This is a genomic window from Allobosea sp. 05L423, assembly GCF_056397745.1.
Genome location: NZ_JBFTOA010000012.1, coordinates 56,787 through 114,457, shown reverse-complemented (window position 1 = coordinate 114,457; position 57,671 = coordinate 56,787). Strand labels below are relative to the sequence as shown.

At 68.1% G+C, this 57,671-nt stretch carries 43 protein-coding genes (2 of these 43 cut by a window edge); 22 read left to right on the top strand and 21 right to left on the bottom strand.

Annotation, left to right across the window (positions count from 1 at the left end; genetic code table 11):
• Window positions 1-291 carry the 5' portion of a phosphonate C-P lyase system protein PhnG gene (gene phnG, locus AC1DNE_RS22030; protein WP_441472317.1) on the bottom strand. 141 nt of this gene lie to the left of the window's left edge, so only the first 291 of its 432 coding nucleotides appear in the window; its start codon is at window positions 289-291; its stop codon lies beyond the left edge, outside the window.
• 88 nt (window positions 292-379) lie between these two features.
• On the opposite strand from phnG, the gene phnF reads away from it, so the two are divergent.
• On the top strand, window positions 380-1,123 hold the full coding sequence (gene phnF, locus AC1DNE_RS22025) for a phosphonate metabolism transcriptional regulator PhnF (protein WP_441472318.1): 744 nt from the start codon (window positions 380-382) through the stop codon (window positions 1,121-1,123).
• Window positions 1,124-1,237: 114 nt separating this feature from the next.
• On the opposite strand, the gene phnE (AC1DNE_RS22020) is transcribed toward phnF, so the two are convergent.
• From phnE (AC1DNE_RS22020) to AC1DNE_RS22000, 5 genes are all read right to left on the bottom strand, one after another.
• Window positions 1,238-2,092: a phosphonate ABC transporter, permease protein PhnE gene (phnE, locus tag AC1DNE_RS22020; RefSeq protein WP_476766962.1), complete on the bottom strand. Its 855-nt coding sequence runs from the start codon at window positions 2,090-2,092 to the stop codon at window positions 1,238-1,240.
• The gene (phnE, locus tag AC1DNE_RS22015) at window positions 2,089-2,970 is read right to left on the bottom strand and encodes a phosphonate ABC transporter, permease protein PhnE (RefSeq protein ID WP_441472320.1); all 882 of its coding nucleotides are present in this window, start codon (window positions 2,968-2,970) and stop codon (window positions 2,089-2,091) included. Before phnE (AC1DNE_RS22015) ends, phnE (AC1DNE_RS22020) begins: the two co-directional genes overlap by 4 nt.
• A gap of 150 nt (window positions 2,971-3,120) precedes the next feature.
• A complete protein-coding gene (gene phnD / locus AC1DNE_RS22010) occupies window positions 3,121-4,035 on the bottom strand; it encodes a phosphonate ABC transporter substrate-binding protein (protein ID WP_441472321.1) in 915 nt (304 codons plus the stop codon).
• A gap of 77 nt (window positions 4,036-4,112) precedes the next feature.
• Window positions 4,113-4,931, bottom strand: coding sequence for a phosphonate ABC transporter ATP-binding protein (gene phnC, locus AC1DNE_RS22005; RefSeq protein WP_441472322.1), 819 nt, complete (start codon window positions 4,929-4,931; stop codon window positions 4,113-4,115).
• Between the two features lie 156 nt (window positions 4,932-5,087).
• A complete protein-coding gene (locus AC1DNE_RS22000; protein WP_476766961.1) occupies window positions 5,088-5,780 on the bottom strand; it encodes a TetR/AcrR family transcriptional regulator in 693 nt (230 codons plus the stop codon).
• 152 nt (window positions 5,781-5,932) lie between these two features.
• On the opposite strand from AC1DNE_RS22000, the gene AC1DNE_RS21995 reads away from it, so the two are divergent.
• Together AC1DNE_RS21995 and AC1DNE_RS21990 are read left to right on the top strand one after the other, a co-directional pair.
• On the top strand, window positions 5,933-7,012 hold the full coding sequence (locus tag AC1DNE_RS21995; protein ID WP_476766960.1) for an efflux RND transporter periplasmic adaptor subunit: 1,080 nt from the start codon (window positions 5,933-5,935) through the stop codon (window positions 7,010-7,012).
• The gene (locus AC1DNE_RS21990; RefSeq protein WP_441472325.1) at window positions 7,012-10,098 is read left to right on the top strand and encodes an efflux RND transporter permease subunit; all 3,087 of its coding nucleotides are present in this window, start codon (window positions 7,012-7,014) and stop codon (window positions 10,096-10,098) included. Before AC1DNE_RS21995 ends, AC1DNE_RS21990 begins: the two co-directional genes overlap by 1 nt.
• A 510-nt stretch (window positions 10,099-10,608) precedes the next feature.
• Here the strand turns inward: AC1DNE_RS21990 and pbpC are convergent.
• Together pbpC and AC1DNE_RS21980 are read right to left on the bottom strand one after the other, a co-directional pair.
• Window positions 10,609-12,903, bottom strand: a complete 2,295-nt coding sequence (gene pbpC / locus AC1DNE_RS21985; protein ID WP_441472326.1) for a penicillin-binding protein 1C — start codon at window positions 12,901-12,903, stop codon at window positions 10,609-10,611.
• 74 nt (window positions 12,904-12,977) lie between these two features.
• A complete protein-coding gene (locus tag AC1DNE_RS21980) occupies window positions 12,978-18,251 on the bottom strand; it encodes an alpha-2-macroglobulin family protein (RefSeq protein ID WP_476766957.1) in 5,274 nt (1,757 codons plus the stop codon).
• Between the two features lie 241 nt (window positions 18,252-18,492).
• Here AC1DNE_RS21980 and AC1DNE_RS21975 point away from each other — a divergent pair, with 241 nt between their 5' ends.
• From AC1DNE_RS21975 to AC1DNE_RS21960, 4 genes are all read left to right on the top strand, one after another.
• Window positions 18,493-19,944 (top strand): peptidoglycan-binding protein, encoded by a 1,452-nt coding sequence (locus AC1DNE_RS21975; RefSeq protein WP_476841189.1) that lies wholly within the window; start codon window positions 18,493-18,495, stop codon window positions 19,942-19,944.
• A 259-nt stretch (window positions 19,945-20,203) separates the two neighbouring features.
• Entirely contained in the window at window positions 20,204-21,199 is a 996-nt protein-coding gene (locus AC1DNE_RS21970; protein ID WP_476766955.1) for a tripartite tricarboxylate transporter substrate binding protein, read from the top strand.
• Between the two features lie 157 nt (window positions 21,200-21,356).
• The gene (locus AC1DNE_RS21965) at window positions 21,357-21,848 is read left to right on the top strand and encodes a tripartite tricarboxylate transporter TctB family protein (RefSeq protein WP_441472329.1); all 492 of its coding nucleotides are present in this window, start codon (window positions 21,357-21,359) and stop codon (window positions 21,846-21,848) included.
• Between the two features lie 13 nt (window positions 21,849-21,861).
• Entirely contained in the window at window positions 21,862-23,367 is a 1,506-nt protein-coding gene (locus AC1DNE_RS21960; protein WP_441472330.1) for a tripartite tricarboxylate transporter permease, read from the top strand.
• 129 nt (window positions 23,368-23,496) lie between these two features.
• On the opposite strand, the gene AC1DNE_RS21955 is transcribed toward AC1DNE_RS21960, so the two are convergent.
• The gene (locus AC1DNE_RS21955) at window positions 23,497-24,243 is read right to left on the bottom strand and encodes an enoyl-CoA hydratase-related protein (protein WP_476766954.1); all 747 of its coding nucleotides are present in this window, start codon (window positions 24,241-24,243) and stop codon (window positions 23,497-23,499) included.
• A gap of 187 nt (window positions 24,244-24,430) precedes the next feature.
• Here AC1DNE_RS21955 and AC1DNE_RS21950 point away from each other — a divergent pair, with 187 nt between their 5' ends.
• Both AC1DNE_RS21950 and AC1DNE_RS21945 read left to right on the top strand, forming a co-directional pair.
• A complete protein-coding gene (locus AC1DNE_RS21950) occupies window positions 24,431-26,503 on the top strand; it encodes a 3-hydroxyacyl-CoA dehydrogenase NAD-binding domain-containing protein (protein ID WP_441472332.1) in 2,073 nt (690 codons plus the stop codon).
• Window positions 26,504-26,676: 173 nt separating this feature from the next.
• Window positions 26,677-27,747, top strand: coding sequence for a DUF808 domain-containing protein (locus AC1DNE_RS21945; protein WP_441472333.1), 1,071 nt, complete (start codon window positions 26,677-26,679; stop codon window positions 27,745-27,747).
• A gap of 110 nt (window positions 27,748-27,857) precedes the next feature.
• On the opposite strand, the gene AC1DNE_RS21940 is transcribed toward AC1DNE_RS21945, so the two are convergent.
• The 3 genes from AC1DNE_RS21940 to AC1DNE_RS21930 form a co-directional block, all read right to left on the bottom strand.
• A complete protein-coding gene (locus AC1DNE_RS21940) occupies window positions 27,858-28,550 on the bottom strand; it encodes a nitroreductase (protein WP_441472334.1) in 693 nt (230 codons plus the stop codon).
• A 77-nt stretch (window positions 28,551-28,627) separates the two neighbouring features.
• Window positions 28,628-30,013: an FAD-binding oxidoreductase gene (locus AC1DNE_RS21935; protein WP_441472335.1), complete on the bottom strand. Its 1,386-nt coding sequence runs from the start codon at window positions 30,011-30,013 to the stop codon at window positions 28,628-28,630.
• A gap of 19 nt (window positions 30,014-30,032) precedes the next feature.
• Window positions 30,033-31,742, bottom strand: coding sequence for a lysine--tRNA ligase (locus AC1DNE_RS21930; RefSeq protein WP_441472336.1), 1,710 nt, complete (start codon window positions 31,740-31,742; stop codon window positions 30,033-30,035).
• Between the two features lie 217 nt (window positions 31,743-31,959).
• On the opposite strand from AC1DNE_RS21930, the gene AC1DNE_RS21925 reads away from it, so the two are divergent.
• Window positions 31,960-33,114 carry an amidohydrolase gene (locus tag AC1DNE_RS21925; protein WP_441472337.1) on the top strand — a complete coding sequence of 385 codons (1,155 nt, stop codon included), beginning with the start codon at window positions 31,960-31,962 and terminating at the stop codon, window positions 33,112-33,114.
• 181 nt (window positions 33,115-33,295) lie between these two features.
• Here the strand turns inward: AC1DNE_RS21925 and AC1DNE_RS21920 are convergent, their stop codons facing one another.
• The 3 genes from AC1DNE_RS21920 to uxaC all read right to left on the bottom strand — a co-directional run bounded on the left by AC1DNE_RS21920 (window position 33,296) and on the right by uxaC (window position 37,224).
• Complete coding sequence (locus AC1DNE_RS21920) at window positions 33,296-34,126, bottom strand: transporter substrate-binding domain-containing protein (RefSeq protein WP_441472338.1); 831 nt, start codon at window positions 34,124-34,126, stop codon at window positions 33,296-33,298.
• Between the two features lie 228 nt (window positions 34,127-34,354).
• Window positions 34,355-35,824 (bottom strand): mannitol dehydrogenase family protein, encoded by a 1,470-nt coding sequence (locus AC1DNE_RS21915; RefSeq protein WP_441472339.1) that lies wholly within the window; start codon window positions 35,822-35,824, stop codon window positions 34,355-34,357.
• Complete coding sequence (uxaC, locus tag AC1DNE_RS21910; RefSeq protein ID WP_441472340.1) at window positions 35,821-37,224, bottom strand: glucuronate isomerase; 1,404 nt, start codon at window positions 37,222-37,224, stop codon at window positions 35,821-35,823. Before uxaC ends, AC1DNE_RS21915 begins: the two co-directional genes overlap by 4 nt.
• Before the next feature lie 352 nt (window positions 37,225-37,576).
• Between uxaC and AC1DNE_RS21905 the strand changes: the two genes are divergently transcribed.
• From AC1DNE_RS21905 to AC1DNE_RS21885, 5 genes are all read left to right on the top strand, one after another.
• Entirely contained in the window at window positions 37,577-39,067 is a 1,491-nt protein-coding gene (locus tag AC1DNE_RS21905; RefSeq protein WP_441472341.1) for an ABC transporter substrate-binding protein, read from the top strand.
• A 154-nt stretch (window positions 39,068-39,221) separates the two neighbouring features.
• Window positions 39,222-40,166, top strand: a complete 945-nt coding sequence (locus tag AC1DNE_RS21900) for an ABC transporter permease (RefSeq protein ID WP_476841188.1) — start codon at window positions 39,222-39,224, stop codon at window positions 40,164-40,166.
• Window positions 40,163-41,023 (top strand): ABC transporter permease, encoded by an 861-nt coding sequence (locus tag AC1DNE_RS21895; protein ID WP_441472343.1) that lies wholly within the window; start codon window positions 40,163-40,165, stop codon window positions 41,021-41,023. The genes AC1DNE_RS21900 and AC1DNE_RS21895 overlap by 4 nt, the downstream gene beginning before the upstream one ends.
• A gap of 27 nt (window positions 41,024-41,050) precedes the next feature.
• Complete coding sequence (locus AC1DNE_RS21890; RefSeq protein WP_441472344.1) at window positions 41,051-42,439, top strand: amidase; 1,389 nt, start codon at window positions 41,051-41,053, stop codon at window positions 42,437-42,439.
• Window positions 42,440-42,465: 26 nt separating this feature from the next.
• Window positions 42,466-43,266 (top strand): SDR family NAD(P)-dependent oxidoreductase, encoded by an 801-nt coding sequence (locus AC1DNE_RS21885; protein WP_441472345.1) that lies wholly within the window; start codon window positions 42,466-42,468, stop codon window positions 43,264-43,266.
• A gap of 12 nt (window positions 43,267-43,278) precedes the next feature.
• On the opposite strand, the gene AC1DNE_RS21880 is transcribed toward AC1DNE_RS21885, so the two are convergent.
• Together AC1DNE_RS21880 and AC1DNE_RS21875 are read right to left on the bottom strand one after the other, a co-directional pair.
• On the bottom strand, window positions 43,279-43,839 hold the full coding sequence (locus AC1DNE_RS21880) for a DUF4337 family protein (RefSeq protein WP_476766946.1): 561 nt from the start codon (window positions 43,837-43,839) through the stop codon (window positions 43,279-43,281).
• Between the two features lie 73 nt (window positions 43,840-43,912).
• The gene (locus AC1DNE_RS21875) at window positions 43,913-44,839 is read right to left on the bottom strand and encodes a tyrosine recombinase XerC (RefSeq protein ID WP_441472347.1); all 927 of its coding nucleotides are present in this window, start codon (window positions 44,837-44,839) and stop codon (window positions 43,913-43,915) included.
• Window positions 44,840-44,880: 41 nt separating this feature from the next.
• On the opposite strand from AC1DNE_RS21875, the gene AC1DNE_RS21870 reads away from it, so the two are divergent.
• From AC1DNE_RS21870 to AC1DNE_RS21845, 6 genes are all read left to right on the top strand, one after another.
• Window positions 44,881-47,082, top strand: coding sequence for a primosomal protein N' (locus AC1DNE_RS21870; protein ID WP_476766945.1), 2,202 nt, complete (start codon window positions 44,881-44,883; stop codon window positions 47,080-47,082).
• Between the two features lie 207 nt (window positions 47,083-47,289).
• Window positions 47,290-47,859 carry a F0F1 ATP synthase subunit delta gene (locus AC1DNE_RS21865; protein ID WP_441472349.1) on the top strand — a complete coding sequence of 190 codons (570 nt, stop codon included), beginning with the start codon at window positions 47,290-47,292 and terminating at the stop codon, window positions 47,857-47,859.
• The gene (atpA, locus tag AC1DNE_RS21860) at window positions 47,859-49,391 is read left to right on the top strand and encodes a F0F1 ATP synthase subunit alpha (protein WP_441472350.1); all 1,533 of its coding nucleotides are present in this window, start codon (window positions 47,859-47,861) and stop codon (window positions 49,389-49,391) included. Before AC1DNE_RS21865 ends, atpA begins: the two co-directional genes overlap by 1 nt.
• Window positions 49,392-49,491: 100 nt before the next feature.
• Entirely contained in the window at window positions 49,492-50,361 is an 870-nt protein-coding gene (locus AC1DNE_RS21855) for a F0F1 ATP synthase subunit gamma (RefSeq protein ID WP_441472351.1), read from the top strand.
• A gap of 75 nt (window positions 50,362-50,436) precedes the next feature.
• Window positions 50,437-51,924, top strand: coding sequence for a F0F1 ATP synthase subunit beta (gene atpD / locus AC1DNE_RS21850; RefSeq protein ID WP_441472352.1), 1,488 nt, complete (start codon window positions 50,437-50,439; stop codon window positions 51,922-51,924).
• A 141-nt stretch (window positions 51,925-52,065) separates the two neighbouring features.
• Entirely contained in the window at window positions 52,066-52,479 is a 414-nt protein-coding gene (locus AC1DNE_RS21845) for a F0F1 ATP synthase subunit epsilon (protein WP_441472353.1), read from the top strand.
• A gap of 49 nt (window positions 52,480-52,528) precedes the next feature.
• Here the strand turns inward: AC1DNE_RS21845 and AC1DNE_RS21840 are convergent, their stop codons facing one another.
• The 3 genes from AC1DNE_RS21840 to AC1DNE_RS21830 all read right to left on the bottom strand — a co-directional run bounded on the left by AC1DNE_RS21840 (window position 52,529) and on the right by AC1DNE_RS21830 (window position 53,826).
• On the bottom strand, window positions 52,529-52,909 hold the full coding sequence (locus AC1DNE_RS21840) for a VOC family protein (protein WP_441472354.1): 381 nt from the start codon (window positions 52,907-52,909) through the stop codon (window positions 52,529-52,531).
• Complete coding sequence (locus AC1DNE_RS21835) at window positions 52,906-53,424, bottom strand: RNA pyrophosphohydrolase (protein WP_441472355.1); 519 nt, start codon at window positions 53,422-53,424, stop codon at window positions 52,906-52,908. Before AC1DNE_RS21835 ends, AC1DNE_RS21840 begins: the two co-directional genes overlap by 4 nt.
• 96 nt (window positions 53,425-53,520) lie before the next feature.
• Entirely contained in the window at window positions 53,521-53,826 is a 306-nt protein-coding gene (locus tag AC1DNE_RS21830; RefSeq protein WP_441472356.1) for an ArsR/SmtB family transcription factor, read from the bottom strand.
• Window positions 53,827-53,931: 105 nt separating this feature from the next.
• Between AC1DNE_RS21830 and AC1DNE_RS21825 the strand changes: the two genes are divergently transcribed.
• Window positions 53,932-55,032 carry an NADH:flavin oxidoreductase/NADH oxidase gene (locus AC1DNE_RS21825; protein WP_441472357.1) on the top strand — a complete coding sequence of 367 codons (1,101 nt, stop codon included), beginning with the start codon at window positions 53,932-53,934 and terminating at the stop codon, window positions 55,030-55,032.
• A gap of 130 nt (window positions 55,033-55,162) precedes the next feature.
• Here the strand turns inward: AC1DNE_RS21825 and putA are convergent, their stop codons facing one another.
• On the bottom strand, window positions 55,163-57,671 hold the 3' portion of the coding sequence (putA, locus tag AC1DNE_RS21820; protein ID WP_476841187.1) for a bifunctional proline dehydrogenase/L-glutamate gamma-semialdehyde dehydrogenase PutA. Its footprint extends 593 nt past the window's final position; only the last 2,509 of its 3,102 coding nucleotides appear in the window; the start codon falls outside the window, past its right edge; the stop codon is at window positions 55,163-55,165.

Sequence of the window (57,671 nt, the reverse complement as noted above, 5' to 3'; positions counted from 1 at the left end):
GCGGGCGTCGAGCAGGGCGGCGAGCCTTGCCTTCCGGCCGTCGCGACCGAGTGCATAGGAGAAGCCCATCCGTCCATTGTACAGGCGCACGACGCAGCGCGTCACGGTCGCCTCGCCCAGGTTGAAACGGCGCCCGGCGCCGCCGGCGCGGCCCTCGACCATCACGGTGCCGGTTTCCGGCGCCTTCAGCACGTCATGGTTGGGTGGATCGCCGAGCAGGCTTTCGATCTCGGCGCGGGAGGCGCGCGCCAGCGTCGCCATCCAGCTTTGTCTCGGGGTCTTCTGGCTCATCGGCGCGGGCTCGCTGGTCAGTTCCGAATGTCTAGACTATGCTAGGGGAGTTGATGACAAAGGTCTATACTTTTCGGATGAAATTTTGATGACGGACGCAGCACTCGCGGAAAAGGATGGCGGTACGGCCTGGCGACGCATCGCCGACGAACTGGCGGAGGCGATCACGCGTGGCGAGTACAAGCTCGGCGATACGCTGCCGGCCTCGGTCGCGCTGGCCGAGCGCTATGGCGTGCATCGCCACACGGTGCGGCAGGCGTTCCGCCATCTCGCCGAGCAGGGGCTGGTGACGGTTTCGCGCGGCCGCGGCACGCAGGTGACGGCGCCGCGCCTGCCCTATCCGATCGGCCGGCGCGTCAGCATGCGCACCAATATGGGCAGGCTCGGCATCACCGGCACCAGCCGCATGCTCTCGGCCGAGGTGGTCGTCGGCGAGACAGCGGCTTGCACTGCGCTCAAGCTGAAGACCGGGACGCCGCTCTGGTGCGTGCGCGGCGTGAGCCTTGCCGACGGCGTGCCGATGGGCACGGGCACGCATTGGCTCTCGGTCGAGCGCTTTCCCGATTTCGACAAGGCTTATCGCGCGGCGGCCGGTTCGATCACGGCTGCCTTCAAGATCTATGGCATCACGGATTATGTCCGCCTGTCGACGCGCCTGACGGCGCGGCTCGCCGATGAGCGCGAGGCGGAATTGCTCGAGATCGCGCCCGAGGCTGCCGTGATGATCTCGACGGCGGTCGATGCGCTGCCGGACCTGACGCCGGTGCATCTCGTCGCGAGCGTCTTCGCCGCCGAGCGCGTGGAAATGGTGATCGAGCCGTTCGGGGATTGAAGGGCTCCGTCATGCTCGGGCTTGACCCGAGCATCTCAGGACGATTGGGCGCCTCTTCCGGCGAGAGATTCTCGGGTCTTCGCTTCGCTGCGCCCGAGAATGACGGTAGGGGCTTCACCTCGCCCGCTTGCCGATGATGGCGAAGCGCAGCTTGCTTGACAGGAAGTCGATGGCCGAGACTGCGGCCAGGACCAGCAGGATCAGGAAGGAAACCTGCTGCCATTCCAGCGTCCGGATCGTCTCGGCGAGATAGAGGCCGATGCCGCCGGCGCCGACGATGCCGATGATCGTCGAGGATCGGGTGTTCGACTCGATGAAATAGAGCACCTGGCTCGCGATCACCGGCAGCACCTGCGGCAGCAGGCCGAAGCGGATCTCATGCGCCTTCCCGCCGCCGACGGAGGCGACGCCCTCGACCGCCTTGCGGTCGGCCGCCTCGATCGCCTCCGAATAGAGCTTGCCGAACGCGCCGAGATCGCTGGTCATGATCGCGAGCATGCCCGCGAAGGGGCCGAGGCCCACGACGTTCACCCAGATCAGCGCCCAGATCAGGGCATCGACGCCGCGCACCGTGTCGAGCGAGCGCCGCGCAAGGAAGTGCACCACGCGGTTGGCGACGACGTTGCGGGCCGCGAGGAAGCCGAAGGGCAAAGCGAGCGTCGCCGCCAGAACGGTGCCGAGAAAGGCGATGGCGATCGTCTCGAACAGCGCCTGCACGAAGATCAGCGCGCGGGTCCAGGAACCGGGATTGGGCGGCAGCATCAGGGCGACGAAGGAGCCGAGATTGCCGAGCCCGGCGAGTATCTTCCAGAGCGAGGTCTCGAGCGTCGTCAGCCCGTAGAGGAAGAGGCCGAGCAGGGCGACGATGGTGCCGATCGTGGCGAGCTTCGTCTTGAGCGAGCCGCGGATCGCAGCCTGGTGGCGGGTGAGGATATCGGCGCGCTCGGCCGGGGTGAAGGCGAGGCTCATCGGCCATGCTCCAGGCTGAGGAGGGCGTGGCGCAGCCGCTCGGTGCCGTAGTCGATCAGCATCACCGTGACGATGATGAGCAGCAGGATGGCGCTGACGTCGGTGAAGTAGAATTTGCGGATGGCCTCGATCAGGTCCTGGCCGATGCCGCCGGCGCCGACGAAGCCCATGATCGAGGCGCCGCGGACATTGATCTCGAAGCGCAGCAGCGCATAGCTGGCGAAGTTCGAGAGCACCTGCGGCACGACGGCGAAGCGCACGATCTGCCACCAGCTGCCGCCGCCGGCGGTGACGCCGTCGACCGGCTTCAGGTCGATGTTCTCGACCACCTCGGAGAAGAGCTTGCCGAGCGCGCCCATGGTGTGGATGGCGATGGCGAGCACGCCGGGCAGCGGGCCGAGCCCGAAGGCGATGACGAAGATCAGCGCGAAGACGATCTCGGGAACGGTGCGGCAGAATTCGAGATAGCGGCGGACCGCGAAGCGCAGCCAGGCGGACCGGCCGAGATTGGCAGCCGCGGCGAAGCAGAACAGGAAGGCGCCGACGGCGCCAAGCACGGTGCCGACATAGGCGATCAGGATGGTCTGCCAGAGCAGCTTCAGCCAGCCCTTCAGACCCCAGTACCACTCGGCGAGGTCGGCGCCGAGGCTGGAGAGGCGCAGCGTCGGCAGCGTCTCGAAGATGTATTTCGGGAAGCGGTGGATGTTCTCGGCGAACTTGGCGAGATCGACTTCCGAGCCCCGCGCTGCGAGCAGGACGCAGACGATGAACACGGCGGCGCCGATCAAGGCCTGCCGGCGCTTGGCCACGGCCGCCTGCCGATAGGTCTCGGCATGGGCCCGGATGGCCGGGTCGTTGCGGTCGATCGCGAGGGTCATGAGCGTCCGTTACCGGAGAGGGCGCCAAGTCGCGCCGCAACCGTCATGCTCGCCCTTGTGGCGAGCATCCACGTCTTGAAAGCTGCAAAAGGCAGGGAAGACGTGGATGGTCGGGACAAGCCCGACCATGACGGCGCGCGTGCGTGCTGTTTACGACGACTTCTTCTTCCGCAGGTCGTCGACGAACTTGTTGAGCTCGATGATCGGGTCGTAGGCCTTGTTGTCGACGGCGACGAGCGGGCCCTGCTTGCCTTCATAGATCTTGTCGAAGGCGGCCTTGTCCTTGGTGGCGAGGTTCAGCACCGCGTCGCGGATCTTCGCCTTGAGGTCATCAGGCAGGTCCGTGAGGTAGGCCATCGGCGAGTTCACGATCTGCTCGGACTTGTAGATGATCCGGAAGTCGTCGGCCTTGACCATGTTCTTGCGGGCCATGCGCTGCAGGTTGGATTCCTGCTCGTCGTTCCACCAGTTGGCGGCGATGTCGACGGTGCCCTGCTGCAGCGCGATGACCGCGTTCTCGTGGCTGCCGGTGTAGACGACCTTGGAGAAGAAGGTTTCCGGCTCGATCTTCATCTGGTTGAGGACGAAGCGCGGCACGTTGTTGCCAGAGGTGGAGTTCGGATCGACGAGGCCGAGATTCTTGCCCTTGAGGTCCTCGACCTTCTGGTAGGGCGAGTCCTTCTTCACGTAGAAGACCGAATGATAGCCCTTGGTGCCGTCGAGATTGGTCTCGATCGCGAAGGCGTCGACCTTGGCGCCGGTCATGCGGGCGCGGGCGAAGGAAGCCGGGCCGTACATGCCGATATGGATGTTGCCGGCGCGCTGGCCCTCGATGATCGCGGCGTAGTCATTGGCGATGCGCAGCGTCACCTTGGTGCCGAGTTCCTTCGCGAGGTAGTTCACGAAGGGGGTGTAGCGCTCGACGACGCCCGAAGCATTCTCTGCCGGGATGATCGCGAAGACGAGCTCCGGATACTTCGCCTTCCAGTCCTGGGCGAAGGCCGGGGCAGCGGCGGCCGCGAGGCCGGCGGCAGCGAGCTTGAGGGTATGGCGACGGGTCAGCATTGGGTCTGCTCCTGGTTGCTGTCGGGCTGGTCTTCTCGCAGCGGCGGCCTCCGGCAGCGCCGGCGATCCTTCGCTTGTCAGGCGATCTTCTGGCGCGCGCGCTTCGCTTCGGAGGCGGCGATGGCGTCGAGCGCATCCAGCGCCTCGGCGCCGGCATCCTTGGCCTCGATGCCGTAGAGTTCGGCCGCGACCTCGCGGGTCAGCGCCTGCGGCACGTCGTCGAACACCACCTTGCCGGCCGACATGCCGATCAGCCGGTCGCAATACTTCGCAGCGATGTCGAGGTCGTGCAGGTTGCACATCACGGTGATGCCGTCCTCGCGATTGATGCGGAACAGCGCGTCCATGACGACCTGGGTGTTGCGCGGGTCGAGCGAGGCAATCGGCTCGTCAGCGAGGATGATGCGCGGCTCCTGGACGAGCGCGCGGGCGATGGCGACGCGCTGCTGCTGGCCGCCGGACAGGGTCTCGGCGCGCTGTGCCAACAGATGCCCCATATCGAGACGCTCGAGCGCCGCAATGGCGCGGATCTTGTCGTCTTCCGAGAAGCTCTTGACCAGGGTCAGGGCGGCGGAGCGGTGGTTCAGGCGCCCGAGCAGCACATTGGTCAGCACGTCCAAGCGGCCGACGAGGTTGAACTGCTGGAAGATCATCGCCGTGTCACGGCGCCAGCGCCGCAGCGAGGCCCCCTTCAGCGCCGTGACCTCCTGCTCCTCGCAGGCGATCCGGCCGGAGGTTGGCTCGGCCAGCCGATTCAGCATGCGCAGCAGGGTTGATTTGCCGGCTCCGGACCTGCCGATCACGCCAACCATCTCTCCCTTCGGGATCGACAGCGAGACATTGTCGACAGCGTTCTTGTCGCCAAAGCGCTTGGTCAGACCTTCGATACGCAGCATGTGGTGGGTTCTCGCGCACGATGCGGGCATGAGCGCAGCCCCGTCCGGCCCAAGCCGGGGGGGCAACGCGTCTCCATGGCGACGAGAGCTAGCGGCCGCTGATGACAGCGGCGTGACAGTGGCCGAAAGCGCGGTTGGGCGGCCCCGAAGGCCTTATCAGAGCGAGTTCAGCAGCGCATCGACGCAGGCGCGCACATAGGCTTTCCGTTGGGCGGCCGGCATCGGCTTGACCCCGAGAAGGCCGCGCAATTGATGCAGGCCGCGCAGCATGCCGACGAACTGCTCGGCGAGGAGATCAGCTTCGGCGAGGCCGAGCGGGCGGGCGACGCCGTCGCCGACGCGTGACCGTTCGATGAGCAGCGTCACGATCGCGGCGCTCATTCTCTTGGCGCCAGCCTCATAGGCGACGCGGCCGAGCTCGGGAAAGCGCGGCGAGGCGCTGACCACCAGCCGGTGCAGATCGAGGGAGGCCGGGCGCAGCATGAGCTTGAGCATGTCCTCGCCCAGGCGCACCAGGGCGCTGCGCAGATCGGCGGCGGGCGACGCCTGCTCGAGCGGCAGAGTCAACGTTTCCGTGAGGCCGGCACAAATCGCCTTGAACAGCGCTTCCTTATCGGCGAAATGGCTGTAGATCGTCTGTTTCGAAACACCGGCCCGATGGGCGATCTGGTCGAGGCTCGCGCGTTCGAACCCCTCCGCGAGGAAGGTTTCGGCGGCAGCGCGGGTGATGGCGTCGTGCTTGTCGGGGCGCGCGCGTTCGGCGGAAGGGGATTTGGCCGGGTTCGTTTCGGTCTGGTTGGAGTCGAGCAGGCGGGTCTTGGTGCCGTTTCGCCGGAGGGGTTTCGGCACGGGTCTTGCCTCGGCGTCTGCCGGTTCGTTGAGAGAGGTCGCCCGGTGACGGCGGAGAGGGGTATCAGCCATGCTCCCCCGCGCAGGTGGCCTCTTATCAAACTAGACTGTCCAGTCTAAGATAGTCGCGCGGTATCGGAGCGTCCAGTCTTATGAAGCGGTTTGTTCTCCTCGTCGTGGTCGCGGCGCTCGCCGGCGGCGGCTATTACGCCTACCGCAACCAGCGTGCCGGCACGCAGCAGGCCCAGGCCAGCGCCGTTTCCGGGCCGCGCGCCGTGCCGGTGGAGGTGGCTTCCGTCGAGACGATGACCGTCAACGAGGAGGTCGAGGCTCTCGGCACGCTCGCCGCGGATGAATCCGTGATCATCGCTTCCGAAATCGCCGGCCGCGTCGTCGCTCTCGGCTTCAAGGAGGGCGAGCGGGTCAAGGCCGGTCAGGATCTGGTTAAGCTCGATACCGCCATCCTCGATGCCGAGCTGAAGCAGGCGCTGGCCGATCTCGGGCTGGCGCGCGACACCAACGAGCGGCTGAGGGCGCTGGTGCAGCGCGGCTCGGGCACGCAGGTCGCGCTCGACGAGTCGACGGCGCGGCTCGCCTCCAGCGAGGCGCGCGTCCAGCTTGCCAAGGCCAAGCTCGCGCAATCGACCATCGTCGCGCCGTTCAGCGGCGTCGTCGGCCTGCGCTCGGTCGGCATCGGCGATTATGTCTCCGTCGGCAAGCCGCTGATCGTGCTGACCAGCATCGACCCGATCAAGGTCGATTTCCGGGTGCCGGAGATTTATCTGAGCCGCGTCAAGGTCGGCCAGCCCGTCCAGGTGCGCGTCGATGCCGTTCCGGACCGGACTTTCACGGGCCAGATCTTCGCGATCGACCCGGTCGTCGACGTCAACGGCCGCGCGATCCGCCTGCGCGCCAACGTTCCGAACGGCGACCTCGCCCTGAAGCCCGGCCTTTTCGCCCGGCTGTCGATCACGGTCGACCAGCGCGAGAACGCCATGATCATCCCCGAGATGGCGGTGGTCCCGGACGGTGTCGGCAAGATGATCTACGTGGCGGAGAACGGCAAGGCGCGCCGCGTCGCGGTCGAGCTCGGCAAGCGGCTGCCCGGCAAGGTCGAGGTGGTCAGCGGGCTGAAGCCCGGCATGCAGATCATCACCGCCGGTCAGATGCGGCTGCGTGACGGCAGCACCATCTCCATCAAGGAAAAGCCTGTCCAGACGAGCCAGCTCTGATGAGCCTCTTCGAACTCTTCGTCCGCAGGCCCGTCCTCTCGACGGTGCTGAGCCTGCTGGTGATGCTGATCGGCATCGTCTGCTATGGCCGCCTGACCGTCCGCGAGTATCCGAATATCGACGAGCCGATCGTCTCGGTGCAGACGATCTATCGCGGTGCCTCGGCCGAGATCATCGAGACCCAGGTCACGCAGATCCTGGAGAACTCGATCGCCGGCATCGAGGGCATCGAGATCATCTCCTCGGCCAGCCGCCAGGAACGCAGCCAGATCTCGGTGCGCTTCCGGCCGGACATCGACCCCGATGTCGCCGCGTCGGACGTGCGCGACCGCGTCAGCCGTGTGCGCGGGCGCATGCCGGAAGAGATCGACGAACCGATCATCGCCAAGGTCGAGGCGGATTCGCAGCCGGTCCTCTATCTGTCTCTGACCAGCACGCGGCATAGCCCGCTCGAGCTGACCGACTTTGCCGATCGCTTCATCGCCGAGCGCGTCCAGAACATCACGGGCGTCGCCGAGGTCCGCATCCTCGGCCAGCGGCAATATGCGATGCGCATCTGGCTCGATCGCTCGCGCCTCTCGGCCTATGACGTGACCGTCCAGCAGATCGAGGCGGCGGTTCGCGCCCAGAACATCGAGATTCCGTCGGGCCGGATCGAGAGCAGCGACCGCGAGTTCACCGTGCTGTCGCAGACCGGCTTGGTCACGCCGGAGCAGTTCCGCGAGATCGTGGTGAAGGATGCCGCCGGCTTCCCGATCAAGCTGAAGGATCTCGCGCGCGTCGAGCTCGGCGCGCTCGAGGAGCGCAACGCGGCCTGGTTCAAGGGCTCGCCCTCGGTGACGGTCGGCATCGTCAAGCAGGCGACCGCGAACCCGCTCGACGTCTCGTCCGGCGTGCGCGCCGCCCTGCCGGGGATCATCGAGGATCTGCCCGACGGCATGTCGATCGCGGTCTCCTACGACAGCTCGATCTTCATCGACCGCTCGATCAAGGCGGTGTTCCAGACGATCATCGAGGCGATCGTCCTCGTCGTCCTCATCATCTTCGTCTTCCTGCGCTCGCTCAGGGCGACGCTGATTCCGCTGGTGACGATCCCCGTCTCGCTGATCGGCTCCTTCGCGCTGATGTATGCGTTCGGCTTCACCGTCAACACGCTGACGCTGCTCTCGATGGTGCTCGCCATCGGCCTCGTCGTCGACGACGCCATCGTGGTGCTGGAGAACGTCCACCGCCATATCGAGGACGGCCTGGAGCCGACCAAGGCGGCGATCCGCGGCATCAACGAGATCGCCTTCGCGGTGGTGGCGATGACGCTGACGCTGGTGGCGGTCTATGCGCCGATGGCGTTCTCGACCGGCCGCACCGGCAAGCTCTTCATCGAGTTCGCGCTCACGCTCGCCGGCGCGGTCTTGGTCTCGGGCTTCGTCGCGCTGACGCTGACGCCGATGATGTGCGCCAAGCTCCTGCGCCACCACGACAAGCATAGCTGGCTGTACAACGTGCTGGAGCGTGGCTTCCAGGGGCTGTCGCGGGGCTACAAGGCTTCGCTGCGCGCCGCCCTGACGGTGCGCCCGCTCATCGTCCTGCTCGCGGTCGGCGTCGCCGGCGGCGGCTATTACTTCTTCACGCATCTGCGCGCGGAGCTGGCGCCGGTCGAGGATCGCGGCACGATCAACGTGATCGGCGTCGCGCCGGAAGGGGCGACCATGTCCTTCACGGCGAGCTACGCCCGGCGGGTCGAGGAGTATTTCAGCAAGCTCCAGGAGGTGGATACCTATCTCGTCATCGTCGGCTTCCCCGACGTGACCCGTGCCATCGCCATTGCCCGGCTCAAGCCCTGGGAGGAGCGCGAGCGCAAGCAGCAGGATCTCGTCGCCGACATTACCCGCGAGCTCGGACAGATCCCCGGCATCCGCCTCTTCGCCAACAACCCGCCCTCGCTCGGCCAGGGCAACGCCAACAGCAAGCCGGTGGAGTTCGTGCTGCGCTCTTCGGAGAGCTATGCGCAGCTCAAGAGCTATGTCGATCAGCTGATGCGGGAGGTCGCCGACTCTCCGGCGCTCTCGAACGTCGAGACGAACCTGATTCTCGACAAGCCGCAGATCCGGGTCACGATCGACCGGCAGCGCGCTGCCGACCTCGGCGTCGGCGTCGATGTCATCGGCCGCACCATGGAGACGCTGCTCGGAGGGCGCCAGGTCACGCGCTTCAACATGAACAGCAAGCAGTACGACGTGATGCTGCAGGTCGCCGGTTCGGAGCGCAACACGCCGCAGGCGCTGCAATCGATCTATCTGATGGGCCGCAGCGGCGCCGTGGTGCAGCTGTCGAGCCTGGTCAGGATCGAGGAGACCGTCGCGCCCAAGGAGCTGGTCCGCTTCAACCAGCTGCGCTCGGCCACGATCACGGCGCTGCCGGCGCCCGGCTACTCGCTCGGCGACGCGCTCAAGGTGCTGGAGGATGCGACGGCCCGCGTGTTGCCGTCCTCGGTCCAGGTCGATTATTCCGGCCAGAGCCGCGAGTTCAAGCAGTCGGGCGCGAGCATCTTCCTCGTCTTCCTGCTGGCGCTCGGCTTCATCTATCTGGTGCTGGCGGCGCAGTTCGAGAGCTTCGTCGATCCGATCGTGATCATGGTCTCGGTGCCGCTCTCGCTCACGGGCGCGCTCGCCGCGCTCTACTACACGGGCGGGACGATGAACGTGTACAGCCAGATCGGCCTGATCACGCTGGTCGGCCTGATCACCAAGCACGGCATCCTGATCCTGGAGTTCACCAACCAGCTGCGCGAGGAGGGCAAGGAGATGATCGACGCCCTCGTGGAGGCGGCGGAGCTGCGCCTGCGGCCGATCCTGATGACCACGGGCGCGATGGTGCTCGGCGCGGTGCCGCTCGCCATCGCCCATGGCGCGGGCGCGGAAAGCCGCTCGCAGATCGGCTGGGTCATCGTCGGCGGCATGACCTTCGGCACGCTGCTGACGCTCTATGTGGTGCCGGTCGCCTACAGCTACCTGGCCCGCAAGGTCCACGGCTCGCGCCACGGCGCGCATGACGAGGCGCACGGGGCGCACCCGCATCCGGCGGAGTAGGGGCACCTACGTCATTCTCGGGCGAAGCGTAGCGGAGGCCCGGGAATCGCCGGACGTGACGGCGCAGGAGCCTCTTTCGGCATGAGATGCTCGGGTCAAGCCCGGGCATGACGCTCCCGATTGCAGGCAAACTTATCCCCGCTGCTCCGCCCCATGCCTATTCTCCCCGCGTCCCTTCCGACCGGGGGCTTCGCGAGGCATCGCAGGCCGGAGGGGATTGCGGGTTTCGCGCGCGCCGGACCGTTGCGGGTCCGTCAGGCGCGGAGGTGCCGACTTCGCACAGGCCGAACAGGCAGGCCTCCGCCCTCGCCGGGCGTCCAAGCGAAGCGGACCCCCAGATACCCGTGCGCGGAGCCGGGCAGCGCGAGGTCGTCGCTGTTCGACACCATCGACATCGACTCGACATCGGCACGCAGCCGTCGACTGCGAACGCCGCCAGGCTCCGCGCATCCCCGGATGCTCACAAGCCAGAAACCCCGCAGGCGCGCCTGGACGGGGCTTTCGGCGCGCTTACTGCAGCCTGATGGACACGCTCTCGCTCGCGCCGGTGCCGTCGATCACGGAAATCCGCATGAAGCCCTTGCCGGGTGGCTGCCACTGCGTTTCGCGCCGGCGCTGGGGTTCCGTCACCGGCGTGCCGTCGACCAGCCAGGTATAGGGCGGCGAGCCGCCGGCGGCCTTGAGGTTGAGCTGGCCCTTGCCGTCGAGGGCGGCGGCGGACAGGTCGATGCGCGCGCCGTCCGGCGGGAAGGCGAGCTTGAGCGTCGGCGTCGTCATCGCCGTCACGGTTTTGGGCACGTCCTGCCTGAGATGCCGGAGCGGCGGCGGCAGATGGCCGGTGCTGGCGATGATCGCATCCGCCGGCTGCGGGAAGGGACGCGGGTCGATGCCGAGCCGCGCGAAGGCGTCGAACAGGATCGGTGCCGCGACGGTGCGTCCGACGAGGCCGGGCACGGCGCCGTTGTCGGCCCTGCCGACCCAGACGCCCATCGTGTGCTTGCGGTCGAAGCCGACAGCCCAGGCGTCGCGATAGCCATAGGAGGTGCCGGTCTTGTAGGCGATGCGTCCGGGCACCGCGTTGAGCGGGGGCGGCGCGCCGAGCAGGGTGTCGGCGACGTACCAGGCCGCGACGGGGTCGACGAGGCGAGCTCCGCCATGCGAGCCCTGATCCTGAGGAGCAAGGCGTGAGCCTTGCGTCTCGAAGGATGCTCCGGAGGGCGCTGGAACATCCTTCGAGACGCCGCGGAGTTCATCCTTGGGCCGGCCAAAGGCCGGACCCGAGGGCGGCTCCTCAGGATGAGGGCCGAGGGAAGTGGCGGATGCGGCCCGGAAGCGCAGCGGCACCAGCTCGCCGCCGCGGGCCAGCCCGACATAGGCGCGGGTCAGGTCCTGCAGGGTGATGCCGAGCCCGCCGAGGCCGACGGCGAGGCCGGGGGCGCCGCTGTCCTTGGGCATGGCGATGGCGATGCCGGCATCGCGCAGCCGCGAGAGGAAGCGTTGCGGGCCGAGCGCCGAAAGCAGCTCGACGGCTGGCACGTTGAGCGAGAGCTGCAAGGCTTTGCGCGCGCTGACCATGCCCTGGAAGGTCATGTCGAAGTTCTCGGGGATATAGATGCCGTAACGTGCCGGCCTGTCCTCCAGCATCGTCTCGGGATGGGCGATGCCGTTGTCGAAGGCGAGCGCGTAGATGAACGGCTTGAGCGCCGAGCCGGGCGAGCGCAGCGCCCGCGTCAGATCGAGGGAGCCGGCCCGCTCCGCCGCGAAATAGTCGACGCCGCCGACCGAGGCGCGGATTTCGCCGGTGTCGTTGTCGACGGCAAGGATCGCGATCGAGACCTGCGGCGCCAGCCCCAGGCTGCGCTCGCGGGCGAGACCTTCGAGCGACGCCTGCAGCCGCGCGTCGAGCGAGAGCTTCTGGACGCGCTCGGTCGGGGCCTCCGCCACGGCCTGCTCGGCGATATGGGGGCTGAGATTCGGGAACGGGCGGCGCGCGGTCGGGATCGGTTCGGCGCGGGCGGTGGCAACCTCGTCGCGGGTGGCTAAGCCCGCCTGCTCGACCCGTTCCAGCACGCGTTCACGCGCTTTGCGGGCGGCCTCGGTGAAGCGGTCCGGCCGGCGCGTCTCCGGCGATTGCGGCAGGGCGACGAGGAGGGCGGCCTCGGCCGTCGAGAGCCGCTTCGGCTCCTTGCCGAAATAGGCGAAGCTCGCGGCGCGCACGCCTTCGAGATTGCCGCCGAAGGGCGCGAGCGTGAGGTAGAGGTCGAGAATGCCAGCCTTGTCGAAGCGCCGCTCCAGCTCGATGGCGCGCACGGCCTGCCGAAGCTTGGCCGCGAGCGTGCGGTCCTCGCGCGGCTCCAGCAGGCGTGCGACCTGCATGGTCAGCGTCGAGCCGCCCGAGACGATGCGGCCATTCGCCAGCATCTGGCCGGCGGCGCGCAGCAGCCCGAGCGGGTCGATGCCGCGATGATCGTCGAAGCGCTTGTCCTCGAAGGCCTTGAGCATGGCGAGGTAGCGCGGGTCCACGTCCTCGGAGGTGACAGGCAGCTTCCAGCGCCCGTCATTGGTGAGGAAGGGGCGGAGCAGCTTGCCTTCGCGGTCGAGCACCACGGTCGAACGATCGGCTGCGGCCGAGAGGTCGAGCGGGGGCAGCGAGCGGGCGTAGAGGATGAGGGCAGCGGCGCCCGTCATTGCGAGGAGCGCCACCGACGAAGCAATCCAGCGCGCCGCCCTGCCGCCCCCGGATCGCTTCGCTGCGCTCGCGATGACGGGAATGTCAGCCGTCATGCTCGGGCTTGACCCGAGCATCTCCTGATCGAGATTTTCGGGTCTGCGCTTCGCTTCGCCCGAGAATAACGGGCGGTCTGGTCCGGGGCCGGTCATCACCGCGCCGAACTGATCTCCACCGTGCCGAAGCCCGTGCGGCCGAAGCGGTCCGGCCGGTACATGTCTTCGATCACGGCGGCGGGCGAGACGTAGCGGCCGGGCGAGACCGCTCGCGCGATATAGGCGACGGTGTAGGAGAGCTTGTCGCCCTTCGAGCCCGAGCGCTCGAAGGCCGCGACATAGCGGTCGTCGCGCGCTTCGGTATGCACCGGCGAGACCTCCTGCTTCAGCCAGTCGAGCCCGGCGACCGAGGCGCCCTCCGTCAGGTTGGCGTTCTCGATCTCCAGCCCGGCCGGGACGGGATCGACCAGCAGCAGCCGGCCATAGCGCGGCGCGCCTTCCGTCACGGTCAGCGCCACGACATAGCGCTCGTTCTGGCGCAGGCGCGCGGGATCGGCCCGCTCGCCCTTCATCGTGTAGATCACGCGCTCCAGCCCGAAACCCTGGTTCAGCGCTGGCTCGGGCGCGGTCGGGATGCCCGCCACGGTGATGACGGCCTGTGCGCTGGCCGCGCCGGGATTGGCGATGGTGAGCGGCTTCGCCTCCAGTGCCCCGGCGGGAATCGTGCGGTAGAGGGCGCCCTTGCGGGCCGCGCCGTCGACGGTCAGCGTCATGCCCTCGGCGTCCTTGGCCATGGCCTGCGCCGCCAGCACCATCCACATCTGCTCCTGCGTCGAGGTGTAGCTGTAGCGGGCGCTGTTGCGGGTGGCGTCGAGGATCGAGACCGCGCGCGTGATGTCGGCGCGCTCGCCATTCGACTCGGCGATCAGCGCGAGCACGCCGGCGCCGTCGCGCAGGCGCGAGCCGTAATCGGGCCGCGACAGCCCGTCATCGCCTGCCTGCTGCAGCAGTGCGAGCGCGCTGCCGAAGGCGGCGCGGCCGCGCCCGCGATCGCCCAGCGCCGAGAGCGCGGCGCCGATCTGGGCGCGGGCGAGCGGCGTCGCGAAATCCCCGAGCTTGTTGTCGGCGAGATAGCGCAAATCGCCCATCACCGGCCGGCCGTTGCGGGCGAGCACATAGAGCGCATAGGCGATGCCGGCCGCCTCTTCCTTGTTGATCTCGCTGGTGTTGACGACCTGGTTGCGCAGGCGGTCGAGCGCGAGATTGAAGGCGATCTGCGGCACGGCGAACTGCTTCTCGCGGGCGCGCGTCAGGAAGTCCGCGACGAAGGCGTCGAGCCAGAGATCGTCGCCGCCGACGCCCCAGAGCCCGAAGGAGCCGTTGCCGCCCTGGCGGGCCAGCACGCGCTCGATCGCGTTGACGACGCGCTCGTCGGCCTTGTCGTCGAGCGCGAGCTGTTCCAGCGAGGCGAGCTGGTTGACCGCGAGCAGCGGTAGCGCGCGCGAGACGGTCTGCTCGGTGCAGCCATAGGGGTAGCGGTCGAGCGCTTTGAGCAAAGCGGGCACATCGAGCGAACCGAAGGGCGAGACGCTCACCGAGACCTGGCCGGAATTCGGCACGAGATCGGCCAGCAGGTCGGAAGAGACCGTGATCGCCCCGCCATTGCCGGGGATCGCGCGGACGACGCGGCGTGCGATGGTCGCAGCCGAGGGCTGCACGCGTACCGCGAGGTTCTGCACCGTGCCGATGCCGTTCGGCCCGCTGACCCGGACGTCGAACTCGGCGCGGCCGAGGCCCGCGGCGGTGACCGGGATCGTCATCTGCGTCTTGGCGCCGGCGCCGAGCTGCATGGTGCGGCGGGTGGCGTCGGCTGCGACGAGCACCGGGCCCTTCACGTCGAGATCGACGGTATAGGCGCCGGCGGGTCCCTCGACATTGTCGACCTGGAGATGGAAGCGCGACTGGTCGCCGATGGCGAGGAAGCGCGGCAGCGTCGCCTGCGCGACGATCTGGTCGCGCACGATCACGTCGGCGCTGGCCTGGCCGGTGCGGCCGGCCGACCAGGCGACGCCCATGACGCGGACCGAGCCGTTGAAGGCGGGCATGTCGAAATCGATCTTCGCCGTGCCGTCGGCCCCGACCTTGACCACGCCGGAATAGCGGGCGAGCGGCTCCTGCGTCGGCTTCTCGCCCTCGAGCTGCGGCGCAGCGTCGCCGCCGGTGCGGATCGCGCCGCGGGTGCCCTGCATGCCGTCGATCAGATAGCCGTAAAGATCCCGCAACTCATGGCCGAGCTGGCGCTGGCCGAAGAAGAACTTGCTCGGGTCCGGGCTCTCGTAGCGGGTGAGGTTGAGGATGCCGATATCGACGGCGGCCAGCGTGACGAAGGCATCCTCGCCCGGCTTCATGCCGGTCACTTTGACCGGCAGCGACAGCGTCGAGAGCGGGCGCACCAGCTGCGGGGCGCCGAGATCGACAGACAGCGTGCGCTGTTCCTTGCCGATCTGGAACCAGGCGAGGCCGATGGCGCGGCCGGGCAGGCGCTTGGCAGCGGTGTCCATCGGGCGATGGGCGAGCACGACGAGATAGGCGCTCGCACCCCATTCCGCCTTCACCGGGATCGAGGCGGTGGTGCCGCCATCAGTGATGTCGATGGTGCGGATATCCGCCACCTTGTCGGTGACGACGGCGAGTGTCGCCTTGCCGCCGAAGCGCGGCGAGAGGCGGACCTGAAGGCTCTCGCCATCGGCATAGGCGGCCTTGTCGAGCGCGACGTCGAGCACATCCGGCGTATCCGCCGTCTTGTCGCTCTCATAGCCGACGCTGAAGGAGACCGAGGTCTCGGCCGCCTCGTTGCCGTCGGAGGTCACGTCGAGCCGGTAATTGCCCCACTCGACCGGCGCGGCGATCTTGGCGCCGGCAGCTTCCGCCACCGCGATCTCGCCATCGGCGACGCGGCGGGTGGTCTTGATGCCCTCGTAGTTCCAGCGCCCGTCCTGGAAGAACCACTGGTAGTTGCGGCGTACCTTCGAGAGCACCCATTTCACATTCGCCCGGCTGATGCGCTTGCCGTCGCCGGTGGCCATGATGACTTCGAAATTTGCGGTCTGGCCGTTGCCGAGATCGCCGTCCCTGAACAGCTTCTTGACGCCGATGGCGGCGCCCTTGGGCACGATCGGCAGGGTGACGGAGCGGGCGATGGCGCGCCCGCCGGGCTCGCCGACGCGCACGGTCATCTCGACCTCGAGCGGGCGGTTGGTGTCGGGCTGCTGGACGGGGTTGGTGATCACCGCCTTGCCGGCGGCGTCCGTCTTGGCGCTCTCCTCGAACTCGCTCTGGACCGGCTCGAACGCCTCGTCGGTCAGGCCGACCTGATAGTCCTTGAAGCCGGGGATGGCGCTCGCCCCCGCCGCGCGGATCGTCATCGAGCCGGTGACGTCTAGCTCGGAACCCGGCGCGCCGTAGAGATAGCGCGCGGCGACGTTGAGCTCCGCCGGCTCGCCCGCCTGCAGGAGCGGCGTCTTGGGCGAGAGCGTCAGCTCCAGCCGCTCGGGCACATAGTCCTCGACGAGGAAGGAGGTCTCGCCGATCGCCTGCCCCTTCGGGTCGGAATAGGCGAGCACGCGCCAGGTGCCGGTCGCTGCGCCCGAAATCAGCGGGATCGAATGAGCACGCCCGCCGGCGCCCTGGTCCTCGACCTGGCGGCGGCGATACTCGACGCCATCAGGCCGCTTGACGACGATGGTCAGCGGTAGGCCGGTGATAGCGGCGCCCTTGGCGTCGCGCAGCAGGGAGGTGAGATAGACCGTCTCGCCCGAACGGTAGACGCCGCGCTCGGTGTAGAGGAAGGCGTCGAGCCCGCTGGGGGCGACGCGGCCTTTCACGCCACGGTCGGAGAGATCGAACGCGGTCTGCTTCAGGTCGAGGAAGCCGTAATCCTCGGCGAACGAGGCGGTGACGAGGCCGGGTGCATTGCCGCCCTGGCCCTTGGCGAGCCCTGCGTCGAAGCGGGCATAGCCGTTGCCGTCCGTCTTCGCCGTACCCAGCACCTCGTTGTTGCGGGCAATCAGGCGCAGTTCCGCATTGGCGACGGGCTTGGCATCGGCGAGCGAGCGGGCGAGCACATGCACGCCGTCGGCGCCGGTGAAGGAGGTCAGCCCGAGATCGGAAACGACGAACCACTGCGTCGCCCGCGTCGAGCCGTCGTCATAGGAATCGCCGTCGTCGCTGGCAGGCGCTGCCGCCGGCCCGCCCGCGGGCTTGGCGAACATCACATAGACGCCGGGCTTGAGCGCGCCCACGGCCTCGCCGACCGGGAAGGCGGTGACGACGTCCTGGTTGAGCTCGGACTTCACGTCCATCGTGCCGGTCCAGACGCTCTGGCCCTTATCGCCCGAGATCTGCTTTGCGGACCAGGAGCCGAGCTGGCCGAGGAAATCGTCGGAATGGACGGAGTTGATCAGGTTGCGGTCGCCGATCCGCATGACCTCGAGGTCGAGCTTGCCGGTGTTGACCGAGACCACCGGGATTCCCTGCTGGCCGCTGCGCGGCAGCACGTAGTTCTTGCCGGTGAAGCGCACGGAGGGCGTGCGGTCGCGGACATAGATCTCGTAATCGGCCGATTTCAGGAGGGTTTCGTCGGGAATGGCCGAGGGCACGCCCTGGCGGATGACGATGGCATAGCGCTCGCCATGCTTGAGCCCGTCGACGCAGATCTGGCGGTCCTCGGCGCTGACAGCGAAATCGCCCGATCCTTGCGCGTTCCTGCCGCCGGAAATCGCGACATAGGGCGCGAAATCGACGCGGCCGCGCGCCAAGGCTTCCGAGAACTCGAAGCAGGCGCGCGGGCTCGCGGCGTCGGAATCGGTCTTGTTGGAGATCAGACGGAAGCCGCGCTTCTCGCGCAGGCTCTCATAGGCTGTTTGCAGCGAGGCGTTGGCGGCAAGATCGAGGCTGAGGCGATAGGTGGTCAGCGCCGGGCGCCACAACTCGTTCTTTTCGAAGGTCTGGGCGAGCACGCCGAGCGAGGCCGCCTCGTCATTGCGCGTGGTCGCTCGGCTGTAGGCGAGATAGGCCGCGGCGATGGCGCGCTCGCGCAGCTCCCAGCGCTCGCGATAGTCGCGCGGCTCGATCGCGTTGGCGGCGCGCGCCATCAGGCGCCAGCCTGCGGCATTGCCGGCATCCGCGACGATCGCGGCATTGGCCTGGGGCAGCGCGGAGCGGGCATCGCCGCGGGCGAGCGCGATCTCGCCGGCGCGGACGGCGTCAGGGGCAGAACGATTCCCGGCGGCGACCTCGCGCTTCAGCCGCTCCTCCAGCCGCTGCCCGTCGGCGAGCAGGTCGTTGCGGACATAGGCCTTCTGGGCGAAGGCGGGCGCAGCCGAGAAGGTCAGGCAGAGGGCGAGCACGAGACGGGAAAGCAGGGTCATCGTCGTTCCTCTTCGTCGGCCTGTCCGCCAGGATCGGCGGCAAAGGCTTCAGGCCGATGACGGCGTGAGACGGGGCCGGCAGGCTATCACCGCGCCGTCGGCGTTCAAGTCATGCGAATGCAGGTTGCGCCGGCGGGACGCAAGTCGGCACAACTCGTATCGGACCTGCCTTGCCACGGTTGCGGCGCAGCGCGTTCTGACGCTCAATGCAGCCGCTCCGCCCCCGCTCGAGGACGAGATGATGCCCCGCGCCTGCCAGACCCATCTGCGAATCGGACGAGCCCGCGCCGCCGCGCTGGCGCTCGCGCTGCTGGGTGCGCCGCATGCGGACGCCTGGGCGCAAGCTCCGGGTGCGCAGGCGCAGGCTCCGAATCCGCAGATGGCGGCGGCGCAGGCGAACTTCGAGGCGATGCCCGAGGCCGAGCGCAAGGCGATCCAGAGCGACCTGATCTGGGCCGGCCAGTTCAACGGCGCGGTCAGCGGCGCCTTCGGCCCTCTGACCTTCCGGGCGATCAATACCTTCAAGGGCGCGCGTGGACTGGCCGACGGCGTGCTTCTTCCGACCGAGCGGGTCGCGCTCGCAAGGACTGCGCAAGCGGCGCGCGACCTGGCCGGCTTCCGCATCCTGGTCGATGAGAAGACCGGCGTGCAGATCGGCATCCCGACGAAGCTCCTCCCGAGACGGGATGCGACGCCTTCCGGCGGCAGTCGCTGGCAGAGCACCGACGAGAAAGTCACGCTCGACACCACCGCCTCGCCGCCAGGCGAAGACCTCGCCGCACTGTTCGAGAAGGCGACCGCCGTCAATCCGAACAGTCCCCGCAAGGTCACCTACAAGCTGCTCCGCCCGGATTTCTTCGTCGTCACCGGCGAGACGCCGACCGGGCGCTTCTATCGCCGGCTCTCGTCCGGGCCGCAGGGGCTGAGGGGGTTCTCGATCGGCTATGACAAGGCGCTGGCACCGACGGTCGACAAGCTGGTGATCGCGATCGCGGCGAGCTTCGAACCTTTCCCGACCGGGCCGCTTCCCGCGGCGCCCTCGGCCGTTGCAGGTGGAGCCGCCGCGCAGCCCGGGGTGTCGTCGCCGCTGCAGCCTGCGGCGCGAAGCAACGAGCGCTACGGCGTCGCGCTCATGCTCGACGAGCGGACGGCGCTGAGCGTAGCGCCGGCCGTCGACGCCTGTCGCAGCCTGCGTGTCGGCAATCGCGCTGCCAAGCTGCGCTTGAGGGACGACGCGAGCGGGCTCGTCCTGCTCGATCTCGACGGCGCTGGCGCCGCGAAGCCGACCGGCCTGCGCGCTGAGGCGCCGCGCGCCGATGAGGCGCTGGTGCTCGTCGCATACGGCAACGATGCCGGCAAAAGGGTTGCCGTGGCGCTGCCGGGGCAAAGCGTGCGGGCCGGCGGCAAGCCTGCATTGCGGGCGCCCTTGCAGCCCGGTCAGGCGGGCGCGCCGGCCTTCGACCGGCAGGGGCGCCTGGTGGGGATCGTGATCGACAACCCTTCCGACAAGGTCCTTATCGCCGGCGTCGCGCCGCAGCGCAGCTACGCGCTCGCCGACGCCGCGGCCATTCAGGCCATGCTCGGCAGGGCCGGCGCTTCGCTGCCGCCGGCTGCGGCCGGATCAGACCTCAGCACCGGCGCGGTGGTCGAGCGGGTCTCCAGCGCGGTCCAGCCCATCGTCTGCGGACTGTAGCCAAGCCGTCATTGCGAGGAGCGAAGCGACGAAGCAATCCAGGGAGACTGGGTGAGACGTTCGCGCAGTCTCCCTGGATTGCTTCGCTGCGCTCGCAATGACGGGTGGTGCAGATCGCAACAAGGCGTGCCGCATCGGCCAAAATGAGAGGTTGTCACCCGCCGCGTGATCGGCTCAGATGGCCCGTCATATCAAGGGAGCCCCGTCGCGGACGAGGAGCGCCCAGGCACTAAATCGATTTAGCGGGAGGAACTGGGGAATGACCGATTTCATCGACAGGCGTAGTGTGCTCAAGGGCGCGGCCGCAGCCGGCGCTGCCAGCCTGATTGCGGCGCCCGCGATCGCGCAGGCGAATTATCCCTCGCGGCCGATCACCCTGATCTGCCCCTGGGGTGCCGGCGGCGGCACGGACGCCACGGCGCGCATCGTCGCGCAGCTTCTGGAGAAGGACCTCGGCCAGCCGGTCAACGTCGTCAACCGCACGGGCGGTTCCGGCGTGGTCGGTCATTCCGCCATCGCGACGGCGGCGCCGGACGGCTACAATATCGGCATGCTGACGGTCGAGATCGCCATGATGCACCATCAGGGCCTGACCGATCTCAAGTCGACGAGCTACACCTCGCTCGCGCTGATGAACGAGGACCCGCCAGGCGTGCAGGTCTCGGCCTCCGGCCCGTACAAGGACATCAAGGCGCTGGCCGACGCGATCAAGGCGGCGCCTCCCGGCAAGCTCAAGGCCTCCGGCACCGGCCAGGGAGGCATCTGGCATCTCGCTCTGATCGGCTGGCTCGTTTCCATGGGCCTGAAGCCTGACCATGTCGCCTGGGTGCCGTCGAACGGCGCGGCGCCGGCGATGCAGGACCTCGCTGCCGGCGGCCTCGACATCGTCACCTGCTCGGTGCCCGAGGGACGGGCGATGATCGATGCCGGCAAGGCGAAGTCGCTGGCGATCATGTCTGACGCGCGCAACCCGCAGTTCAAGGACGTGCCGACGCTGAACGAGACGCTCGGCGTCAACTACTCGATCGGCGCCTGGCGCGGTATCGGCGCGCCGAAGGGGCTGCCCGCCGAGCTCCAGTCCAAGCTGACGGCCTCGCTGAAGAAGGCCTTCGAGTCGAAGGACTATCAGGACTTCATGAACGCGCGCGGCTTCGGCATGAAGTTCGCGGACGGGCCGGGCTTCGCTTCCTTCATGGCCGAAAGCGACAAGTCGATGGCCTCCGCCATGAAGGCGGCGGGGCTCGCCAAGGGCTGAGCTTACAAGCACAGGTCGTCCCGGGCGACCGAAGGGAGACCCGGGACCCATTCCTGAACCTTGATCGGAAACGCTCCGGCATGGATCCCGGGTCAAGCCCGGGATGACGGAGCGTTTCCGTGCAACCCCGAAAGCGCGAGTTGCGGGACGCTCCAGCATGTTGTTGTCAGATCGTATTTCCGGCTCCGCCCTCGCCGCGCTGGGGGCCGTCGCCTTCGTCTATGGCTCACGATTGCCGCCCGTTCCGGGCCAGCAGGTCGGCCCGTCCGCCTTTCCCATGGTCGTCGGTGCGGGCCTCGTACTCTGCGGCGGCTTGATCGTCTTCGGCATCGGCCGTCATTTCGAGGAAGTCGCCGAGGCCGATGTCGTCAGCCATGCGACGCCTGAGGAGCTGGCGCCGCTGCCGGCCTGGCGCAACTGGCTGGCCCTGCTGCCGCCCGCGCTGCTTGCCTTCTACGCGCTCGTCTCCGAGACGCTCGGCTTCCTGCCGACGGCCGCGATCATGGTGCTCGTCGCGAGCCTCGCCTTCGGCGCGAAGCCGAAGCTCGCGGTGCCGCTCGCGATCATCGCGCCCTTCGCGATCAACCTGATCTTCCTGAAGCTGCTGCGGGTGCCGCTGCCCGGCGGCATCCTGCCCTTCCCCTGGTGAGCGAGGCCTGACGATGGACACCGTCATCAAGGCCTTCGGGCTTGTCTTCCAGTTCGACGTGATGATCGCTCTCGTCGCCTCGGCCTTCTACGGGCTGACGGTCGGCGCGCTGCCCGGTCTCTCCGCCACCATGGCGACGGCGCTGCTCGTGCCCGTCACCTTCTACCTCTCGCCGATCGCGGCGGTGGCGACGATCATCACGGCCTCGGCGATGGCGATCTTCTCCGGCGACATTCCGGGCTGCCTCTTGCGCATCCCCGGCACGCCGGCTTCCGCCGCCTATACCGACGAGGCCTATGCGATGACGCGCAAGGGCCAGGCGGAGACGGCGCTCGGCATCTGCCTGTGGTTCTCGGCGCTCGGCGGCATCGCCGGCACGCTTTCGCTGATGCTGATCGCGCCGCTGCTCGCCGAGATGGCCTTGTCCTTCTCGACCTACGAGAACTTCTGGCTCGCCATGCTCGGCCTGATGTGCTCGACGCTGGTGGCGCGCTCCTCGCCGATCAAGGCGATCGCGGCGATGCTGCTCGGCCTGCTCATCACCTGCATCGGCATCGACAACCCAGGCGGCGTGCCGCGCTTCACCTTCGGCTCGACCGACCTGTTGGGGGGTATCGAGCCCATCCCGGCGCTGGTCGGCGTCTTCGCGCTGGCCGAGGTGATGCGGGCGCTGACCGAGCGCGAGCCGCCGAAGATCGAGAACCGCCGCCTCGGCTCGATCCTCAAGGGCCAGTGGCAGCTCACCAAGGAATATCCCAAGCAGCAGACGCGCGGGAACATCGTCGGCATCATCATCGGCGTGCTGCCGGGCGCCGGCGCCGACATGGCGGCCTGGGTCAGCTATGCGATGTCGAAGCGCTTCTCGAAGACACCGGAGAAGTTCGGCACCGGCCACCCGGAAGGGCTGATCGAGGCCGGCGCCTCCAACAACGCCTCGCTGGCCTCGGGCTGGGTGCCGGCGCTGCTCTTCGGCATTCCCGGCGACACCATCACCGCGATCGCCATCGGCGTGCTCTACATGAAGGGGCTGAACCCGGGGCCGACGCTGTTCACCACGCAGGCCGAGAGCATGTATGCGCTCTACATCATCTTCATCCTCGGCAACATCATCATGATCCCCTTCGGCATCATCATGATCCGGTTGGCGAGCAAGGTCGTCGGCGCGCCGCGCTCGGCGGTGATGCCGGTGATCATGATCTTCTGCGCCGTGGGTGCCTTCGCGACGGCGGGCAACAACCTGTTCGCGGTCTGGTGCGTCGCCTTCTTCGGCCTGTTCGGCTTCGTGATGGAGAAGAACGGCTATCCGGTCGCGGCGATGGTGCTTGGCATCGTCATGGGCACGATGGTGGAGCAGAGCTTCGTGACCTCGCTGATCAAGTCCGATGGATCGGTGCTGCCCTTCTTCGACCGGCCGGTCTCGTCGGTGCTGGCGGCGATGACCTTCGCCGCGCTGCTCTGGCCGGTCTTCTCCTGGACGCGCGACTGGCTGAGAGGGCGCGGCCGGACGGTGGCGGCCTGAGGAGGCGGCAGCAAATCATTCGCGGGCGACCGCAGGGTCGACCCGAGAATCTCAGGCCGCGAAAGCTCCCCGGAGCGCTCTTCGGCGGGAGATGCTCGGGTCAAGCCCGAGCATGACGAGCCTTGCGGCTCACTTCTTCAGGAACGCGGCGAAGGCCGCCATCGCCTCCGGCGAGCGCAGGCGCTCGCCGAAATGGCGGGCTTCCGTCGCGATGGTTTCGGCCACGGCCTCGGCCGAGCCGCGCTTGAGCAGCATCTTGGTGAGCGCGAGCGATTCCGGCGGGAGAGCCGCCAGCGCCTTGGCTTTGGCAAGTCCGGCTTCCAGTGCCGTGCCGTCCTCGACCACGGCGTTGACGAGGCCGGCGGCAGCGGCGGCCTCCGCATTGAAGGCCTCGCCCAGCATCAGCAACTCGGCCGCCTTCTTGGAGCCGGCGACGAGCGGCAGCAGGTGGCTCGATCCGCCCTCGGGCGAGAGGCTGAGCGTGACGAAGGGCAGGCGGAAGGTCGCGGAGCGGGCGGCGAAGGCGAGGTCGCAATGCAGCAACATCGTCGTGCCGATGCCGACGGCGAAACCTTCCACTGCCGCGACGATCGGCTTCCGGGCGGTCGAGATCACCTCGAGGAAGTCGATGGCGACGCGCGGGCCTTCGCCGGAGGCGGCGGCGATGGCGAAATCCTTGATGTCATTGCCGCTGGTAAAGCAGCCGCCGGCGCCCGTCAGCAGGATGGCGCGGATCGAGGCGTCGGCTTCGGCGGCGCCGATCGCCGCGATCAGCCCGGAGTAACTGGCGCGGTCGAGCGCGTTCTTGCGGTCGGGCCGGTTCATGGTGATCTGCACGACGCCAGCTGCGACGGTTTCGCTCAGCACTTCGCTCATCGGTCCGCTCCTGATGGAGGTGTCGGGATGGCATGGCCTTTCGCAAGGGGTCAAGCGAGGCCGGATGCGTCTTTCGTCACCGCCCCGAGCTTGACATCGCGCCGGCCGGGTTCTCCCTAACCGTATGGACGCTTCGCTGCCTTGCTGCGAGTCGGGGCGCGCGGGACAGGGATTGCGGAGGCCGTCGATGACGAAGGTTCAGCTTGAGGTGCGCGGCCGAGTCGCGCTCGCCACCATCGACAATCCCCCGGTCAACGCACTCGGTGCTGCGGTGCGCGAGGGGCTCGCGGCCGCAATCGAAAGGGCAAATGCCGACGCTTCGGTCGTCGCGATCGTGATCGCGTCCGCTGGCAAGGCTTTCATCGCCGGCGCCGATATCAGCGAGTTCGGCAAGCCGCCGGCGCCGCCGCTGCTGCCCGATCTGCTCGATGCGATCGAGGCCTCGGCCAAGCCGGTCGTCGCCGCGATCCAGGGCGTGGCGCTCGGCGGCGGGCTGGAGGTGGCGCTCGCCTGCCATGCCAGAATCGCGCTGCCGGCCGCGAAGCTCGGCCTGCCGGAGGTCAAGCTCGGCCTCATCCCAGGCGCCGGCGGCACGCAGCGCCTGCCGCGGCTGATCGGCGCGGCGCGCGCCTTTCCGATGATGCTCTCGGGCGAGCCGCTCTCGGCCGGCCAGGCGCTCGAATACGGGCTGCTGGACGAGGTCGTCTCCAGCGATCTCGTCGCGGGCGCGGTCCGGCTGGCCGAAGGGCTGGCGGCGGAGGGCCGCCGCCCGGTGACGAGCGCGGCGACAGGCGAACTGACCGAGGCCGATCGCGAAGCCTTCGAAGCACTCGCCAAGGACGCCCTGAAGAAGGCCGACGGCATGCCGAACGTGCCCGCGCTGGTCGAGGCGGTGCGGGCCGCCTTCGACCTGCCCTTCGCCGAGGGTGCGGGCGTCGAGCGCAGGCTCTTCCTCTCGCTGATCGCCGATGAACGCTCGAAGGCCCTGCGCCATGTCTTCTTCGCCGAGCGCGAGGTCGCGAGGGTGCCGGGCATCGGGCCGGATGTGAAGCCGCGCGAGATCGCCCGCGCCGCGGTGATCGGCGCGGGAACGATGGGCGGCGGCATCGCCATGTGCTTCGCCAATGCCGGCATCCCGGTGACGCTGATCGAGACCACGCAAGCTGCACTCGACAACGGCATCAATCGCATCGGTGCGATCTACGACATCTCGGTGTCGCGGGGCTCGCTGGCACCTGAAGCGAAAGCCCGGCGCATGGCGTTGATCAGGCCGGCCGTCGGCATCGCCGCCGCGGCGGGTGCCGATATCGTCATCGAGGCCGCCTTCGAGGAGATGGGCGTCAAGCAGCAGATCTTCGGCGAGCTCGACAAGGTCGCCAAGCCCGGCGCCATCCTCGCCAGCAACACCTCCTATCTCGACGTGCCCACCATCGCGGCGGCGACCAAGCGGCCGCAGGATGTACTCGGCATGCATTTCTTCAGCCCGGCCAACGTCATGAAGCTGCTGGAAATCGTCAGGCCGAAGGGCGTGGCGGACGATGCGGTCGCGACCGCGGTCGCGCTCGGGCGCAAGCTGGGCAAGGTGCCGGTCGTGGTCGGCAATGGCTTCGGCTTCGTCGGCAACCGCATGCTGGAGCAGCGCACCCGCGCCGCAGAGCGTCTGCTGATTGCGGGCGCACTGCCGCATGAGGTCGATGCCGCGCTCGTCGGCTTCGGCTTCAAGATGGGCCCCTTCGCCATGGCCGATCTCGCCGGCAACGATATCGGCTGGCGCTCGCGCAAGGCGCGCGGCCTCAAGGCCCCCGTGGCGGATGCGATCTGCGAGGCTGGCTGGTTCGGCCAGAAGACCGGGCGCGGCTATTACATCTATCCGCAAGGCGCGCGCGCCGGCCAGCGCTGCCCCGAGGTCGAGGCGCTGATCGCCCGCATCTCGGCCGAGCGGGGCGTGACGCGGCGCAGCTTCACCCAGGAGGAGATCCTGGCGCGGCTGCTCGATCCGATGGTGAACGAGGGCGCGCGCATCCTGGAAGAGGGCATCGCGGCGCGGCCGGGCGACATCGATGTCGTCTGGATCAACGGCTACAACTGGCCGGCCTGGCGCGGCGGGCCGATGTTCTGGGCCGATACGGTGGGGCTCGACGTCATCGCGAAGCGGCTGGAAGCGCAGGCGGCCGAGACCGGCGACAAGGCGCTGCAGCCGGCCCCGCTGCTGAAGCGCCTCGCCGCCGACGGCAAGGGCTTCGCCAGCCTGAAGGGCTGAGTCGGATTGCGGCTCGTCATGCTCGGACTTGATCCGAGCATCTCTCCGACGAGAGGCTCCGGGAGCCTCCTCTGCGTGAGATCCTCGGGTTTGTGCTGGGCTCCGCCCGAGAATGACGGCTCGCGGAAAGCGGGCTAGGGTCGCGACCGTTTGCATCATCTCAGGAGAGGCGATTGGCTTCGGGTCTGTTCGCGCTGCTCGACGACGTCGCCGGCATCGCCAAGGTCGCGGCGGCGTCGGTCGACGATGTCGTGGCCCAGGCCGGAAAGGCGGGGGTCAAGGCGGCGGGCGTCGTCATCGACGATGCGGCGGTGACGCCCCGCTATGCCGTGGGCTTCGCGGCCTCGCGCGAGCTGCCGATCATCTGGCGGATCGCGCTGGGCTCGCTGCGCAACAAGCTCATCTTCCTGCTGCCGGGCGCGTTGGTGCTGGCGCTGGTCGCGCCCTGGGCGATCACGCCGCTCTTGATGGCCGGCGGCGCCTTTCTGTGCTTCGAGGGCGCCGAGAAGGTGCTGGAGCTGATGCTGCCGCATGGCGCGCATGGCGCCGCGAAGGCGGGCGAGACGGCGGGAGATCCTGCGGCCCTCGAACAACAGAAGGTCGCCGGTGCGATCAAGACCGACTTCATCCTCTCGGCCGAGATCATGGCGATCACGCTCGCCGGCGTCTCCGACCAGTCGTTCTGGATGAAGGCGGCGGTGCTCGCCATCGTCGGCATCGGCATCACCGTTGCCGTCTATGGCGTCGTCGCGCTGATCGTGAAGGCGGATGATGTCGGCGTTGCGCTTGCCGCCAACCAGCGCCCCGGCACGAGCCTGCTGGGCCTCAGGCGGCTGGAGCCGGGCGAAGCGGGCGGGCTCGACCGTGCGCTGCGCTGGCTGACGCAGCCGCTCGGGCGTGGCCTCGTGCGCGGCATGCCCACTTTCCTCAACCTGCTCGGCGCAGTCGGCACGGCGGCGATGCTCTGGGTCGGCGGCGGCATCATCATCCACGGGCTGGAGGGTTACGGCCTCTCAGGCCTCGGCCACGGCGTCCATGACCTTGCCGTGGCTGCCGGCCGCGCCTTGCCACCTGCAATCGCCGCGATTGGCGAATGGCTGGCCGGTGCGGCGCTGGCGGCCGTCTTCGGGCTGGTCGTCGGCGGCATCGCGATCGTCGCGATGCGCTGGCTGGTCGGGCCGCTGCTGAAGCTCTTCCGGAAGGATGCCGACAAGCCCGTGCACGATGGCGGGCGCGGCTCGTAGCCCGTCATGCTCGCCCTCGTGGCGAGCATCCACGTCTGAACACCGCCCTCGCCGAAGGAAGGCGTGGATGGCCGGGACAAGCCCGAGCATGACGAGCGTTTGACCCAGCCTCAATCCAGCCAACTGGTGAAGGCTTCGACCGGCTCGCGTTCGGGCACCAGCCGGTTGGCCGGGGCATCGGGATCGGCCTTGCCGATGGCGATGCCGCAGACCACGATCTGGTTGTCGGGGATGGCCAGTTCGCGCCGCACGATCGGGTGGAACTGCGCGAAGATCGCCTGCGGGCAGGAATCGAGGCCGTGGCCCTGCGCGGCGATCAGCAGGTTCTGGATGAACATGCCGAGGTCCAGCCAGGAGCCGATCTCGAGATCGCGGTCGATCGTCAGCATCAGCGCCACCGGCGCATCGAAGAAGCGTAGATTGGCGGCGGTCTGCCGCTTCATGCCCTCGGTATCGCCCTTCACCACGCCGAGCAGGCCGTAGAGATCCCAGCCGACCTTGCGGCGGCGCGAGAGATAGGGCTCGCGGAAGCGTTCGGGATAGTAGCGGTACTCCTCGACACCCGGCCGCTCGCCGGCTTCGAGCGCCGCGAGCAGCGCAGCCTCAAGCCGTGCCCGCGTCTGCGGGCCGATCACCCTGAGCTTCCAGGGCTGCATGTTGGTGCCGGAAGGGGCCTGCGCTGCCAGATCGATGAGGCGGCGCAGCAGTCCGGGGTCTACCGGATCGGGCAGGAAGGCGCGGATGGCGCGGCGTGTGCGGATTGCGTGCTCGACGGCTTCGATAGGCGTCATCTCGTCGATCATGCTCCGCTCCCGGCCCGCGCTCTCCCTTGCGTTCTGCCAGAGCCGCCGGCCGGGCGCCATAGACCGATAGTTGCCGGTCAGGCCGGCAGGATGCGCCCGCGGTTGAGAATGTTGCCCGGGTCGAGCGTCCGCTTCAGCGTCGTCATCAGGGCGAGCTCGGCATCCGAGCGGCTCATGCCGAGATAGGGCCGCTTGAGGATGCCGACGCCATGCTCGGCCGAGATGCTGCCGTGTTTCTCGCGGACCAACTCGTAGACGATATCGGCGAAGCCGGAGAGATCCGCAGTCTCGTCATGAACAGACAGATGCAGGTTGCTGTCGGCGAGATGACCGAAGACGATGGGGAAGGCCGTGCCGCTGCGGGCCTTGACCCGCTGGCGCAGCAGCGCGACCGCATCCGCCATGGCGCCCAGGGGAATGCTGACGTCGAAATGGATGCCCGGCGGCAGGTCGCGGTAGAACTCGTAATTCGCCTCGCGATAGGCCCAGAAGCGCTGCCGGTCGCGGCCGGACTGGGCGATCAGGGCATCTTCCAGCAGGCCCTCCTCCGCCAGTTCGGCAAGCGCCTCGGCGAAGGTCTCCTCGCCGGTGGAGCCGGAGCCCATCGCGGCCTCGACGACGATCGTGACCTCGGGCTCCCCGGCAAAGGGAGCGGGCAGGCCGCCCTTTTCAATCGCGGCTTTCATGTATTCGGACCACATCGCCTCGAAGGCGAGCAGGCCGCCGCCGAGCCGCGCTTCGAGGCGGTTGAGCGCTGCGAGCGCGTTGCCGACGCTGCCGGCGGCGCAGAGCGCGGTCTGCACGCCGGTCACTGCCGGCTGCAGGGCGAGCAGCACGCGCGTGACGACGCCCAGCGTGCCTTCGCTGCCGATGAAGAGCTGCGTCCAGTCATAGCCGGCATTGTTCTTCACCACCTTCTTGAGATGGCCCACGATGCGGCCGTCGGCCATCACCGCTTCGAGGCCGAGCACGCTGCGCCGAGTCATGCCGTAGCGCAGGACCTGCACGCCGCCGGCATTGGTGGCGACATTGCCGCCGATGGTGCAGGTCCCGCGCGCGCCGAGATCGACGCCGTAGAGGAAGCCCGCTTCCGCCGCCTTTTCCTGCACGACCGCGAGCGGCGTTCCGGCGAGCACGGTCATCGTTCGCGTTACCGGATCGATGTCCTCGACGCCGCTCATGCGTTCGAGCGAGAGCGCGACTTCGCCTGCCTGCGGCGTGGCGCCGCCGGCAAGCCCGGTCATGCCGCCCTGCACGACGACGGGCAGCGAGAAACGCGAGCAGATCGCCAGCACCGCGGCGACCTCCTCGGTCGTCCGCGGGGCGACGAGGAGGGCCGGCAGACCCTCCGGCGTGTCGGAGGCGTCCTTGCGGTTGCGGGCGGGGATCGCCTCCCCGCTGCGCAGGTCGCCGGGGCCGACCACCTCCGCCAGCGCCGCGAGCGCGTCGTCGGGAAGGATCATGGCAGGCTCCGTAGGCTCGTCAGTCGGCTTTGCGCGCCGCGAGGAAGGCGGCGTGTTCCTTGACCAGATCGCCGGCCAGCGCCTTGGCGATCAGGGCGCGGGTGTTGGGCAGGCCGTAGATCGCCGCGAAGGAGCCGAAGCGCGGGCCCTGATCCTCGCCGAACATCACCTGGTAGATCGCCTTCCACCAGTCGCCGGAGACGCCCGGACGCTCCGGCGTCGCGTTCTTGGCGGTGAGGTTCTGGTAGCGCGGAATGGCGCGCGCAACATCCAGCGCCGTGTCCTGCACCATCTCGGGCGTGGGATCGGCCGGCAGGGCTGCCAGCGCGGCGTCCAGCTTGGCGAAGGCGTCGCGCTCGACCTCGTCGGCCGGGCGGTAGTTCTTCGCCGGCTTCACGAAGTCGCGGAAATAGGCGATCGCGTAGCCGACCAGCGCATCGAGGCGCGGATGGGTTTCCGGCGACATGCCGGGCGCATAACGCTGGAGGAAGCCCCAGAGCACGGCCTTGTCCTCGGAGTTCGCGACGGCGACGAGGTTCATCAGCAGGCCGAAGGTGACCTGCGTCCTCACCGCGTTGTCGCCCTCGCCGGAGGCGATGACTTCCGGCGCAGGCGGGTTGCCGTTGTGAATGTGCCAGACCGGGTTGCCCAGGCGGTTCTTCCAGTCCTGCTTCTCATAGCCGTTGAGGAACTGGAGATACTCGTCGACCGCGCGCGGGATCACGTCGAAATGCAGCTTCTTGGCCTCGCGCGGGCGCTGGAACATGTAGAGCGCCAGGCTCTCCGGCGGGCCGTAGGTCAGCCATTCCTCGATCGTCAGGCCGTTGCCCTTCGACTTCGAGATCTTCTGGCCCTGCTCGTCCAGGAAGAGCTCGTAGTTGAAGCCTTCCGGCGGCGTGCCGTCGAGCGCGCGGGCAATCTGCGAGGAGACCTTGACCGAGTCGATCAGGTCCTTGCCGGCCATCTCGTAATCGACGCCGAGCGCGACCCAGCGCATCGCCCAGTCCGGCTTCCACTGCAGCTTGACGTTGCCGCCGGTGACCGGGGTGACGAAGCGTTCGCCGGTTGCCGGATCGGCCCAGGCGATGGTGCCGGCCTCGACATCGACCTCGTCGATCGGCACTTGCATGACGACGCGCGTCTTCGGGTGGATCGGCAGGAAGGGCGAATAGGTCGCGGCCCGCTCCTCGCGCAGCGTCGGCAGCATGATCTTCATCACCGCATCGTAGCGGGCGAGCATCTTGAGCAGCGTCGCGTCGAACTCGCCGGCGCGATACGAGTCGGTCGAGGACTTGAACTCGTAGTCGAAGCCGAAGCTGTCGAGGAAGGCGCAGAGCCGCGCGTTGTTGTGGCGGCCGAACGAGCTGTGCGTGCCGAACGGGTCCGGCACCTCGGTCAGCGGCTTGCCGAGATTGGCGGCGAGCACATCCTTGTTCGGCACGTTGTCCGGCACCTTGCGCAGGCCGTCCATATCGTCCGAGAAGGCGATGAGACGCGTCGGGATGGTGTTGCCGGTCAGCACGCGGAAGGCGTGGCGCACCATCGAGGTGCGGGCGACCTCGCCGAAGGTGCCGATATGCGGCAGGCCCGAGGGGCCGTAGCCGGTTTCGAAGATCACCGATTTCTTGCCGGATTTCTCGATGCGGGCCACGAGCTTGCGCGCCTCCTCGAACGGCCAGGAGGCCGAACGCTGGGCGGCGTCAACGAGGGCTGCGTCGAAGGCGGGCATGAGGGGCGGTGTCCTCTCCTGAACGGGAAAACCATATCGCAAAAGCGAAAGAGGGGCTTTCGCAGATTGCGAAGGGCGCCGTCAATGCGCGAACACGGTTGAAATGCGGCAAACGAGGGTGCGGCCCCTCGCCGAAGCGGCTTGCCGGCTTGCCATGGCGGTATAGGGTCGCCGCTGCCATTTTTTACTTTAGACCATGCCTTGAAAGGATGCCGCCTTGGACCGCGACCTGCTCGACAAGCTGACCGCGTGGCGACGACATCTCCACGCCAATCCCGAATTGTCGTTGCAGGAGGCGCAGACCAGCGCCTTCGTGCAGGAGAAGCTGAAGGAGCTCGGCATCCCCTTCACAGCCAATGTCGGCGGCCACGGCGTCGTCGCGACGTTGACCCGCGGCTCCTCCGAGCGCTCGGTCGGCCTGCGTGCCGACATGGATGCGCTGCCGATCCAGGAGGTGAACGAGCTGCCCTACAAATCCGGCAAGACCAACGTCATGCATGCCTGCGGCCATGACGGCCATACGGTCTCGCTGCTCGGCGCCGCGGCGCTGCTGAAGAGCGACGAGAGCTGGAGCGGCACGGTGCAGTTCCTGTTCCAGCCGGCCGAGGAAGGCTATGGCGGCGCCAAGGCGATGATCAAGGACGGCGTCTTCGAGCGCTTCCCGATGGAGCGCGTCTTCGGCCTGCACAACTGGCCGGGGCTGGAGGCCGGCACCGTCGCCGTGCACCGCGGCCCGGTGATGGCCGAGCCCGGCAAGTTCAAGATCACCCTGTCCGGCACGGCCGGCCATGCCGCCAAGCCCGAGCTGACCCATGATCCGATCACGGCGATGGGTCATCTGATCGTGGCGCTGCAGACGATCGTCTCGCGCAATGTCAGCCCGATGGACAACGCCGTCGTCACGATCGGCCAGATCCATGGCGGGCTCGCCTCGAACCAGATCCCGACCAATGTCTGGATCGAGGGCACCTATCGCGTCTTCACCGTGCCGGTGCGCGAGCGTGTCGTGCAGCGCATCCGCGACATCGCCAACAACATCGCCGCCACCTTCGAGATGCAGGCGGATGTCGATTTCTCGCTGGGTGGGCTCGCGACGATCAACACGCCGGCAGAGGAAGACATGGCGGCCAATGCGGGCAAGGCCGCCGGGCTGAAGGTCCGCCGCGACATCTCCGCCAGCACGACCTCCGAGGATTTCTGCTATTTCCTGCAGGACAGGCCCGGCGCCTATGTCTGGGTCGGCAACGGCCCGGCCGTTAATGGCGGCGAATTGCACAACGACCGCTACGACTTCAACGACGCGATCCTACCCGCGACCTCGGGCTGGCTTGCCGCGGTGGCGAAGCAGGCATTGGCCAGCAACGCGCCCTGAGGCTTAGAGTCTGCTGATTTTCCGCGGAACCTCGCGGTCATCCCGGGCTTGACCCGGGATCCATGCCGGGGCCTCACCGATCAAGGTTCGGGCATGGATCCCGGCTCTGCGCTTCGCTGCGGCCGGGATCACTCGCGTTTCGATGAAGACGCGGCATGCTCTCACGGAGAAGTCGAGGCGCTCAGTACGGGCTGACCGGGAAGAAGCGCAGATAGAGACGGGCATAGGTCCCGTCGTCCCACAGGCCCTGGAGCGCGTAGTCGATGGCGCGCTTCAGGGCGGGGTCGTCCTTGCGCAGCAGGAAGGCGACGCCTTCGCCGAAATAGCGGCTTTCCAGATAAGGGCCGCCGGAGAAGGCGAACTCGCCGCCGCTGCCGGCGAGCGTCAGCGACAGCGCCACGCCGTCGGCGAAGACATATTCGGCCTCGCCGCTGCGCAAGGCGGCGATGGCAGCGCCGAGATCGGTGCTCTCGCGCCGCTGCACGAAGGGCATGAGCCTTTCGAGAAAAGCCTGATGCGCGGAGCTGGAGACCACCGCGACCCGGCGGCCCTGCAGAGCGGTGCTGTCGAGCGCCGGGCGGGCATTGCCGCGCGTGGTGGCGAAACGGGCCGGAGCGCGGAAATAGAGATGGCTGGCGGCGAAGCGCTGCCGCAGCGCCGGCGTCAGGTTCATCGCCGCGGCAAGCACGTCGCCGCGGCCCTCGGCCAGCGAATCCGGCAGCGTGTCGAAACGGCGCGGCTGGATCGTGCAGGTCCAGGCCAGCCTGTCGCAGACGGCGCGGGCGAGCTCGACCGAGAAGCCGGTCAGCGCCCCGTCCGGCCCGGCGAAATGGAAGGGCGGATAGTCGTCGTCGGTGAGGAAGCGCACCACGCGCGGCGGCCCGGGCTCCGGCCGGTCTAGCCGGATGCGCGGGTCCCAGAGATTGGGAATCGCGATACGCGGCGGCTCCTGCGCCACGGCGGTCGCGGCCAGCAGGATCGAGGCGGCAAGGACGGTCAGCGCGCGAAGCATCCTGCGCATCTGGCGCCGGATGGGGCGGCGGATCAAGGGGCGGGGGGCATGGTGCTCTTGCTGCGTCATGGTCAGGCTTGTCCCGACCATCCGCGTCTTCGTTTCGCGAGAGCGCTGTTCAAGACGTGGATGCTCGCCACAAGGGCGAGCATGACGGGGAGGATGTGGGCCTCGTGCAAGAAGCGCTCGGGTCGAAGCTTTGCTTCGCCCGAGAATGACGGAGCGACCTTAGCCGACGCTTGCCGCCGTCGCCTTCGCGCCCTTGTCGAACAGCGAGGCGAGATGAGCGACCACCGGTTTCCTAAACCGTTGCTCGCCCGGCAGGTCGCTGCCGAAGATCGCCTCGATGCCGACCAGCGCCTCGACCAGCGCCGTCGCGTCGCGCCCGGCCGCCTCGGCGCGGCGCTTGAGTTCGGCTGCCAGCGGATCGCGGACGTCGATGGCGCCGCCCTTCTCGTCGCTGCCGGTGACGTAGCGCATCCAGGCGGCGACGCCGAGCGCGAGATGGTCGATCGGCGCGCCGGCCTTCAGCCGCTCGCGGATGGTGCCGAGCAGGCGCTGCGGCAGCTTCTGCGAGCCGTCCATGGCGATCTGCCAGGTGCGGTGGCGGATCGCCGGGTTCTGGAATCGGGCGAGCAGGGCCTTGGCATAATCCGCCAGCACGACGCCCTGCGGCGCAGGCACGGTCGGGATGATCTCGGCCCAGAGACCTTCGAGGAAGCGCGCGAGGACGGGATCGCCGCTGGCCTCGGCGACGGTCTCGTGGCCGGCGAGATAGCCGAGATAGGCGAGCGAGGAATGCGCGCCGTTCAGCATCCTGAGCTTCATGAACTCGAAGGGCGCGACCTCGGAAACCATCTGCGCCCCGACTTCGTGCCAATCCGGGCGGCCGGCGGCGAAGACATCCTCGATCGCCCATTGCCTGAAGGGCTCGCCGATGACCGGGGCAGCATCCTCGGCGCCGATCAACTTCGCGACCTCGGCGATGTCGGCATCGGTCGTGGCCGGCACGATGCGGTCGACCATCGTCGCCGGGAAGGCGCCGTTGGCCTCGATCCAGGCCGCCAGCTTGTCGTCGGTCAGCGCGGCGAAGTCGCGGACGAGGCCGCGCAGGACATGGCCGTTGGAGGGGAGGTTGTCGCAGCAAAGCGCGGTGAACGGGCCGCGACCTTCGGCCCGGCGGACCCGCAGGCCCGCGACCAGGATGCCGACGGCGGATCGCGGCGCATCGGGGTTTTCAAGGTCGTGCAGAATGTCGGGATGGTCGGCCTTGAGCCGGCCGGTCGCCGGGTCGTGGCAATAGCCCTTCTCCGTCACCGTCAGCGAGACGATGCGGGTTTCCGGCGCAGCCAGCCGCGCAACGAGAGCGGAAGGGCTCTCGGGCGCGACGAGCACATCGAGCACGGAGCCGATGATGCGCAACTCCGGTCCCGCCGGGGCGCGCTTGAGCAGGGTGTAGAGCCCGTCCTGCGGCTTCAGGCGGTCGCGCTGGTCGGGGCGCTGCAGGCTCGCGCCGACGATGCCCCAGGCCCCGAAGCGCTTCTCCAGCGCGTCCTCGGTATACTCGGCGAGATGGCCGCGGGCGAAGGCGCCGAGGCCGAGATGGACGATTCCGGGCTTGAGGCCCGAGCGATCATAGGCCGGCCGGCGGACGGCGGCCGGCAGGCCGGCGAGGGTGGAAGCGGAGAGACGGGTCACAGCTTGTAGGCCTCCTTGGCGAGGCGGTAGGCGAGATCGTGGGCGACTTCCACCGCCTCGTCCTCCTCCAGCCGGTGCTCGGCGACGAGCTTGGCGAGATAGGCGCAGTCGACCCGGCGGGCGACGTCATGGCGCGCCGGGATCGAAAGATAGGCGCGGGTGTCGTCGTTGAAGCCGACGGTGTTGTAGAAGCCGGCCGTTTCGGTGGTGAGTTCGCGGAAGCGCAGCATCGCTTCCGGCGCATCGAGGAACCACCAGCCCGGCCCAAGGCGAAGCGCCGGATAATGCCCGGCGAGCGGGGCGAGCTCGCGCGAATAGGCGGTCTCGTCGAGGGTGAAGGCAATGACGGTGAGGCCCGGCTCGTTGCCGACGGCGTCGAGCAACGGTTTCAGCGCTTCGACATAGTTGGTCTCGGTCGGGATATCGCAGCCCATGTCGCGCCCGAAATGCGCGAACAGTGCCGCGTTGTGGTTGCGATGGGAGCCCGGGTGGATCTGGAGGACGAGCCCGTCATCGAGGCTCATCTTCGCCATTTCGGTCAGCATCTGGCCGCGGAAGAGGTCGGCGTCCTTGGCCGAAACCTTGCCCTTCAGGATCTTGGCGTAGAGCTTCTCGGCATCGGCATCCGAGAGATTGGCGGTGCGGGCCGTGGCATGGCCATGGTCGGAGGACGTGGCGCCGCGCTCCTTGAAATAGGCGCGCCGCTGGCGATGGGCGGCGAGATAGCCGGTCCAGCTGCCGATATCCTCGCCGGTCAGCTCGCCGAGTTTTTCGAGATTGTCGGCAAAGCCCTCGAATTCCGGGTCGACGACGCTGTCGGGCCGGTAGGCGGTCACGACCTTGCCGCCCCAGCCGGAGCTGCGGATCATGTCGTGCCATTTGAGATCGTCGAGCGCGCCTTCGGTCGTGCTGATCGCCTCGATCTTGAAGCGCTCGAACAGGGCGCGGGGCCGAAGCTCGGGCTCTTCCAGCTTGGCGGCGATCTTGTCGTAGATCTTGTCGGCATTCTCCGGCGTGAGGCGCTCGTTGATGCCGAAGACCGTCGAGGCGGCATGCTCGAACCAGAGCCGGGTCGGCGTGCCCCTGAAGAGATGCCAGTTGTTGGCGAAGAGGCGCCAGATCTTGCGCGGGTCGGTCTCGACCTCGCCACCGTCCTTGCGGGCGATGCCAAGTTCCTCGAGCCGGATGCCCTGCGAATAGAGCATGCGGAAGATGTAGTGGTCCGGCTTGACAAAGAGCGTGGCCGGATCGGGGAAGGCGTTGTCCTCGGCGTACCAGCGCGGATCGGTGTGGCCGTGCGGCGAGATGATCGGCAGGTCGCGGACGGTGGCGAAGAGCCGGCGCGCGATGCCGCGCGTCACCGGATCGGCGGGGAAGAGGCGATCGTCGTGCAGCAACATGGGCATCTCCATCGGTCGCGTGATCGATTTCGCAATGTCGGTGTGGGATCGATGTGAAAGACCGCTTCCCACTTTTTCATATCCCGCTCTAGAGCCGGCCGCGACGGGGGTCAATTGTCTGGTATACTAGTGCGCCAGATGCGGCTCGTGCTTCGCCCTCATCGCGAGCGTAGCGAAGCAATTCAGGGGGCTGGGCGGAAGGGCTGACCCAGTCCGCCCTGCATTGCTTGGTCGCTTCGCTCCTCGCAATGACGGAGGTCTGGAAAGAGAGCTGTAATGCGGGCTGAGCGGGCTTGCGCTCGCCGCGCCTCCCGCGTCATCCTCGCGCCGCAACGGCATCGGAGCGATGGATATGACGACGCGGCGTGAACTCCTGGCTGGGGCGGGACTGGCGGCGCTGGCGGCGCAGCTTCCCGTCGTCGCGCTGGCGCAGGCGAAGGACAGCGTCACCATCGCCCAGACTTTGGAGCCGCCGACGCTCGATCCGACCTCGGGCGCCGCCCAGGCGATCCGCGAGGTGACGCTGCAGAACATTTTCGAGGGTCTGGTGAAGATGGACCGGACCGGCAAGCTGCAGCCCTGCCTCGCCGAGAGCTGGGCGATCGGCGAGGATAACGTCACCTACAGCTTCAAGCTCAGGCGGGGCGCGACCTTCCATGACGGCACGCCCTTCACTGCCGAGCAGGTGAGGTTCTCCTTCGAGCGCGCGGTTGCGCCCGATTCCACCAACGCGCAGCGCCAGCTCTTCGCGCCGATCGCCGAGATCGCGACCCCGGACCCGGCGACGGTGGTGATCAAGCTCAAGCAGCCCACCGCGAATTTCCTCTACGGTCTCAGCTGGGGCGATGCCGTGATCGTCGCGCCGGCGACGGCCGCCAACAACAAGACCAACCCGGTCGGCACCGGCCCGTTCAAGTTCGTACGCTGGAACCGCGGCGACCGGCTCGAACTCGCGCGCAACGACAGCTACTGGGGCGAGAAGCCGGCGCTGGCCAAGGCGATCTTCCGCTTCATGTCCGATCCGCAGGCGCAGGTCGCGGCGCTCCGGGCCGGCGATGTCGACGCGCATACCAATCTCTCGGCGCCCGAGGCCGTGCCGCAGCTCAGGTCCGACCCGAAGCTCAAGGTCACGATCGGCGGCACCGAGGGCGAGACGATCCTCGCCACCAACAACGCCAAGCCGCCCTTCGACAAGCTCAAGGTGCGGCAGGCCATCGCGCATGCGCTCGACCGCAAGACCATCGCGCTCGGCGTCTACGGGTTCGACGTCAGCCTGATCGGCAGCCATTTCTCGCCGCTGCATCCGGCCTATGTCGACCTCACCGGCACCTATCCGTACGACCCCGCCAAGGCCAAGGCGCTGCTGGCGGAGGCGGGCTTTCCGAACGGCTTCAACTGCACGCTGAAGCTGCCGCCGCCATCCTATGCCCGCCGCTCGGGCGAGATCGTCGCGGCCCTGCTGGCGCAGATCGGTATCAACGCGTCGATCGAGCCGCTCGAATTCCCGCAATGGCTGGAGCGCGTCTTCCGCAACAAGGACTACGACCTCAGCATCATCGCCCATACCGAGCCGCTCGACATCGATATCTACGCGCGTGACGACTACTACTTCCAGTACCGCAATCCCGAGTTCAAGACTCTGATCGCCAAGATATCCGGGACGCTGGACGAGGGGGCCCGCAACGAGCTCTACAAGCAGGCGCAGCGGATGCTGGCTGATGACGCGGTCAACGGCTTCCTCTTCATCCTGCCGAAGATCACGGTCGCGAATGCCGCGCTCGATGGCATGTGGACCGACTGGCCGCTGCCGGTGACGCCGCTGGCGGAGCTGCGCTGGCGTTGATCCAAGTTCCCCTGTCACGGTCCACGTCATCCCGGACAAGCCGCGTCAGCGGCGCTGATCCGGGATCCATGCCTGAGCCTCGATGGGAAATGCTCCGGCATGGATCCCGGGTCTCCCTTCGGTCGCCCGGGATGACCACGGCGGGACGTTCGAGGTGATCGGCTACGTCCTGCGCCGGCTCGTCGCGCTGGCCCTGACCCTGCTCGCCGCGGCGCTGGTCGTCTTCGTCGTGCTGGAGGTGCTACCGGGCGACCCGGCAGCGGTGACGCTCGGCCTCAACGCCTCGCCCGAGGCGCTGGCGGCGCTGCACGCCGAGATGGGTCTCGACAAGYCGGCGGTGCTGCGCTTCCTCCTCTGGTTAGGAGGGCTCGTCACCGGCGATCTCGGCCTGAGCTACACCTATCGCGTGCCGGTGGCGCAACTCATCGCCGAGCGCATGGCGGTGACGCTGCCGCTCGCGCTGATGGCGATCGGGTTCGCCATGGCGATCGGCATTCCGCTCGGCATGCTCGCCGCCTCCCGCCATGGCCAACTCGCGGATGCCGGGGTGATGGCCTTCGCACAGGCGGGGCTCGCCATCCCGAATTTCTGGTTCGGCCTGCTGCTCGTCCTGGTCTTCGCGGTCGGGCTTGGCTGGCTGCCCGCCGGTGGCTTTCCGGGCTGGCAGGCCGGGCTCGGCGCGGCGCTGAAGGCGCTCCTCATGCCGGCGCTGGCATTGGCGCTGCCGCAGGCGGCGATCATCGCGCGGGTGACACGCTCGGCCATGCTCGACACGCTGCAGGAGGATTTCGTCCGCACCGCCCGCGCCAAGGGGCTCAGCGAGGGCGTGACGATGCGCCGGCATGCGCTGCGCAATGCGCTGATCCCTGTCGTCACCATTCTGGGGCTGCAATTCTCGGTGCTGATCGCCGGCGCCATCATCATCGAGAACGTCTTCGCCCTCCCGGGGCTGGGGCGGCTCGTCTTCCAGGCCATCGCCCAGCACGATCTCATCGTGGTCAAAGACCTCGTCATGCTCTTCGCGGGGCTGGCGATCCTGATCAATTTCGCGGTCGAACTGCTCTACGGGCTGATCGATCCACGACTGAGGCAGGCATGAGCGCGCTCGCGGACAAGGCGCCGGGTGGCAAGAGGCATTGGTGGCTGGCGCCTTCCTTCGTGATCGGGGCGGCCCTGAGCCTCGCCGTCGTGGCGATGGCGCTCGTCTCCCATGTCTGGACGCCCTATCAGCCGACCCAGATGGCGATCCTGAACCGGCTCAAGGGGCCCTCGGCCGCCAACTGGTTCGGCACCGACCAGTTCGGCCGCGACGTCTTCTCGATGATCATGGTCGGCGCGCGCAATTCGCTCGCTGTGGGGCTGGGCGCTGTCGGCATCGGCATGGTCGCGGGCACGACGCTGGGGCTGATCGCCTCGGTGCGGCGCGACGGCCTCCTCGACCATGTCATCATGCGCACGGCCGATTTCACCCACGCCTTTCCGGCCGTGCTGACGGCGATCATGATGACCGCGATCGCCGGGCCGGGCATGCTCAACGCCGTCGTCGCCATCGGCGTGCTGAACCTGCCCTATTTCGCGCGGCTGGCGCGCGGGGCGGCGCTGCAGATCTGGGCGCAGGACTTCATCCAGGCGGCGCGGGCGGCCGGGCTCAACAACCGGCAGATCACGCTGCGCCATGTCCTGCCCAATATCGCCGGCATTCTGGTGGTGCAGGCGACGATCCAGTTCGCGCTCGCGGTGCTGGCCGAGGCGGGCTTGTCCTATCTCGGGCTGGGCACGCAGCCGCCGAACCCGTCCTGGGGGCGCATGCTCAACGAAGCCCAGACCTTCATGGCGACGCAGCCCTGGCTTGCGATCTTTCCGGGTGCCGCGATCGCGCTGACCGTGCTGGGATTCAACCTGCTGGGCGACGGCCTGCGCGATGCCGTCGATCCGCGCCTGCGCCGTGCTCGGTGAGGGCTGAAGGGAAACGGGGATGTGGGAATGACCGATCTTGCCGATCTGACTGCCACCGAGCTTCTCGCCGCCTACGAGGCGCGCCGGCTCTCGCCGGTGGAGGTCGCGGAAGCGGTGATCGCGCGGATCGGGGCCTGGGAGCCGAAGCTCGATGCGCTCTATGCCTATGATCCGGAGGGTGCGCTCGCGCAGGCCAAGGCTTCCGAGGCGCGCTGGCTGAACGGGCAGGCGCTGCCGCTCGACGGCGTGCCCGGCACGATCAAGGAGAACATCAGGACGAAGGGCGTTCCGGTGCCGCTCGGCACGGCCGCGAACGATCTCTCCCCCGCGGCCGACGATGCACCCCCGGCCGCGCGGCTCCGCGAGGCCGGCCTCGTCCTTCTCGGCAAGACGACGATGCCGGATTACGGCATGCTCTCCTCGGGGCTGTCGAGCTTCCACAAGCCCGCGCGCAATCCGTGGGACATCACCAAGAACCCCGGCGGCTCCTCGGCCGGCGCCGGTTCGGCGGGCGCGGCCGGCTACGGACCGCTGCATGTCGGCACCGATATCGGCGGTTCGATCCGCCTGCCTGCCGGCTGGTGCGGACTGGTCGGCCTGAAGCCGAGCTTCGGGCGCGTGCCGATCGACCCGACCTATTACGGCCGCGTCGCCGGGCCGATGACGCGGACCGTCGAGGATGCCGCGCTGATGATGCGGGAAGTGTCGAAGCCCGATGCGCGCGACGGCATGAGCCTGCCGTCGCAGGATATCGACTGGCTGGCGCTTGATATCGACCTGAAGGGGCTGCGTATCGGCCTCCAGCTCGATGCCGGCATCGGGCTCGCCGTCGAGCCGGAGACGAAGGCGGCGATCGAGGCTGCGGCGAAGGCCTTCGCCGCAGCGGGGGCCATTATCGAGCCGGTGGCGCCTCATATAACCCGCGAAATGCTCGACGGGCTCGATGATTTCTGGCGCCAGCGCGCCTGGGTCGACATCGGCGCGCTGCCACAGGAGAAGCGGGCGAAGGTGCTGCCCTACATCTTCGCCTGGGCGGAGGGCGGCAGGGATTTGCCGGGTGAACGCGTCTATCGCGGCATGAGCCAGATGATGGCGATGCGCGACGCGGCGCTGAAGGCGATCCTGCCTTACGACTTCATCCTCTCGCCGGTTTCGCCGGTGCCGAGCTTCCCGGCCGAATGGGCTTCGCCGGTCAACGATCCCGCGCAGCCCTTCGAGCATATCTGCTTCACGGTGGCGGCGAACATGTCCGACCAGCCGGCGATCTCGGTTCATGCCGGGCTGACGGCGGGCGGCCTGCCGATCGGCCTGCAGATCACCGGCAAGCGCTTCGACGATCTCGGCGTGCTCAGGATGGCGCGGGCCTGGGAGAAGATGCGCGGCGCGGTCGCCTGGCCTTCTCCGCCGTCGCATTGACACACAGAGTCGTAGAGGAGCATCGCATGGACCTGAAGCTTGAAGGCAAGCGCGCGCTGATCACGGGTGGCAGCAAGGGCATCGGCCGCGCGATCGCGCGGCAGCTCGCGCTGGAAGGCGTCGATGTCGTCATCGCCGCGCGCAATCAGAAGGAGCTTGACGAGGCGGCTGCGGCCCTTGCCGCGGAGAGCGGGCGCAAGGTGGTCGGCCGCACGGTCGACACGAGCGATGATGCGTCGGTGAAGGCGTTGGTTGCCGATACCGTCGCGGTGCTGGGCGGGCTCGACATCCTCGTCAACGCCGCTGCCAAGCCGGGCGGGCAGGCGCCCCCGCCGAAGCTTGCCGAGATCACCGACGCGCTGTTCTGGGACGACGTCAACGTCAAGGTGATGGGCTATCTGCGCATGACGCGCGAGGCTGCGCCGCATATGGCGGCTAACGGCTGGGGCCGCATCATCAACATCAGCGGGCTCGCCGCGCGTTCGACCGGCTCGACCATCGGCTCGATCCGCAATGTCGCCGTCTCGGCGCTGACCAAGAACCTCGCCGACGAGCTCGGCCCGCAGGGCATCAACGTGACCGTCGTCCATCCCGGACTGACGCGGACTGAAAAGACGGCTTCGGTCGTCGCGGCGCGGGCGGCGGCCGGTGGCAAGAGCGAGGCGCAGGTCGAAGCCGGCATGGCCTCCAACAACACCATCGGGCGGTTGGTCGATGCGGCGGAGATCGCCGACATCGTCGCTTTCCTCGCCTCGCCGCGCAGCGTCGCGATCAATGGCGATGCCATCGCCTGCGGCGGCGGCATTCGCGGCGCGATCCACTATTGAGGGTCGTCCAGACTAGAACAGCGCGGTCGGAGCGAACTGTGCCAGCGCCATCAGCGCAAGGCCGGTGAGGCCGAGCAGGCCGCCGGTGACGGCGAGCAGGCCGACGCCGGTGATGATCGCGGCGGACGAGATCACGATCGCGATCTGGATCAGGCCGGAGGCGATGTCGAACTTGTCGTCGCGGGCGGCGGCGATATCGCGCTGTGCCTCGGCCGCCTTGGCGCGGGCGGCGAGTTCCTTGCGGCCCTCATTGGTCTCGTGCTCGGAATCGTAGCGCGCGACCGTCTGCTTCCAGCTCTCGATGCGCTTGCCCAGGCGCTGCCGGGCGGCCTCGTCGGTGATGCCGGCAAGTTCGACCTCCATCGCCTCGGCGGCGGTGCGCACGGTCGTGCCGCGGATCGTCTTGGCCTGGAAGAAGGCCCAGAGATTGGAGGCCTCGATGTTCTTGGCGACGGCCTCCTGCTCGGCATTCTTGCCGCCGATCTCGGAGAAGGCGAGCATCAGCGCCAGCAGCGCGATCAAGAGGGCGATGCGCTTGTTGCCACCCTCGGGCGTTTCGATGGAACCGGACACGAATCACCTCGCAGGCCGCTATCGGCGGGCGCTGTTTAAGGCTTTCCGTTAAGGCAGCAAGATGTCGGTGCTGCTACCGGCCTGCGCGCGGATGGGCGGCGTCATAGGCGGCCATCAGCCGGGCTGAATCGATGCGGGTATAGATCTGCGTCGTCGAGAGCGAGGCGTGGCCGAGCAGCTCCTGGATGGCGCGCAGGTCGCCGCCGCGGCCGAGCAGATGTGTCGCGAAGGAGTGGCGCAGGGAGTGCGGTGTCGCCGAGGAGGGCAGGCCGAGCGCGCCGCGCAGGCCCTCTACAGCGAGCTGGATGATGCGGGGCGAGAGCGGCCCGCCCTTGGCGCCGACGAAGAGCGGCCCTTCCGGCGGCAGGCGCCAGGGGCAGAGCTTGAGATATTCCGCAATTGCGGTGACCACGACGGGCAGCACCGGCACCATGCGGGTTTTGCTTCCCTTGCCGATCACGGTGAGCGTGTCGCCGGCCTGTTGCGGCGCTTGGCTGCGCGCGAGCGAGAGGGCCTCCGAGATGCGCAGCCCGCTGCCGTAGAGCAGGCCGAGCACGGCGGCGTCGCGGGCGAGGATCCATTGCTCGCGCTCCTCGCCGGCGCGGGTATCCGCCTGTGTGACGGCTTTGGCGGCGCTCGGTTCGAGCGGGCGCGGCAGCGATTTGCCGAGGCGCGGCCCGCGTGTCGCGGAGAAGGCGGCCGCCGTGAGCTTGCCGTTGCGCTCGCCGAAGCGGGCGAAGGAGCGCAAGCTCGCGAGCTGGCGCATCAGCGTGCGGTTGCCGACGCCGTCGCGCCGTCGCTGACCGAGGAAGGCGCGCAGATCGGCGGGCTTCAGCGCGGCGATGTCGGCCAGCGACGGCGCCCCGCCGAGATGCTCGGTCAGGAAGGCCGTGAACTGGCCGAGGTCGCGGCCATAGGCCTCCAGCGTCTTCGGCGAGAGACGCCGCTCGGCCGAGAGGTGGGAAAGCCAGTCCCGTCGGAAGCTGTCGAAATCGCTCATACGGGCACCATGACTCTCCTGCCTTAACAGCAGCCGAATCGATGCTAGACACTGGCGCCATGGACGAGACGGCGGACATGTTGGAAGGCGGCACGGTCGACGTGCTGATCCCGCTCGGGCTCGACCAGGCCTACAGCTATGCCGTGCCGGCCGGGCTCTCGCTGAAGCCGGGCGATGTCGTGCAGGTGCCGCTCGGGCCGCGCGAGACGGTCGGCGTGGTCTGGGACGTCGGCTCCGGGCGCGGCGTCAACCTCAAGAAGGTCACCGGCAAATACGACATGCCGCCGCTCGATCCGGCGCTGCGCAAGCTCGTCGACTGGGTCGCCTGGTACACGCTCGCGCCCAAGGGCTCGGTGCTGGCGCTGGCGTTGCGCCGCCAGCCTGACGATACGCCGGAGCGCCCCAAGCTCGGCGTCAGGCTCGCCGGGCCGCCGCCGGGACGGATGACCCCTGCGCGGGCGCGGGCCATCGCGGCGGCCGAGGGCGGATTGCTGATCGCGAAATCGGCGCTGGCCGAGGCCGCCTCGGTCAGCGCTGCCGTGATCGATTCCCTCGTCGATGCCGGCACCTTCGTGGTCGAGCCGCTGCCGCGCGAGGCGATCGCGGCCTTGCCCGATCCCGAACACGCCGTGCCGGAATTGTCCGAGGGGCAGGCGGAGGTTGCGCAGGCGCTCGTGGCGTCCGTGCAGGCGAAGAGCTTCGGTGTCTCGCTGCTGGAGGGAGTCACTGGCTCGGGCAAGACCGAGGTCTATTTCGAGGCGGTGGCCGAGGCGATCCGGCAGGGCCGGCAGAGCCTGATCCTGATGCCGGAGATCGCGCTCACCGCGCAGTTCATCGACCGCTTCGAGGCGCGCTTCGGCGTCAAGCCGGGACTCTGGCACTCGGCGGTAAGCGGGCGGCGGCGCGAGCGGCTGCAGGCGGCGATCGCGGGGGGCGAGGCCAAGGTGGTGGCCGGCGCCCGCTCGGCCCTGTTCCTGCCGTACAGCGATCTCGGCCTCATCGTCGTCGATGAGGAGCACGAGAGCGCCTACAAGCAGGAGGACGGCGTCTCCTACCATGCCCGCGACATGGCGGTGGTGCGGGGCAGGATCGAGAACGCACCTGTCGTGCTGGCCTCGGCGACACCCTCCCTCGAAACCCGCGTCAATGCCGAGCGCGGTCGGTATACGCATCTCAAGCTGCCCGAACGCTTTGGCGGGCGTGAATTGCCGCAACTCGGCCTTGTCGATCTGCGCCGCGACAAGCCGGAACGGGGGCGCTGGCTCTCCGGCGCGCTGATCAAGGCGGTCGAAGCCAATCTCGAGGCGAAGGAGCAGTCACTGCTCTTCCTCAACCGGCGCGGCTATGCGCCGCTGACGCTCTGCCGTGATTGCGGGCACCGCTTCCAATGTCCGAACTGCTCGGCCTGGCTGGTCGATCATCGCTTCCGGCGGGCGCTGGTCTGCCACCATTGCGGCCATGTCGAGCGCCGGCCGCATGAATGCCCCGCCTGCCACAAGCCCGAGAGCCTCGTCGCCTGCGGGCCGGGCGTCGAACGGCTGGCGGAGGAGGTTGCGACGCTTTTTCCACAGGCACGTTCGATCGTGCTCTCCAGCGATTTTCCGGGCGGCACCGAGCGGCTGAAGCAGGAGCTGATGGCAGTGGCCGAAGGCGCGTTCGACATCGTCATCGGCACGCAGCTCGTGGCCAAGGGCCATAATTTCCCCGGCATGACGCTGGTCGGGGTGATCGATGCCGATCTCGGCCTCACCTCCGGCGATCCGCGCGCAGCCGAACGGACCTTCCAGGCGCTGCGGCAGGTCACGGGCCGCGCAGGGCGGGGCGAGAAGCCGGGCCGCGCCCTGCTTCAGACGCATGACCCGGAGCATCCCGTGCTCAAGGCGCTGATCTCGGGCGACCCGGAGCGGTTTTATGCCGCAGAGGAGGCGTCGCGGGAGGCGGCGGGCCTGCCGCCCTTCGGCCGTCTGGCGGCGCTGATCGTCTCGGCGAACACGCAAGGAGAGGCCGAAAGCCATGCCCGCGCCCTGGCGCGTTGCGCCGAGGCTGGTGACGGAATCATGGTGCTGGGACCGGCGGAAGCGCCGCTTGCGGTGTTGCGGGGGCGTCATCGCATGCGTCTGATCGTCAAGACGGCCCGCGAGGTCAATCTGCAGGATTACCTGCGCGGCTGGCTGAAACGGGCGCCGCGGACCAAGGGCTCGGTCAGGGTCGCGGTCGACGTCGATCCACAGAGCTTCCTTTGAATTGCTGAAAGCCGCGGCGAAATCGCCGCTTAGGATGGCGAACTAGCGATTGCGTGGCCCGGAACCGCATGCTAGTGCACCGCCACATTTCGGTCGCGAAGTCGTCTTGCCGACTTCGGGCCTTTGATACTCGCAGCGTCGGGACCATGCACTCCACCTTCTTCGGAAGGTCGCCGGTGAGGTCCCTTGAAACGAGAGACGGGAAGCGTGGCTGAAGGCGGATCGCAGGGGACATTGGTGTCGGGCGTAGCTCAGCGCTATGCCACCGCTCTGTTCGAGTTGGCTGAGGAGACGGGCGCGATCGACACCGTCGCCGCCGCTCTGGACGCCTTCAACGGCCTGCTCGCCGAGAGCGCCGATCTCACGCGCCTGATCGAGAGCCCGGCTTTCACTGCCGAGGAGCAGGTCGCGGCGATCAAGGCCGTGCTCGAGAAGGCCGGCATCACCGGCATCGCCGCCAATTTCATCGGTCTGGTCGCCAGCAAGCGCCGTCTCTTCGCGCTGCCTGGCATGATCACCGGTTACAAGCGCCTGGTCGCCGAGGCCAAGGGCATCGTCTCCGCTGAGGTGACGGTCGCCGAGCAGCCCACGGCCAAGCGCGTCGACGAAATCCGCGCGGCGCTGAAGGGCGTCGCCGGCAAGGATGTCGACGTTTCGATCAAGGTCGATCCGACGCTGATCGGCGGGCTCATCGTCAAGATGGCCTCGCGGATGGTCGACGCCTCGCTGAAAACCAAGCTCAATTCAATTCGTCTTGCTATGAAAGAGGTCGGCTGATGGACATCCGCCCCGCTGAAATCTCCGCCATCCTGAAGGCCCAGATCTCCAATTTCGGGTCGGAAGCTTCGGTCACCGAAGTCGGCCAGGTTCTCTCCGTCGGTGACGGCATCGCCCGCGTCTACGGCCTCGACAAGGTCCAGGCCGGTGAGATGGTCGAGTTCGAGTCCGGTGTGCGCGGCATGGCGCTCAACCTCGAGAGCGACAATGTCGGCGTCGTGATCTTCGGTTCCGACCGCGAGATCAAGGAAGGCCAGACCGTCAAGCGCACCGGCGCCATCGTCGACGTTCCCGTCGGCAAGGAGCTGCTCGGCCGCGTCGTCGACGCGCTCGGCAACCCGATCGACGGCAAGGGCCCGATCAAGGCCAAGACCCGTGCCCGCGTCGACGTCAAGGCGCCCGGCATCATCCCGCGCAAGTCGGTGCACGAGCCGATGGCGACCGGCCTCAAGGCGATCGACGCCCTGATCCCGATCGGCCGCGGCCAGCGCGAGCTCATCATCGGCGACCGCCAGACCGGCAAGACCGCCGTCGCGCTTGACACGATCCTGAACCAGAAGTCGCTGAACGTCGAAGGCGCGCCGGAGAGCCAGAAGCTCTATTGCGTCTACGTCGCCGTCGGCCAGAAGCGCTCGACCGTCGCCCAGTTCGTGAAGGTGCTCGAAGAGCGCGGCGCGCTGGAGTACTCGATCGTCGTGGCGGCCACCGCCTCGGACGCCGCCCCGATGCAGTTCCTGGCGCCCTTCGCCGGCTGCGCCATGGGCGAGTTCTTCCGCGACAACGGCATGCACGCCGTCATCATCTATGACGACCTTTCCAAGCAGGCCGTCGCCTACCGCCAGATGTCGCTGCTGCTGCGCCGCCCGCCGGGCCGCGAAGCCTATCCGGGCGACGTGTTCTATCTCCACTCCCGCCTGCTCGAGCGCGCGGCGAAGATGGGCGAGGCCGCCGGCCTCGGCTCGCTGACGGCGCTGCCGGTCATCGAGACCCAGGCGAACGACGTCTCGGCCTACATCCCGACCAACGTGATTTCGATCACCGACGGCCAGATCTTCCTCGAGACGGACCTCTTCTACCAGGGCATCCGCCCGGCCGTGAACGTCGGTCTCTCGGTGTCGCGCGTCGGCTCCTCGGCGCAGACCAAGGCGACCAAGAAGGTCGCCGGCAAGATCAAGGGCGAGCTCGCCCAGTATCGCGAGATGGCCGCCTTCGCCCAGTTCGGTTCGGACCTCGACGCGGTCACGCAGCGCCTGCTCAACCGCGGCGCCCGCCTGACCGAACTCCTGAAGCAGCCGCAGTTCTCGCCGCTGAAGATGGAAGAGCAGGTCGTCGTGATCTATGCCGGCGTGAACGGCTATCTCGACGCGCTGCCGGTCAACAAGGTTCGCGCCTTCGAGGACGGCCTGCTGTCGCTGGTTCGCTCGAAGCATGCTGATTTCCTCAACGAGGTCGGTACGAGCAAGGACTTGTCGGACGCCAACGCCGCCAAGCTCAAGGACATCGTGACGAACTTCGCGAAGTCCTTCGCCTGATCGTGACCGCGGGCGCGGCGAGCCGACGAGGCTCCGCTGCGCCGCCTCTCTGGATTGCTTCGTCGCCGTTTGCGGCTGACGGGTAGGGGATAGAGACCGGATGCCGTCCCTTAAGGACCTACGTAATCGCATCGCCTCCGTGAAGGCGACGCAGAAGATCACCAAGGCCATGCAGATGGTCGCGGCAGCCAAGCTGCGCCGCGCGCAGACTGCCGCTGAGGCCGCGCGCCCCTATGCCGAGCGCATGGAGACGGTGCTGGCGAACCTCGCTTCCGGCGTGACCGGGTCGAGCGCGCCGCGCCTGATCGCGGGCACGGGCTCGGACAAGGTGCATCTGCTGCTGGTCTTGACCGCCGAGCGCGGCCTGTGCGGCGCCTTCAATTCCTCGATCGCGCGCCTCGCCCGCGACAAGGCGAATGCGCTCAAGGCCGAGGGCAAGACCGTCAAGATCATCTGCGTCGGCAAGAAGGGCTACGACATTCTGCGTCGTCAGTTCGCCAGCGAGATCATCGAGTTCATCGATCTGCGCGAGTTCAAGCAGGTCGGCTTCGTCAACGCCGAGGCGATCGCCCAGAACGTTCTGGCCCGCTTCAACGAGGGCGAGTTCGACGTCGCGACGCTGTTCTTCTCGAAGTTCCGCTCGGTGATCGCCCAGATCCCGACGGCGCAGCGCATCATCCCGGCCGAGATCCCGGAAGGGACGAAGCAGACCGACGCCGTCTACGACTACGAGCCGGACGAGGGCGAGATTCTCGAGGCGCTGCTGCCGCGCAATCTGGTCGTCCAGATCCTGCGCGGGCTGCTCGAGAATGCTGCTTCCGAACAGGGCGCGCGCATGTCGGCGATGGATTCCGCCACGCGCAACGCCGGCGAGATGATCAAGAAGCAGACGCAGCTCTACAACCGCTCGCGCCAGGCGATGATCACGAAGGAACTGATCGAGATCATCTCCGGCGCGGAAGCGCTCTAACCGCCTAGACTCTTGCCGGCGGTGCTCTCCGCCGGCTGCCGAAACATCCGAATGCGCTAGTCCCGAGGTTCCGCCATGGCCAAAGCCGCTACCAAGACCACCAAGAAGACCGCCGACGAGAAGCCCGCCAACACCGGCACCGGCCGCGTTGTCCAGGTCATCGGTGCGGTCGTCGACGTGCAGTTCGACGGCGCCCTGCCGGAGATCCTGAACGCTCTGGAGACCGACAACCTCGGCAATCGCCTCGTCCTCGAAGTCGCGCAGCACCTCGGCGAGAACACGGTCCGCACCATCGCGATGGACTCGACCGAGGGTCTCGTCCGCGGCCAGTCGGTCACCGACACCGGCGGCCCGATCGCCGTCCCGGTCGGCGACGAGTGCCTCGGCCGCATCATGAACGTCATCGGCGAGCCGGTGGACGAAGCCGGTCCGATCCTGACCAGCCATACCCGCGGCATCCATCAGCCCGCTCCGTCCTATGCCGAGCAGGCGACCGAGGCGCAGATCCTCGTCACCGGCATCAAGGTCGTCGACCTGCTGGCTCCCTATGCCAAGGGCGGCAAGATCGGCCTGTTCGGCGGCGCCGGCGTCGGCAAGACCGTGCTGATCATGGAGCTGATCAACAACGTCGCGAAGGCCCACGGCGGCTACTCCGTGTTCGCCGGCGTCGGCGAGCGCACCCGCGAAGGCAACGACCTCTATCACGAGATGATCGAGTCCAACGTCAACAAGGACCCGAAGGAAAACGGTGGCTCGACCGCCGGCTCCAAGTGCGCGCTGGTGTACGGCCAGATGAACGAGCCCCCGGGTGCCCGCATGCGCGTCGCTCTCGCCGGCCTGACCGTCGCCGAGGACTTCCGCGACAAGGGCCAGGACGTGCTGTTCTTCGTCGACAACATCTTCCGCTTCACGCAGGCCGGCTCGGAAGTGTCCGCGCTGCTCGGCCGCATCCCCTCGGCGGTGGGCTATCAGCCGACGCTCGCAACCGACATGGGTAACCTGCAGGAGCGCATCACCACCACGAACAAGGGCTCGATCACCTCGGTGCAGGCGATCTACGTGCCGGCGGACGACCTGACCGACCCGGCGCCGGCAACCTCCTTCGCCCACTTGGACGCCACGACCGTGCTCTCGCGCTCGATCGCGGAAAAGGGCATCTACCCGGCGGTCGACCCGCTCGACTCGACCTCGCGCATGCTCTCGGCCGACATCGTCGGCGAAGAGCACTACGGCGTCGCCCGTCAGGTGCAGCAGGTGCTCCAGCGCTATAAGGCGCTGCAGGACATCATCGCGATCCTGGGCATGGACGAGCTCTCGGAAGACGACAAGATGACGGTGGCGCGCGCCCGCAAGATCGAGCGCTTCCTGTCGCAGCCCTTCCACGTCGCGGAAGTCTTCACCGGCTCGCCCGGCAAGCTCGTCTCGCTCGAAGACACGATCAAGGGCTTCAAGGGCCTGGTCGAGGGCAAGTACGATCACCTGCCGGAAGCGGCCTTCTACATGGTCGGCTCGATCGAGGAAGCCGTCGAGAAGGCGCAGCGCCTGGCCGCCGAGGCCGCGTAACTCACCGCCTCAGCGGGTCATCCCGGGCGGCCACCGGCCGGCCCGGGATCCATGCCTGAGCATGGACGTTAGAGGTTCTGGCATGGATCCCGGCTCTCCGCTTCGCTGCGGCCGGGATGACGTCGGAGGAAAGTAAGGGCGATGGCCACCTTCAATTTCGAACTCGTCTCGCCGGAGCGCATCCTGTTCTCGGGCGAGGTCATCAGCGTCATCATCCCCTCGGTCGAGGGCGAGATGACCGTGCTTGCCGGTCACGTTCCGACCGTCGCCGGGCTTAAGCCGGGCATCGTGCTGGCCCAGACCAGCGCGGATAATGGCAAGGAATTCTTCGTCGGAGGCGGCCTCGTCGAGGTCAACCAGACCTCTGTCACGATCCTGGCCGAACGTGCGAATTTCCTCGAGGACGTCAATAACGAGGTCCTCGAGGCGGCGATCCTCTCGGCCGAGACCCGCCTTGCCGCGGCGCCGAGCGAGGTCGAGGAGCGCCGCCTGCGTGAGATGCTGGTGCAACTGCACGAGTTCAAGCACGTCTTCGAGCAGCGCAAGGCAGCGTGACGCGCCGTCAGGGGCTGGAGTTTCGAAGGGCCGCGAGAGCGGCCCTTTTTCATGCGTAGCTGATGAACTCCAGCAGCGATCCGTCGGGATCGCGGAAATAGACGCTGGTGCCATGGCCGCTCCGGCCGAAACGCTGCACCGGCCCCAGCTCGATCGCGACCTTCTGCCGTTCGAGATGGCTGATAGCCTCCGCGATCGGTCCCGGCCAGACGAAGCAGAGATCGCTGCCGCCCGGCGGCACCGGCAGGCGCGCCACCGGTGTCGGATCGAGACCTGGCCCATGGCAGTTCAGCTGTGCCCGCCCGATGCGGTAGACGAAGCCTTCCCCGTTGGGCACGATCTCGGCCCCGATGACGTCGTGGTAGAAGGCGTTCGAGCGCTCCCAGTCGGAGACATGGATCACGCAATGATCGAGCTCGACGATGCTCATCCGGCTGCTCCTTCTGCCATGACAGGCAACGCGAAGGCCGCGAAAGCCGCCGCCACGCGCGCGTAGACCGGCCGTTTGAAGGGAACGACGATCTCCGGCATCTGGTTCAGTGGTCGCCAGCGCCATTCGCTGAACTCGGGCGGCTCGTCGCCGTTCGGCTTGCCGATGTCGATCTCGTCTTCGCGCCCGGTGAAGCGGAAGGCGACCCAGCGCTGGCGCTGGCCCCGGAAGGCGATCAGCTTGTGCGGCGGTCCGTCATAGGGCGGGAAATCGTAGCTCCACCACTCGTCGGTTACCGCAAGCAGTTCGGCCTGCGTGACGCCGGTCTCCTCGTCCAGCTCACGGCGGGCGGCGGCGACGATGTCCTCATCCGGGTCGATGCCGCCCTGCGGCATTTGCCAGTCGAAGCCGGGGAGCACGACCTCCGGGCCGGCACTATGCGAGTGGCCGGCGAAGACCAGCCCTTCGGCGTTGAACAGGGCTATCCCGACATTGGGGCGGTAGGGGAGACTCATCGTCAGAGCATAGGACGCAGCAGCATGTCGCGAAACCAGCCGGCTGGCCGAAAACTGCGTTGCGCGAATCGGCGGCTGTCAGCCGGCAAAGAAAGCTCAGTCCTCGCCTTTGGCGAGCACGCAGGAGAGCAGCCCGGGAAAGCGGCGTTCGATGTCCTCCCGGCGCAGCGCGTTCATCCGGGTCACGCCCTCGTTGCGGGTCCGGATCAACCCGGCTTCGCGCAGGACGCGGAAATGATGGGAGACGCTGGACTTCGGCCGGTCGCCTTCGAGCGCCTGGCAGCTCGCCTCGCCCTCGACCGCCAGCCGACGCACGATTTCCAGGCGAAACGGGTCGCTCAGTGCGTGAAAGACGTCCTCGAGCGCGATCTCTTCCGAAGCGGGCAGGCGGGCATGTCGCATGATGAGCAGCCTATCACAGGGTTTTGATGTTGCCAAAGTTCGAAAAATATCGAACTATCGAACAATCAAATCCCGTCCCAGTTCCCTATAGTTTGGAGCCGCTCAATGCCCGGTCTGTTCGACCCCTTCAGCCTGAAGAACGTCACACTTCGCAACCGCATCGTGACCTCGCCAATGTGCCAGTATTCGGCGGATGAGGGCGTCGCCAATGAATGGCACCGCGCCCATCTCGCCGGTCTGGCGCGTGGCGGTGCCGGCCTCGTCGTCATCGAAGCGACCGGCGTATCGCCGGAGGGCCGGATCACGCCGGCCTGCCTCGGCCTGTGGAACGCCGGCCAGGCCGAGGCGCTGGCGCCGATTGTCGCCGAGATGCGCAAGGCCGGCGCCGTCACCGGCATTCAGATCGGCCATGCCGGCCGCAAGGCCAGCGCCAACCGCCCCTGGGAAGGCGACGACCATATCCCGGCGGACGACCCGCGCGGCTGGGAGACGATCGCGCCGTCGGCGATCGCCCAGGGCGGCGGTCTCTCGCGCGTGCCGCGCGCGATGACCGAGGTCGATATCGCGCGCGTTCGTGCCGATTTCGTTGCGGCGGCCGAGCGCGCCCGCGATATCGGCATCGAATGGCTGAAGCTGCATTTCGCCCATGGCTATCTCGCGCAGAGCTTCCTGTCGCGCCACGCCAACCGGCGCGACGACGCCTATGGCGGCAGCTTCGAGAACCGCAGCCGCTTCCTCATCGAGACGCTGGCCGCCGTGCGCAAGGTCTGGCCGGAGGATCGTCCACTGTCCGCCCGGCTCGGCGTGATCGAATATGACGGCCAGGACGAGGAGACGCTGGCCGAGGCGATCGAGCTGGTGAAGCGCCTGAAGGCCGAGGGGCTGGACTTCATCGATGTCAGCGTCGGCTTCTCCACCAACGAGGCGAAGATTCCGTGGGGGCCGGCCTTCCTGGCGCCGGTGGCCGAGCGGGTGCGCCGCGAGGCCGGCCTGCCGGCCTCGACGAGCTGGTACATCAGCCAGCCCGAGCAGGCCGATGCGCTGGTGCGCGAGGGCAAGGTCGATCTCGTAACGCTGGGCCGGCCGTTGCTGGCCGACCCGCACTGGCCCTACGCGGCGGCAAAGGTCCTGGGCGTCGAGGACGCCGCCTGGAAGACCCTGCCGGCGCCTTACGCCCACTGGCTGTCGCGCTACCGCGCGGCGTGAAGCAGAGCATTTTCGAGCGAAGTCGACACGGGTTCGCGTGAAGAAAATGCGATAGAACAAGAATCTTGGGCATTTCCACGTTTCGGAGAAGCGCGGAAATGCTCAAGGAGGGGCCGAATGGCCCCTCGCTTCACTCGCCCATCGCGATCAGGCTGGCATTGCCGCCGGCCGCCGCGGTGTTGATCGTCACCGTCTGCTCCGTGGCGAAGCGCGAGAGGTAGTGCGGGCCGCCGGCCTTCGGGCCGGTGCCCGACAGCCCATGGCCGCCGAAGGGCTGCACGCCGACCACCGCGCCGATGATGTTGCGGTTCACATAGATGTTGCCGGTCGAGAGGCGCTCCGCCACGCGCTCGACCGTCGTCTCGATGCGCGAGTGGACGCCGAGCGTCAGCCCGTAACCGGTGGCGTCGATCTCGTCGATCACCTTGTCGAGCTCGCCCGCCTTCCAGCGCACGACATGCAGGATCGGGCCGAAATGCTCGGCGGTGAGGTCGCTCACGCGGTCGAGCTTGATGACATGCGGCGCGATGAAGGTGCCGCCGAGATCGGGCGCCTGCCCGGACCAGGCGACGCGGCCCTGCTGGCGCATCGCGGCGACATGGGTGTCGAGGCGCTGCTTGGCGGCGGCGTCGATCACCGGGCCGATATGGATGTCGAGCTTGCGGGGATCGCCGAGTTTGAGCTCCTTGGTGGCGCCCTCGATCATCTCGATCATCTTGTCGGCGACATCGTCCTGCACCACGAGCAGGCGCAGCGCCGAGCAGCGCTGCCCGGCCGAGCGGAAGGCCGACATCACGACGTCGTCGCTGACCTGCTCGGGCAGGGCGGTGGCGTCGACGATCATGGCGTTGAGGCCGCCGGTCTCGGCGATCAGCGGCACGATCGGGCCGTCCTTGGCAGCGAGCGCCCGGTTGATGCCGCGCGCAGTGGCGGTCGAGCCGGTGAAGGCGACGCCGGCGACATCCTTATGCGCGACCAGTGCCGCACCGGCCTCGGTGCCGCCCGGCACGAGATGCAGCGCGCTGACCGGAACGCCGGCCTCGTGCAGGATCTTCACCGCGACGGTCGCGATGATCGGCGTCTGCGGCGCCGGCTTGGCGACGACGCTGTTGCCGGCGACGAGCGCGGCGACGACCTGGCCGGTGAAGATCGCAAGCGGGAAGTTCCAGGGCGCGATGCAGACGAAGGCGCCGCGTCCGCGCAGGATCAGCCGGTTCTCCTCGCCGGTCGGGCCGGGCAGCATCGTCGGGGTGGCGAACTGCTCCTCGGCCTGCGCGGCATAGTAGCGGCAGAAATCGACGGTCTCGCGCACCTCGGAAATGGCGTCGTCGATGGTCTTGCCGGCCTCGCACTGCAGCAGCGCGATCAGCAGGCCGCGGCGGGCCTCCATGATGTCGGCCGCCTTGCGCAGGGCCGCAGCGCGGATGCGGGCGGGCGTCTCGCTCCAGGCGCGGAAGCCGGCCTTCGCGGCCAGCAGGGCGCGCTCGGCCGTCGGCGCATCGGCTTCGGTGACCTTGCCGATCGGCTTGTTGTCGATCGGCGAGCGCACGTCGCGGGTCGCGCCCGGTTGCGGCTTGCCGTCGATGATCGGCGCGGCGTCCGGGAAGCTCTTCGCCGCCGCGATCTCCTTCACCAGCGCGTCGAGGCTGGCCTCATGGCCGAGCTCGGTGCCGGCCGAGTTCTTGCGCGACGGGCCATAGAGATCGGCCGGAAGCGGGATGCGGCGGTGACGCGCGGCACCCGGCGTGCCGATGATATCGGCCGGCGGTAGCAGGAGCTGCGAGACCGGAACGTCGGGGTCGCCGGAGGCGCTGACGAAGGAGGAGTTGGCGCCATTCTCGAGCAGGCGGCGGACGAGATAGGCGAGCAAATCCTGATGGCCGCCGACCGGCGCATAGGTGCGGCAGGCATAGCCTTCGTTCTCGCGCAGCAGCTTCTCGTAGAGCGCTTCGCCCATGCCGTGCAGGCGCTGGAACTCGAAGCCCTCGGCATCTCCGGCCATCTCCGCGACGGCCGCGACGGTGAGCGCATTATGCGTGGCGAATTGCGGGATGATGCGGGGCCTGAGCTTCAGGAGCTGCGCGGCGCAGGCCTCGTAGTTCAGATCCGTCATCGCCTTGCGGGTGAAGACGGGGTAGTCGGCCAGGCCGCGCTCCTGGGCGCGCTTCAACTCGGTGTCCCAATAGGCGCCCTTGACCAGCCGCACCATCATGCGCCGGTTATAGGTCTCCGCCAGCCGGCCGATATGGTCGATCACGGCCGAGGCGCGCTTCTGGTAGGCTTGGATGGCGAGGCCGAAACCGTCCCAGCCATCGAGCGACGGATCGGCGAAGATCGCGTCGATGACATCGAGCGAGAGTTCGAGCCGGTCGGCCTCCTCGGCATCGATGGTGAAGTTGAGGTCGTAGCCCTTGGCCTGGCGGGCGAGGTCGACGACCTTCGGCACGAGCTCGGAAAGCACGCACTCGTGGTTGGTGGCGTCATAGCGCGGATGCAGCGCCGAGAGTTTGACCGAGATGCCGGGGCGATTGGGCAGCTTGTCGTTGCCGGCCGAGCGGCCGATGGCGTCGATCGCGGCAGCGTAGGAGGCGAAATAGCGGTCGGCATCGGCCTGAGTGCGCGCGCCTTCGCCGAGCATA

Excerpts from the sequence above, each read along its gene's own strand:
- phnF (WP_441472318.1), top strand. The coding sequence starts at position 380 with ATGACGGACGCAGCACTCGCGGAAAAGGATGGCGGTACGGCCTGGCGA.
- phnE (WP_476766962.1), bottom strand. The coding sequence starts at position 2,092 with ATGAGCCTCGCCTTCACCCCGGCCGAGCGCGCCGATATCCTCACCCGC.
- phnE (WP_441472320.1), bottom strand. The coding sequence starts at position 2,970 with ATGACCCTCGCGATCGACCGCAACGACCCGGCCATCCGGGCCCATGCC.
- phnD (WP_441472321.1), bottom strand. The coding sequence starts at position 4,035 with ATGCTGACCCGTCGCCATACCCTCAAGCTCGCTGCCGCCGGCCTCGCG.
- phnC (WP_441472322.1), bottom strand. The coding sequence starts at position 4,931 with ATGCTGCGTATCGAAGGTCTGACCAAGCGCTTTGGCGACAAGAACGCT.
- AC1DNE_RS21995 (WP_476766960.1), top strand. The coding sequence starts at position 5,933 with ATGAAGCGGTTTGTTCTCCTCGTCGTGGTCGCGGCGCTCGCCGGCGGC.
- AC1DNE_RS21990 (WP_441472325.1), top strand. The coding sequence starts at position 7,012 with ATGAGCCTCTTCGAACTCTTCGTCCGCAGGCCCGTCCTCTCGACGGTG.
- pbpC (WP_441472326.1), bottom strand. The coding sequence starts at position 12,903 with ATGCTCGGGTCAAGCCCGAGCATGACGGCTGACATTCCCGTCATCGCG.
- AC1DNE_RS21980 (WP_476766957.1), bottom strand. The coding sequence starts at position 18,251 with ATGACCCTGCTTTCCCGTCTCGTGCTCGCCCTCTGCCTGACCTTCTCG.
- AC1DNE_RS21975 (WP_476841189.1), top strand. The coding sequence starts at position 18,493 with ATGCCCCGCGCCTGCCAGACCCATCTGCGAATCGGACGAGCCCGCGCC.
- AC1DNE_RS21970 (WP_476766955.1), top strand. The coding sequence starts at position 20,204 with ATGACCGATTTCATCGACAGGCGTAGTGTGCTCAAGGGCGCGGCCGCA.
- AC1DNE_RS21965 (WP_441472329.1), top strand. The coding sequence starts at position 21,357 with ATGTTGTTGTCAGATCGTATTTCCGGCTCCGCCCTCGCCGCGCTGGGG.
- AC1DNE_RS21960 (WP_441472330.1), top strand. The coding sequence starts at position 21,862 with ATGGACACCGTCATCAAGGCCTTCGGGCTTGTCTTCCAGTTCGACGTG.
- AC1DNE_RS21955 (WP_476766954.1), bottom strand. The coding sequence starts at position 24,243 with ATGAGCGAAGTGCTGAGCGAAACCGTCGCAGCTGGCGTCGTGCAGATC.
- AC1DNE_RS21950 (WP_441472332.1), top strand. The coding sequence starts at position 24,431 with ATGACGAAGGTTCAGCTTGAGGTGCGCGGCCGAGTCGCGCTCGCCACC.
- AC1DNE_RS21940 (WP_441472334.1), bottom strand. The coding sequence starts at position 28,550 with ATGATCGACGAGATGACGCCTATCGAAGCCGTCGAGCACGCAATCCGC.
- AC1DNE_RS21935 (WP_441472335.1), bottom strand. The coding sequence starts at position 30,013 with ATGATCCTTCCCGACGACGCGCTCGCGGCGCTGGCGGAGGTGGTCGGC.
- AC1DNE_RS21930 (WP_441472336.1), bottom strand. The coding sequence starts at position 31,742 with ATGCCCGCCTTCGACGCAGCCCTCGTTGACGCCGCCCAGCGTTCGGCC.
- AC1DNE_RS21920 (WP_441472338.1), bottom strand. The coding sequence starts at position 34,126 with ATGCTTCGCGCGCTGACCGTCCTTGCCGCCTCGATCCTGCTGGCCGCG.
- uxaC (WP_441472340.1), bottom strand. The coding sequence starts at position 37,224 with ATGTTGCTGCACGACGATCGCCTCTTCCCCGCCGATCCGGTGACGCGC.
- AC1DNE_RS21905 (WP_441472341.1), top strand. The coding sequence starts at position 37,577 with ATGACGACGCGGCGTGAACTCCTGGCTGGGGCGGGACTGGCGGCGCTG.
- AC1DNE_RS21895 (WP_441472343.1), top strand. The coding sequence starts at position 40,163 with ATGAGCGCGCTCGCGGACAAGGCGCCGGGTGGCAAGAGGCATTGGTGG.
- AC1DNE_RS21890 (WP_441472344.1), top strand. The coding sequence starts at position 41,051 with ATGACCGATCTTGCCGATCTGACTGCCACCGAGCTTCTCGCCGCCTAC.
- AC1DNE_RS21885 (WP_441472345.1), top strand. The coding sequence starts at position 42,466 with ATGGACCTGAAGCTTGAAGGCAAGCGCGCGCTGATCACGGGTGGCAGC.
- AC1DNE_RS21875 (WP_441472347.1), bottom strand. The coding sequence starts at position 44,839 with ATGAGCGATTTCGACAGCTTCCGACGGGACTGGCTTTCCCACCTCTCG.
- AC1DNE_RS21870 (WP_476766945.1), top strand. The coding sequence starts at position 44,881 with ATGCTAGACACTGGCGCCATGGACGAGACGGCGGACATGTTGGAAGGC.
- atpA (WP_441472350.1), top strand. The coding sequence starts at position 47,859 with ATGGACATCCGCCCCGCTGAAATCTCCGCCATCCTGAAGGCCCAGATC.
- AC1DNE_RS21855 (WP_441472351.1), top strand. The coding sequence starts at position 49,492 with ATGCCGTCCCTTAAGGACCTACGTAATCGCATCGCCTCCGTGAAGGCG.
- atpD (WP_441472352.1), top strand. The coding sequence starts at position 50,437 with ATGGCCAAAGCCGCTACCAAGACCACCAAGAAGACCGCCGACGAGAAG.
- AC1DNE_RS21845 (WP_441472353.1), top strand. The coding sequence starts at position 52,066 with ATGGCCACCTTCAATTTCGAACTCGTCTCGCCGGAGCGCATCCTGTTC.
- AC1DNE_RS21840 (WP_441472354.1), bottom strand. The coding sequence starts at position 52,909 with ATGAGCATCGTCGAGCTCGATCATTGCGTGATCCATGTCTCCGACTGG.
- AC1DNE_RS21835 (WP_441472355.1), bottom strand. The coding sequence starts at position 53,424 with ATGAGTCTCCCCTACCGCCCCAATGTCGGGATAGCCCTGTTCAACGCC.
- AC1DNE_RS21830 (WP_441472356.1), bottom strand. The coding sequence starts at position 53,826 with ATGCGACATGCCCGCCTGCCCGCTTCGGAAGAGATCGCGCTCGAGGAC.
- AC1DNE_RS21825 (WP_441472357.1), top strand. The coding sequence starts at position 53,932 with ATGCCCGGTCTGTTCGACCCCTTCAGCCTGAAGAACGTCACACTTCGC.